The 57,497-nt window shown below is 62.3% G+C and carries 51 protein-coding genes and 1 pseudogene (2 of these 52 cut by a window edge); 25 read left to right on the top strand and 27 right to left on the bottom strand.

The genetic code is table 11. The features are described 5' to 3' along the window. Both parC and E0D86_RS09005 read left to right on the top strand, forming a co-directional pair. Positions 1-1,682: the 3' portion of a DNA topoisomerase IV subunit A gene (gene parC / locus E0D86_RS09000; protein WP_131649667.1), read on the top strand. 571 nt of this gene lie to the left of the window's left edge; 1,682 of the gene's 2,253 nt are visible here — the last part of the coding sequence; the start codon falls outside the window, past its left edge; its stop codon occupies positions 1,680-1,682. A 202-nt stretch (positions 1,683-1,884) separates the two neighbouring features. Further along, positions 1,885-2,571 (top strand): membrane integrity-associated transporter subunit PqiC, encoded by a 687-nt coding sequence (locus E0D86_RS09005; protein ID WP_256681168.1) that lies wholly within the window; start codon positions 1,885-1,887, stop codon positions 2,569-2,571. 339 nt (positions 2,572-2,910) lie between these two features. Here the strand turns inward: E0D86_RS09005 and E0D86_RS09010 are convergent, their stop codons facing one another. Continuing rightward, a complete protein-coding gene (locus E0D86_RS09010; RefSeq protein WP_131649668.1) occupies positions 2,911-4,470 on the bottom strand; it encodes an AhpA/YtjB family protein in 1,560 nt (519 codons plus the stop codon). 202 nt (positions 4,471-4,672) lie between these two features. Between E0D86_RS09010 and serB the strand changes: the two genes are divergently transcribed. Continuing rightward, positions 4,673-5,887: a phosphoserine phosphatase SerB gene (serB, locus tag E0D86_RS09015; protein WP_131649669.1), complete on the top strand. Its 1,215-nt coding sequence runs from the start codon at positions 4,673-4,675 to the stop codon at positions 5,885-5,887. A 108-nt stretch (positions 5,888-5,995) separates the two neighbouring features. On the opposite strand, the gene E0D86_RS09020 is transcribed toward serB, so the two are convergent. The 5 genes from E0D86_RS09020 to E0D86_RS09040 all read right to left on the bottom strand — a co-directional run bounded on the left by E0D86_RS09020 (position 5,996) and on the right by E0D86_RS09040 (position 13,394). After that, positions 5,996-8,062, bottom strand: coding sequence for an EAL domain-containing protein (locus tag E0D86_RS09020; RefSeq protein WP_131649670.1), 2,067 nt, complete (start codon positions 8,060-8,062; stop codon positions 5,996-5,998). A gap of 63 nt (positions 8,063-8,125) precedes the next feature. Then, entirely contained in the window at positions 8,126-9,955 is a 1,830-nt protein-coding gene (locus E0D86_RS09025; RefSeq protein WP_131649671.1) for a molecular chaperone, read from the bottom strand. 149 nt (positions 9,956-10,104) lie between these two features. Further along, positions 10,105-11,007, bottom strand: a complete 903-nt coding sequence (gene asd, locus E0D86_RS09030) for an archaetidylserine decarboxylase (RefSeq protein ID WP_131649672.1) — start codon at positions 11,005-11,007, stop codon at positions 10,105-10,107. An 11-nt stretch (positions 11,008-11,018) separates the two neighbouring features. After that, on the bottom strand, positions 11,019-11,834 hold the full coding sequence (locus E0D86_RS09035; RefSeq protein WP_131649673.1) for a rhodanese-like domain-containing protein: 816 nt from the start codon (positions 11,832-11,834) through the stop codon (positions 11,019-11,021). A gap of 45 nt (positions 11,835-11,879) precedes the next feature. Further along, positions 11,880-13,394, bottom strand: coding sequence for an HDOD domain-containing protein (locus E0D86_RS09040; RefSeq protein WP_131649674.1), 1,515 nt, complete (start codon positions 13,392-13,394; stop codon positions 11,880-11,882). Between the two features lie 162 nt (positions 13,395-13,556). Between E0D86_RS09040 and motA the strand changes: the two genes are divergently transcribed. Beyond that, the gene (gene motA, locus E0D86_RS09045) at positions 13,557-14,408 is read left to right on the top strand and encodes a flagellar motor stator protein MotA (RefSeq protein ID WP_131650034.1); all 852 of its coding nucleotides are present in this window, start codon (positions 13,557-13,559) and stop codon (positions 14,406-14,408) included. 8 nt (positions 14,409-14,416) lie between these two features. Continuing rightward, on the top strand, positions 14,417-15,442 hold the full coding sequence (motB, locus tag E0D86_RS09050) for a flagellar motor protein MotB (protein WP_131649675.1): 1,026 nt from the start codon (positions 14,417-14,419) through the stop codon (positions 15,440-15,442). A gap of 96 nt (positions 15,443-15,538) precedes the next feature. Here the strand turns inward: motB and rsgA are convergent, their stop codons facing one another. Continuing rightward, a complete protein-coding gene (gene rsgA / locus E0D86_RS09055; RefSeq protein WP_131649676.1) occupies positions 15,539-16,570 on the bottom strand; it encodes a small ribosomal subunit biogenesis GTPase RsgA in 1,032 nt (343 codons plus the stop codon). 123 nt (positions 16,571-16,693) lie between these two features. Between rsgA and E0D86_RS09060 the strand changes: the two genes are divergently transcribed. Continuing rightward, positions 16,694-17,503, top strand: a complete 810-nt coding sequence (locus E0D86_RS09060; protein WP_131649677.1) for a class I SAM-dependent methyltransferase — start codon at positions 16,694-16,696, stop codon at positions 17,501-17,503. 28 nt (positions 17,504-17,531) lie between these two features. Beyond that, on the top strand, positions 17,532-18,074 hold the full coding sequence (gene orn, locus E0D86_RS09065; protein WP_131649678.1) for an oligoribonuclease: 543 nt from the start codon (positions 17,532-17,534) through the stop codon (positions 18,072-18,074). Positions 18,075-18,167: 93 nt separating this feature from the next. Here the strand turns inward: orn and E0D86_RS09070 are convergent, their stop codons facing one another. The 3 genes from E0D86_RS09070 to E0D86_RS09080 all read right to left on the bottom strand — a co-directional run bounded on the left by E0D86_RS09070 (position 18,168) and on the right by E0D86_RS09080 (position 21,041). Continuing rightward, positions 18,168-18,809 (bottom strand): oxidoreductase, encoded by a 642-nt coding sequence (locus E0D86_RS09070; protein ID WP_131649679.1) that lies wholly within the window; start codon positions 18,807-18,809, stop codon positions 18,168-18,170. A gap of 20 nt (positions 18,810-18,829) precedes the next feature. After that, a complete protein-coding gene (locus E0D86_RS09075; protein ID WP_131649680.1) occupies positions 18,830-20,509 on the bottom strand; it encodes a C13 family peptidase in 1,680 nt (559 codons plus the stop codon). 76 nt (positions 20,510-20,585) lie between these two features. Continuing rightward, positions 20,586-21,041: a MaoC family dehydratase gene (locus E0D86_RS09080; RefSeq protein ID WP_131649681.1), complete on the bottom strand. Its 456-nt coding sequence runs from the start codon at positions 21,039-21,041 to the stop codon at positions 20,586-20,588. Between the two features lie 164 nt (positions 21,042-21,205). Between E0D86_RS09080 and E0D86_RS09085 the strand changes: the two genes are divergently transcribed. The 3 genes from E0D86_RS09085 to E0D86_RS09095 are packed head-to-tail and all read left to right on the top strand — an operon-like array spanning position 21,206 to position 22,884. Then, positions 21,206-21,568: a CidA/LrgA family protein gene (locus tag E0D86_RS09085; protein WP_131649682.1), complete on the top strand. Its 363-nt coding sequence runs from the start codon at positions 21,206-21,208 to the stop codon at positions 21,566-21,568. Positions 21,569-21,573: 5 nt separating this feature from the next. After that, positions 21,574-22,284, top strand: a complete 711-nt coding sequence (locus E0D86_RS09090) for an LrgB family protein (protein WP_165914229.1) — start codon at positions 21,574-21,576, stop codon at positions 22,282-22,284. Positions 22,285-22,293: 9 nt separating this feature from the next. Continuing rightward, positions 22,294-22,884 carry an LON peptidase substrate-binding domain-containing protein gene (locus E0D86_RS09095; protein WP_131649684.1) on the top strand — a complete coding sequence of 197 codons (591 nt, stop codon included), beginning with the start codon at positions 22,294-22,296 and terminating at the stop codon, positions 22,882-22,884. A gap of 10 nt (positions 22,885-22,894) precedes the next feature. Here E0D86_RS09095 and E0D86_RS09100 read toward each other — a convergent pair whose 3' ends face one another. After that, entirely contained in the window at positions 22,895-24,214 is a 1,320-nt protein-coding gene (locus E0D86_RS09100; RefSeq protein ID WP_131649685.1) for a bifunctional DedA family/phosphatase PAP2 family protein, read from the bottom strand. Positions 24,215-24,469: 255 nt separating this feature from the next. On the opposite strand from E0D86_RS09100, the gene E0D86_RS09105 reads away from it, so the two are divergent. From E0D86_RS09105 to lipB, 11 genes are all read left to right on the top strand, one after another. Continuing rightward, the gene (locus E0D86_RS09105) at positions 24,470-25,735 is read left to right on the top strand and encodes a glutamate-5-semialdehyde dehydrogenase (protein ID WP_131649686.1); all 1,266 of its coding nucleotides are present in this window, start codon (positions 24,470-24,472) and stop codon (positions 25,733-25,735) included. Next, entirely contained in the window at positions 25,735-26,394 is a 660-nt protein-coding gene (nadD, locus tag E0D86_RS09110; RefSeq protein WP_131649687.1) for a nicotinate-nucleotide adenylyltransferase, read from the top strand. Before E0D86_RS09105 ends, nadD begins: the two co-directional genes overlap by 1 nt. 14 nt (positions 26,395-26,408) lie before the next feature. Beyond that, complete coding sequence (rsfS, locus tag E0D86_RS09115; RefSeq protein ID WP_021209688.1) at positions 26,409-26,768, top strand: ribosome silencing factor; 360 nt, start codon at positions 26,409-26,411, stop codon at positions 26,766-26,768. 9 nt (positions 26,769-26,777) lie between these two features. After that, complete coding sequence (gene rlmH, locus E0D86_RS09120; protein WP_131649688.1) at positions 26,778-27,245, top strand: 23S rRNA (pseudouridine(1915)-N(3))-methyltransferase RlmH; 468 nt, start codon at positions 26,778-26,780, stop codon at positions 27,243-27,245. A gap of 16 nt (positions 27,246-27,261) precedes the next feature. After that, positions 27,262-29,151 carry a penicillin-binding protein 2 gene (gene mrdA, locus E0D86_RS09125; RefSeq protein WP_131649689.1) on the top strand — a complete coding sequence of 630 codons (1,890 nt, stop codon included), beginning with the start codon at positions 27,262-27,264 and terminating at the stop codon, positions 29,149-29,151. A 38-nt stretch (positions 29,152-29,189) separates the two neighbouring features. Next, a complete protein-coding gene (gene rodA, locus E0D86_RS09130) occupies positions 29,190-30,293 on the top strand; it encodes a rod shape-determining protein RodA (RefSeq protein ID WP_177493041.1) in 1,104 nt (367 codons plus the stop codon). Positions 30,294-30,340: 47 nt separating this feature from the next. Next, a complete protein-coding gene (gene mltB / locus E0D86_RS09135) occupies positions 30,341-31,324 on the top strand; it encodes a lytic murein transglycosylase B (RefSeq protein ID WP_131650035.1) in 984 nt (327 codons plus the stop codon). Further along, positions 31,321-32,313, top strand: coding sequence for a septal ring lytic transglycosylase RlpA family protein (locus tag E0D86_RS09140; RefSeq protein WP_131649691.1), 993 nt, complete (start codon positions 31,321-31,323; stop codon positions 32,311-32,313). The genes mltB and E0D86_RS09140 overlap by 4 nt, the downstream gene beginning before the upstream one ends. Positions 32,314-32,374: 61 nt before the next feature. Next, positions 32,375-33,532 (top strand): D-alanyl-D-alanine carboxypeptidase family protein, encoded by a 1,158-nt coding sequence (locus tag E0D86_RS09145; RefSeq protein WP_131649692.1) that lies wholly within the window; start codon positions 32,375-32,377, stop codon positions 33,530-33,532. A 60-nt stretch (positions 33,533-33,592) separates the two neighbouring features. Continuing rightward, positions 33,593-33,877: a DUF493 domain-containing protein gene (locus tag E0D86_RS09150; protein ID WP_131649693.1), complete on the top strand. Its 285-nt coding sequence runs from the start codon at positions 33,593-33,595 to the stop codon at positions 33,875-33,877. Between the two features lie 61 nt (positions 33,878-33,938). Then, entirely contained in the window at positions 33,939-34,595 is a 657-nt protein-coding gene (lipB, locus tag E0D86_RS09155) for a lipoyl(octanoyl) transferase LipB (RefSeq protein ID WP_131649694.1), read from the top strand. A 97-nt stretch (positions 34,596-34,692) separates the two neighbouring features. On the opposite strand, the gene lipA is transcribed toward lipB, so the two are convergent. From lipA to leuS, 6 genes are all read right to left on the bottom strand, one after another. Next, the gene (lipA, locus tag E0D86_RS09160) at positions 34,693-35,745 is read right to left on the bottom strand and encodes a lipoyl synthase (protein ID WP_131649695.1); all 1,053 of its coding nucleotides are present in this window, start codon (positions 35,743-35,745) and stop codon (positions 34,693-34,695) included. Between the two features lie 368 nt (positions 35,746-36,113). Next, positions 36,114-37,418, bottom strand: coding sequence for a lytic murein transglycosylase (locus E0D86_RS09165; RefSeq protein ID WP_131649696.1), 1,305 nt, complete (start codon positions 37,416-37,418; stop codon positions 36,114-36,116). A gap of 60 nt (positions 37,419-37,478) precedes the next feature. Further along, complete coding sequence (gene arfA, locus E0D86_RS09170; protein ID WP_131649697.1) at positions 37,479-37,637, bottom strand: alternative ribosome rescue factor ArfA; 159 nt, start codon at positions 37,635-37,637, stop codon at positions 37,479-37,481. 269 nt (positions 37,638-37,906) lie between these two features. Then, positions 37,907-38,935: a DNA polymerase III subunit delta gene (holA, locus tag E0D86_RS09175; RefSeq protein WP_131649698.1), complete on the bottom strand. Its 1,029-nt coding sequence runs from the start codon at positions 38,933-38,935 to the stop codon at positions 37,907-37,909. Positions 38,936-38,974: 39 nt separating this feature from the next. Further along, a complete protein-coding gene (gene lptE / locus E0D86_RS09180; protein ID WP_131649699.1) occupies positions 38,975-39,580 on the bottom strand; it encodes an LPS assembly lipoprotein LptE in 606 nt (201 codons plus the stop codon). A gap of 44 nt (positions 39,581-39,624) precedes the next feature. After that, complete coding sequence (gene leuS, locus E0D86_RS09185; RefSeq protein WP_131649700.1) at positions 39,625-42,231, bottom strand: leucine--tRNA ligase; 2,607 nt, start codon at positions 42,229-42,231, stop codon at positions 39,625-39,627. Between the two features lie 254 nt (positions 42,232-42,485). Between leuS and E0D86_RS09190 the strand changes: the two genes are divergently transcribed. Both E0D86_RS09190 and E0D86_RS09195 read left to right on the top strand, forming a co-directional pair. Continuing rightward, complete coding sequence (locus E0D86_RS09190; protein ID WP_177493033.1) at positions 42,486-42,938, top strand: hypothetical protein; 453 nt, start codon at positions 42,486-42,488, stop codon at positions 42,936-42,938. A gap of 69 nt (positions 42,939-43,007) precedes the next feature. After that, positions 43,008-43,781 (top strand): YdcF family protein, encoded by a 774-nt coding sequence (locus E0D86_RS09195; RefSeq protein ID WP_131649701.1) that lies wholly within the window; start codon positions 43,008-43,010, stop codon positions 43,779-43,781. A gap of 62 nt (positions 43,782-43,843) precedes the next feature. Here E0D86_RS09195 and lnt read toward each other — a convergent pair whose 3' ends face one another. The 10 genes from lnt to E0D86_RS09245 all read right to left on the bottom strand — a co-directional run bounded on the left by lnt (position 43,844) and on the right by E0D86_RS09245 (position 53,712). Continuing rightward, complete coding sequence (lnt, locus tag E0D86_RS09200) at positions 43,844-45,355, bottom strand: apolipoprotein N-acyltransferase (RefSeq protein ID WP_131649702.1); 1,512 nt, start codon at positions 45,353-45,355, stop codon at positions 43,844-43,846. A 169-nt stretch (positions 45,356-45,524) separates the two neighbouring features. After that, on the bottom strand, positions 45,525-46,364 hold the full coding sequence (locus tag E0D86_RS09205; protein ID WP_131649703.1) for an HlyC/CorC family transporter: 840 nt from the start codon (positions 46,362-46,364) through the stop codon (positions 45,525-45,527). A gap of 38 nt (positions 46,365-46,402) precedes the next feature. Further along, on the bottom strand, positions 46,403-46,831 hold the full coding sequence (gene ybeY, locus E0D86_RS09210) for an rRNA maturation RNase YbeY (protein WP_218568018.1): 429 nt from the start codon (positions 46,829-46,831) through the stop codon (positions 46,403-46,405). Positions 46,832-46,862: 31 nt separating this feature from the next. Then, a complete protein-coding gene (locus E0D86_RS09215) occupies positions 46,863-47,870 on the bottom strand; it encodes a PhoH family protein (RefSeq protein WP_131649705.1) in 1,008 nt (335 codons plus the stop codon). Between the two features lie 262 nt (positions 47,871-48,132). Continuing rightward, positions 48,133-49,461 (bottom strand): tRNA (N6-isopentenyl adenosine(37)-C2)-methylthiotransferase MiaB, encoded by a 1,329-nt coding sequence (gene miaB / locus E0D86_RS09220; protein ID WP_131649706.1) that lies wholly within the window; start codon positions 49,459-49,461, stop codon positions 48,133-48,135. A 169-nt stretch (positions 49,462-49,630) separates the two neighbouring features. Then, entirely contained in the window at positions 49,631-50,155 is a 525-nt protein-coding gene (locus E0D86_RS09225; protein WP_131649707.1) for a tetratricopeptide repeat protein, read from the bottom strand. A 122-nt stretch (positions 50,156-50,277) separates the two neighbouring features. Beyond that, entirely contained in the window at positions 50,278-50,907 is a 630-nt protein-coding gene (locus E0D86_RS09230; RefSeq protein ID WP_131649708.1) for a hypothetical protein, read from the bottom strand. A gap of 5 nt (positions 50,908-50,912) precedes the next feature. Then, on the bottom strand, positions 50,913-52,196 hold the full coding sequence (gene hemL / locus E0D86_RS09235) for a glutamate-1-semialdehyde 2,1-aminomutase (RefSeq protein ID WP_131649709.1): 1,284 nt from the start codon (positions 52,194-52,196) through the stop codon (positions 50,913-50,915). 69 nt (positions 52,197-52,265) lie between these two features. After that, on the bottom strand, positions 52,266-52,904 hold the full coding sequence (gene thiE, locus E0D86_RS09240) for a thiamine phosphate synthase (RefSeq protein WP_131649710.1): 639 nt from the start codon (positions 52,902-52,904) through the stop codon (positions 52,266-52,268). A gap of 13 nt (positions 52,905-52,917) precedes the next feature. After that, the gene (locus E0D86_RS09245) at positions 52,918-53,712 is read right to left on the bottom strand and encodes a hydroxymethylpyrimidine/phosphomethylpyrimidine kinase (protein WP_131649711.1); all 795 of its coding nucleotides are present in this window, start codon (positions 53,710-53,712) and stop codon (positions 52,918-52,920) included. Between the two features lie 238 nt (positions 53,713-53,950). Between E0D86_RS09245 and E0D86_RS09250 the strand changes: the two are divergent. Then, positions 53,951-55,882, top strand: a pseudogene (locus E0D86_RS09250) (7TM diverse intracellular signaling domain-containing protein); the annotation flags it as partial. Positions 55,883-56,105: 223 nt separating this feature from the next. Beyond that, positions 56,106-57,497, top strand: the 5' portion of a protein-coding gene (locus tag E0D86_RS09255; RefSeq protein ID WP_131649713.1) for an acyl-CoA dehydrogenase family protein. 258 nt of this gene lie beyond the right edge of the window; only the first 1,392 of its 1,650 coding nucleotides appear in the window; it begins with the start codon at positions 56,106-56,108; its stop codon lies beyond the right edge, outside the window.

A 57,497-nucleotide genomic window follows, 5' to 3' on the forward strand; every position in this document is an offset into this window, starting at 1 on the left:
ATCTGCGCGAAGTCGCCGCTGCGTGCGTGCGCTTGCTCGACGAGCCGGGCGCGACCGTCGAGCAGCTCTGCGAACACGTACAAGGACCGGATTATCCGACCGAGGCGGAAATCGTCACTCCGCGTGCGGACCTGTTGAAGATCTACGAAACCGGGCGCGGTTCAGTGCGCATGCGTGCCGTGTACCGGGTCGAGGATGGCGACATCGTCGTCACCTCGTTGCCGCATCAGGTCTCCGGCGCCAAGGTGCTGGAGCAGATCGCCACCCAGATGCAGGCCAAAAAGCTGCCCATGGTCGCCGATCTGCGTGACGAATCGGATCACGAAAACCCGTGCCGGATCGTCATCATCCCGCGCTCCAACCGGGTCGATGCCGACGAGCTGATGCAGCACCTGTTCGCCACTACCGAGCTGGAGTCCAGCTACCGGGTCAACACCAATGTCATCGGTCTCGATGGCCGGCCGCAGGTGAAAAACCTCAAGACGCTACTGTCCGAGTGGCTGACCTACCGCATCGGCACCGTTCGCCGCCGTCTGCAGTTCCGGCTGGACAAGGTAGAGAAACGTCTGCATCTGTTGGAGGGCTTGCTGGTGGCCTTCCTCAACCTCGACGAGGTGATTCACATCATCCGCACCGAGGATCAGCCCAAGCCGGTGCTGATGGCGCGCTTCGAGCTGTCCGAACTGCAGGCCGACTACATCCTCGACACTCGCCTGCGGCAGTTGGCGCGGCTGGAAGAAATGAAGATCCGTGGCGAACAGGACGAACTGGCCAAGGAGCGCGAGAAGCTGCTGGCGCTGCTCGGCAGCGAAGCCAAGCTGAAGAAGCTGGTGCGCAAGGAGCTGCTGGAGGACGCCGAAACCTACGGCGACGACCGCCGTTCGCCAATCGTGGCGCGGGCCGAGGCCAAGGCGTTGTCGGAGAACGAGCTGCTGCCATCCGAGCCGATCACCGTGGTGATTTCCGAGAAGGGCTGGGCGCGTTGCGCCAAAGGCCACGATATCGATGCGACCGGGCTGTCCTACAAAGCCGGCGATGGCTTCAGGGCGTCCTCCGTCGGCCGCTCCAATCAATATGCTGTGTTCATCGACTCCACTGGCCGTAGCTATTCGCTGGCAGCGCACTCGCTGCCGTCTGCGCGCGGTCAGGGCGAGCCGCTCACCGGACGGCTGACGCCGCCGCCGGGTGCCAGTTTCGAATGCGTGCTGTTGCCCGATGACGAGGCGCTGTACGTGATCGCGTCGGATGCCGGTTACGGCTTCGTGGTCAAGGGCGAGGATCTACAGGCCAAGAACAAAGCGGGCAAGGCACTGCTGTCATTGCCGGCCGGCGCCCGCGTAGTCGCGCCGCGCCCGCTGAAGAGCAGGGATCAGGATTGGCTGGCGGCCGTCACCACCGAAGGGCGGTTGCTGGTGTTCCCGGTCCGTGATCTTCCGCAGTTGGGCAAGGGCAAAGGCAACAAGATCATCGGCATCCCCGGCGATCGCGTCGCAAGTCGCGACGAGTACCTGACCGACCTTGCCGTGTTGCCCGAGGGAGCAACCCTGATATTGCAGGCCGGCAAGCGCACCTTGTCGCTCAGGGCGGATGACCTCGAACACTACAAGGGCGAACGCGGACGGCGTGGGAACAAGCTGCCGCGCGGCTTCCAGCGTGTGGACTCGCTGCTGGTCGAGGTGTGACGGAGGTCAGCAGTCGCTAGAGGCTGGCTTCCGATGGCTGTTTAACGGAAGATAGCGGCCTTCCAAATTCATCCTTCTCGATGCACTGCAATCGTCGGTCGCATCGAGAGCCGAAAAGACAATCGGCACTGTGGGCCAACCATTGACGGCAGACTGTAGACGCCTGCCGGTGGTCGAGCCCGGTGCAAGGAAAGAGACGAACGTGCGGCGTTTCATAACTGTATTGCTGCTGGCCTGTGCCAGCCTCACTGGCTGCGTCACTCAACCTGTACCCATGTACCGCCTGGATAACGGAGTCGTCGAACTGCCGACAAAGGACGACGGCGCTGCGGTGATGCTAGGTCCGGTTGTGTTGGCAGATTACCTGCAGCGCGATGTGCTGTTGCAGCGTTTGCCCGACGGTAGTCTGGCGACCGAAGGGCAGCAGGCGCGTTGGGCCGGTAGCCTGCAGGGCGATATCGATCAGCTTCTGTTGCGCCAGCTGGCCTGGCAGCTGAAGACCCAGCGTCTGGAGCTGAGCCCAGGAAGCAAGGGCTTCACGCCGGACGTGCGGGTTGAAGTGGACATCACGCGGCTGGATTCCGGCCCAGAGCATCCTGCCGTGCTGGAGGCTCAGTGGCGTCTGCTGGACAAGCAGGGCAAGCGGCAATCCAGCCGTCTGGTGCGGTTACAGGAAGAGCATCAGGGCAGCACGACCGACCAAGTGCGTGCACAAAGCCTGCTATTGCAGCGACTGAGCGAAATGATGGCGAACGCTATCGAGCCAGTCGTCATCGCCCAAACGCGCGCAAAGCGCGAAATCAAAGCGCCGAGGAAGGCAGAGCCTTCTCCACCGGCAATTCCCGCGGCCGAGCCGATCAGGACCGATCTGGAAGTGTTTCGCTTCTAACCAAGCCCGAGGGTAGCGATGCTTGCCATCGACGGATTACCCCTTCGGCTAATCCAGCCTGCGTTCTGAAGTTGTTCGTAAAGTCGAACTTGTTCGTCCTTGAGTCGGTGGCCGAATGAATTCGGCCCTACAAGGCCCGGCCTGCCCCGATGGCTCTGCTCGTCAGCAGGCGCGTGACCGTCGGATTACGTCTTCGGAAACCCGGATTACGCCTGCGGCTAATCCAGGCTACGGTGTCCATGCCTTGTAGGATGGAATCGCCGACGGCGCCTCCGTCGTTTACCGCGAGTGGGCTGCCATCGACGGATTACGCCTTCGGCTAATCCATCCTACGTCGGGTCAGCTAATGCGATTACGTAACTCGTGCATGCGCGCGAGCTGGCGCTCAAGCAGGGAGGGATAGGGCTCGAGCAGACGCTCGACGCAGCAGGCGCCTTCCGGGCTGGCAATTGGGCGGATGCGTGCGCGTTGGCGGATCAAGCTATCTTCACCGATACCGCGCTCGACCAGCAGCAGGTTACGGCTGTGCTGCGACATGGCCAGCGCTGCTTGTGCCGGCTCGCTGAGCAGCAAGTCGCCCTGGCTGAGGTCGTAGAGTCCTTCGCCCTGGGTCAGGCCCAGCTGCAATTGCAGGGTGATGCCGCTATCGGCGACTTCGATCTGCAGCGCATGTCCGAGCGCACGCATCAGCTCACCGCAGCATAGCGCATGGGTCAGGTAATTCTGCTCATCGTCCTGGCTATGGAACAGCATCAGGCTGCTCCCATCGTTGAGCGTATGCAGCTCGGCCTGATAGAGGGTCGCGGCTTGCTGCAGGCAGTCCCGGTAGCGCTGCAGCAATTCGGTAAGCCGTGCGCGCGGCAGGCGGCGAAGCTGTTCCTGAGCGCCGAGCTGAATCGCCAGCACGCCGCTTTTGGTCGCCGCGACTGGCGCTGCGGGGGCTGTTGCAGGTGCGCGAGTCGGCGTAGATACCGGTTCTGGCTTGGTTTCTTCCAGTGGCGGGTCGTCATGGAAGGGATCGAAGTCATCGGCTTCGAGGGGCGCGTCTGCCGGATAGTCGTCAGCGCGCGGGTAGTCATCCTCATCTTCGAGACGATCGTCCTCGAGATGCTCGTGGTCTGCATCAGTGGTCAGCACCGGCAGGTCGATATGCGCCGAGTAGATATCCTGCATGCTGTCGTCCAGCTCGATCTCCGGCTCGGGCTCCTCCGGTACCAGGCGGGCCTGCAATTGCCTCGCCAGGTCGCCGATCTCATCTTGCCGGCCCGCGCCGGGAGCCGGGTCGTCCGGGTCGCGCAGCCATAGGCGCAATTGCATCAGAGGCAGCGAGAGTTGTCGGCCCAAGCGCATGCTGAGCATCAGGGTCAGCGCCAGCAGGATCAGGCTGAGCAGGCCCATGCTCTGCAGGCTGATGGTCATCGGCTGCTGAAGCTGGCGCATGTCGAGGCTGATGCGCAGATGTCCGGCAATCACTTCCTGGAAGCTGATGGGGGTGGAGTAGAGGCCTTCCTCATCGCCCAGCAGGTTTCTTGGCGGCCGTGTGCCCGATTCCGCCAATATGCGGTTGTCGACGCTGTAAACCGCCGCGTGTGCCACCAGCGGGTTCTTCACCAGATTACTCAGCAGCACGTTGAGGCTGAGAATGTCATTGGCCACCAGCAGATCGGTCGCCGATGCGGCTGTCTGGGTGATCAGGCTCTGCCCCAGCGCATCGGTATGCTGCTCCATGGCGTGCTTGAACTGCATGCCCATGACCCAGGCATACATGATCAGCGCCAGGGCGACCAGCAGCAGCGTGTGACTGGCTACCCGCAGCACCAGCGGAACGCGCCGCTGGCGTAATGCACGATAGATCAGCAAAAAGAAATTGTCGGGTTTGACGGATGCGGGCCGGTTCACAGAGCGCGGCTCTACTCTTGAGGAAAGTGCCGCGCAGTATACGGAAAGCGCACTGGCGGCTGAAGGTCTCCCGGGCAAAGCAGACGAATTGCAGAATACCGTTGTCGACGCGTAGAGGCAGCAGTCCAGCGAGCGGTCGTGGCGCGCCGCGGTGGGCCGGCTGTTGTAGAATGCCCGCCTTCTTTGCCATAGGAGTTGCGCCTTGCGCGAAATCGTCCTGATCAACATCACCGGGGAAGATCGCCCCGGGCTGACCGCGGCCATTACCGGCGTGCTCGCCCAGGGGGGCGTGAATATCCTCGATATCGGTCAGGCCGTGATTCACGACACCCTGTCGTTCGGCATCCTGGTCGAGATCCCGGATACCGAAGGCGCTTCCTCGGTGCTCAAGGACGTGCTGTTCATGGGCTACAAGCATGATCAGCAGGTGCGTTTCACCCCGGTTGCCGAAGAGGACTACCAGCAGTGGGTCGCCGGCCAGGGCAAGCCGCGACACATCGTCACGCTGCTGACCCGTAAGGTAACCGCTGAACAGCTGCAGCGCGTCAGCTCGATCACAGCCAAATATGGCCTCAATATCGATCACATTGATCGCCTTTCCGGGCGCCAGCCGCTGGATATGCCGGAGGAACTTGGCAAGGGTTGCATCGAGTTCTCGGTGCGCGGCGAGCCCGCCGATACGGCAGCGCTGCGTGCGGAGTTTCTTAGCGTGGCGCAGGAGCTGAACGTCGATATCGCCTTTCAGCGCGACTCGGTGTTCCGACGCAATCGCCGGCTGGCGGTGTTCGACATGGACTCGACTCTGATCGAGGCGGAAGTGATCGACGAGCTGGCCAAAGTGGCTGGCGTCGGCGATCAAGTGGCGGAAATCACCGAGCGTGCGATGCGTGGCGAGCTCGACTTCCGCGCCAGCTTCAAGGAGCGCCTGGCGTTGCTCGAAGGTCTAGAGGAGCGCGCGCTGGCCGAAGTCGGTGCCAGCCTGCGGCTTACCGAGGGCGCCGAACTGCTGTTTGCCGAGCTGAAGCGGCTGGGCTACAAGACCGCGATCCTATCCGGTGGCTTCACCTATTTCGCGCGCCAGCTGCAAACCAGGCTCGGCATCGATTACGTGTACGCCAACGAACTCGAGATCGTCGACGGCAAACTCACTGGCATCGCCCAGGAGCCCATCGTCGATGCTCAGCGCAAGGCCGATCTGCTTCGTGAACTGGCCGAGCGGGAAGGCTTGCGCCTGGAACAGACCATCGCCGTCGGCGACGGCGCCAACGATCTGCCCATGCTCGGGCTGGCCGGGCTGGGTGTGGCGTTCCGGGCAAAACCCTTGGTCAAGCAGTCGGCCAAGCAGGCGATTTCTACCCTGGGGCTGGACGGGATTCTTTACCTGCTGGGGTTCAGGGATCGGGAAGGGACGGAGTAAAGGCAGCTGGAAGCCAGGATAGGTAGTTGGGGCGTGCAGCGCTTTTTGCGACAGGATAAGGGGCGGCTTGACTGACTACTGACAGCCCGCAAGCTGACCAGCTTCCAGCTATTCGTCGTCTGAAGAGAAATCGTAGTCCATCGACTGGCTCGGGCCTTGCAGATACTGCCCCTGAATGTAGCCAACACCGGCTTGCCACAGCGTGGCCAGCACGGTGGCGCTGTCGACGAAGGGGACGATGGTCTGTTTGTTCTGTTCGTGAAGGTCGGCCAGTAGCTGCTTGAGTGCTTCCTGGTTTTCCTGGCGGCTCAGGTCCTGGGTGTAGGAACCGTCGATCTTCACGAACTCGGCATCGAGGTGCTTGAGCGTGTTGAACGGGTTCAGCACGCAGCCGAACTGATTCAGAGCGATGCGACAGCCCAGTCCGGTCAGTCCCTGGTTGAGCGCCTTTGCCTGCTTCAGATAGGCGACAGCGTCGTTTTCGTCGAGCTGGAACACCAGCGAGTCAGTTGGCAGGCGCGATGCCTTGAGCGCAACCCCTAGCCAGCTGAGCAATGACGGATCCTGCAAGCTGGCGCTCGATAGGTGGACGAACAGCCGTGTGCTGTGGCCTTTGCTGCGATGCTCGGCGAGCAGCTTGATCGAGTTGAGCAATACCCAGCGGTCGATCCGGGGAGCCAGGCCTGCTTCTTTCGCGGCGCCGAGGAATTCCGCCGGCGGCACTTCCACCCCTTGCGGGTCGAGCAGGCGCAGCAGGACTTCGTAATGCTCGTGACTATCGCCACGCAAGCTGATGATCGGCTGGAATAGCAGACGGAAGCTGTTCTTTTCCAGCGCCTGCTGCAGCATCGCCAGGACATTGCCGCGGCTGGCAGCGGCGGCCAGTTCGTCGGCCGGATTGTAGATGCTCAGCGCATTGCCATCGGTGAGTTCTTCGGCACAGCGGTGGGCACGGTCGATCACGTCGCGGGCCTTGGCTGTCTGTTCATCGAGCGCGGCGGCACCGATGCTGAGGCTGGTCTGCACGGTGCGACCGCCGATTTCGAAGAGATGGCCCTCGACCTTGCGCAGCAATTTGGTCAATGGTTGCTCGAGTTGCTGCGGCGTAGTCTCAGGTGCCAGCACCGCGAATGCGTCGTCACCGAAGCGAGCCAGCTCGGCCGTCTCTTTGAATTGCTCACGCAGCAGCTGGGCCAGCTCGGCCAGCAGACGGTCCGAGTCGCCCAAGCCGATTTCGGCTTGCAGACTGGCGAAGCGGTCGACGCGGATGTAGGCAAGGCTCGAACGCTGCCCGGCGTTTACCGCGCGTTCGATGGCCGCGTCCAGCGTTCCGAGGAAATGGTTGCGGTTGTATAGTCCCGTCACCAGATCCTGGCTGCTGATTTCGCGCAGTTTTTCCAGCTCGGCATTGTCGCTTTCCGCGCGGATGACCACCTGTATGCAGGGTTCGCCGTCATAGCTGGCCGGTGAAAAATGCATGCGCGCCTTGAAGTTGCCGCCATCGGCGCGAATGCCGCCACACACCAGTTCGGCGCTGCCTTGCAGGCTTTGGTAGTTCTTCAGGAAGCCTTTGAATTCTCCCTGATCACAGGAAGCGATCAGATCGATCATCGGCATGCCTTCGAGTTCGTCCACGTCCTCGTAGCCGAACAGGTCGAGGTAGGCCCGGTTGGCGTAAATGTGCATGCCGTCGTGGACGTAAGCGATGGCGTCCACCGAGCTGTCGAGCAACAGCTGGCAGCGCTTCTCGGCTTCACGCAGTGCCAGCTCCGCGGAGCGGCGTGCGCGGCGTTCTTCGAGGTTTGCCAGTTCACGTTTGGAGATCAGGATCAGCCACTCGTCTTCACCCTGAGGCAGCGCGCCTTGCGCACCCAGCGTGAGGGCTTCGGTGATCGTGTCGGCATCGTTACCGTCGATCAGCTGGATGATCGGGATGTCCTTGGCTTGCTTGCGGATGGCGCCTATGGCTTCAGCGGGGTCGAGATTAGCGCTGGTGGGCGCGTTGATCAGTAGATCCCAGGTCTGCTGCAGTGCATCGGCAAGGTCCTCACTCGATGTGAGACGGTGCACGCGTGTCGCCTGGCCCGCGTTACGAAACAGGCTGACTAGTCGCTCGGCTTCATTCTGCGAGTCCTCGAGGATCAGCAGGCGGATGGTTTTCTTTTGCGGGGCCATGGCAGCAGCTTTGGAACGCGCCGTAGACGGGGCGTGGGGGGCTAAATAACGATGAGCCGCAATCTACAGCGTGTTCCAGAGTGAGTCAAAATCTTCACCCCGTGGCGCTGCCTGGGTTGTCTTGGCTGTGATCGGCTTCTCCTGGGGAGTGCTCCCCAGGCCTACTCGCTGGAATTCGAACTGGTTGTAACTGCTGGTGCCCGTTTGGCGGCGGCAGAGCAGCGCGCGCTCCTCGTCGCCATTTTGGTTGATCTGTACCTTCTGCCCTTCCTGAAATGGCAGGCGCGGCACGATCAGAGCTGCCGGGCGGGAGATCACGCTGATTTCCGGTAGCAGCAAGGCGCGCAGATACTCGCTGCCCTGCTCGGTCTTGCGCAGCAGACGCAGGCCGCAAGGTTGGGCATGCGGCGCGATGAGCTCAACGCCCATCTGTGGTCCGTGCCCGCGGACTTGGCGGATCCAGCGCACTACTGCGACGCTCCAGGCCTGGCTGGTCGAATCCTGCAGGCCGAGCAGTTCGCCTGCCTGGAGTTGCGCCGGCACCTCGCCCGGCCAGGATAGGCAGTAGCCCCCGGGGCTGTGGTCGACCAGCTGCACCTCGAAAGTCGGGTACGACGCATCTGCCGGCGGCATTTCAGGTTTGTCCTCGGCGGTTGTAGGCGCAGCGGTGTTTGCCAGGACGGGGCGGACGAACTCGATGTGGTCGCTCGGCAGAATGCCGTCCTCGTTGATCGGCTGCGCGTCGAAAGCGACGGCCCAGACATCAGGCGCCGCATTGTTCATTTTGTACTTGGCGGATTGAGCAGCTTCCGGCCGTTTCAACAGATCGGCGAACGACCGTTGCCCCGCCAGGTGGTAATGCAATGCACTCATACCGATGCACAGTTTCATCTGGCCCTGCGCTGGGGTGCGTTGGAAGCTGCGCTCGGAAATATCCCCCCAGGCGGCGCATAGATGTTGCAGGAAATCGGGGCTCAAACCCTCAGGCATTGCAAGCGCGCTGTTTTCGTGGGGCTGCGATGGTGATTGCAGGTGTAGCTGGATGGCATTGACCAGGCCATGCGGGTCGATGCCGAGCAGGTGGAGCCGCTCCTCGGCGGCAAACAGCGATCGATAGCGCGGCGGGTGATCGACGCGTGACGACAGGCAGAACAGGCTGGACGGACTTTGCCCGGACTGCAGACGAATCAGTGCGCTCCAGGGCTCTAGCACCTCAGCCAATTGCGCGATGTTCTGCTGGCGCATCTGGTTGCAGCGGGCGCTGCCGATCATGAGGGCGACGGTGTAGCTCTGTTCGATACTCAGGCCTTTGACGCGATAGCCGAGGTCGTCGCGCACGAGGGTGCAGTGCACGCCACGCTCGCTAGCGATGGCGTACAGCTGGTGAAGTTCGAGCCATAGCCCATCGGGTGTCGGGCTGTACAGCTGCGTCGAGCGAACCAGCATCGCGCAGAGGCTGCGGACCGCCCGCTGCAGGGCAATGGTGAGCAGTTGCTGGGATTCGCGTCCGGGCTGGGACGACAGCTCGACGGAGATCAGCTTGTAACCGGTGGCAAGATGGTTCTGCAGCGCCTGGCACAGGCTGGCGACCTTACGCGGCTGTTCGCTGAGGACGATCGGCTGATTGACGAAGTAGCGCTCCAGGGCCTTGCAGACCATATGGATTTCCGGTCGCAACAGTTCGAGCAGTTGCAGACGGCCCTGGGCGGTGGTGCGGACTCGGTTGAGTTCCTGGATGGCCTGGTACAGCTGTCGCGCGGTTTCGCCCAGGTTTGCCTTGGGCAGGCCGGAAAGCCAGCGCCGGACGCCGCGAATGCTGGGTTCGCAGAAAGACAGACCCTGGCAATCCGGCGTCGGGACGCGCAATAGCGATGGCTGACTTTGGTTATCCAAACGGTGAACTCCGTGGCAAATCCGACGTACTGCCTAGGTTCGGCAATGACGGCAGGATTTGCTACCTGTGATGTCAAAACGCAATCTTCGGCTGACATCATAACGAACACAGAGACGTTGGCTAGCCGCAACCGACCATTGGTTTGGCTTTAAGGCTGTGTGAAATCGTCCACTGGAGTAACGGCCGGGGGTATCGGCTTGGCCTGTCCCAGGCCTTCGCCCATGCATACCGGCGTCAGTGCCGTAAGCTGCTCGGCCCAGCTGACCTGATCCGGACCGAACAGCAGAATCACCGTGGAGCCCAGTTTGAAGCGGCCCATCTCCGCGCCTTTTTCCAGATGAATCGGCGCGCGTGCCGCTTCGTCGTAACGGGTGGTCTTGAGGGTGCGTTTGGGCGGCGTTACCAGCCCGGCCCATACGGTCTCGATACTGGCGACGATCATCGCGCCGACCAGCACCATGGCCATCGGCCCGCGGTCGGTATCGAACAGGCAAACCACGCGCTCGTTGCGCGCGAACAGCTCCGGTACGCCTTCGGCGGTCACGGTGTTCACCGAGAAGATGCGGCCCGGTACGTAGACCATTTCGCGCAGGGTGCCGGACAGCGGCATGTGTACACGATGGTAATCCTTGGGCGACAGGTACACGGTGGCGAAGTCACCGCCCATGAAGGGCGCCGCGCGCTCATGGTCGCCACCGAGCAGCTCCATCACGCTGTAGCTGTGGCCCTTGGCCTGGAAGATCCGGCCCTGCTCGATCCGGCCCAACTGGCTGATGGCACCATCGCAGGGGTTGAGGATCGCACCTGGCGTCGGATCCAGCGGACGGGCGCCGTCTTTCAAGGCGCGGGTGAAAAACGCGTTGAAATGCTCGTAGGCCATCGGGTCTTCGATCTGCGCCTCGCGCATGTCCACCTGAAAATGCCGCACGAACCATTTGATGAAGGTGTTCTTCACCCATGGCAGGCGGCATTCGGCGAGGCAGCCGGCGAGGCGCGAGATCAGGTGGTGCGGGAGCAGGTACTGACTGAATACGAACAAGCGATCTTTCATGGATGACCTTTTCATTGCTGAATCGGGGTGTCGGGCAGGTTGCCCCATTCGCCCCAGGAGCCGGGGTATCCCTTCACCTTTGGATAGCCCAGGGCCTTGGCCAGAAGGTAAGTGAAACCGGAGCGGTGATGCGTCTGGCAGTGGGTGACGATTTCCTTGTCCGCGGTGATGCCGAGCGCGACCAGCCGCTCGGCGATGTCTTCGCGAATGCGCATGGCGCGGGACGGGTCCATCGCCGCGGTCCATTCGAAGTTGATCGCGCCGGGAATATGACCGCCGCGTGCCGCCAGCACCTTTTCGCCGCGGTACTCTTCGGGCGAACGCGCGTCCCAGACGACCAGATCCGAAGCGCCGAGCCGGCTTTCGATGTATTCGCGGGTCGCGCTCGGGCTTTCTTCGAGCTGGAGTGCGACTGAGTCGCCCACGGCGTCAGGAACCTCTTGCGACAGCGGACGTTGTTCGGCCAGCCAGGCGTGCAGGCCGCCGTTCAGGTAGTGGTAGTGGTGATGGCCGATGACGTCCAGCAGCCAGATGAAACGCCCGGCCCAACCGCCGCCCTCATCGTCATAGATGACATAAACCGCATCGGCGCGATGCCCCAGCGCGCCGAACAGCGATTCCAGCTGATCCTTGCCGGGCAACTTTCCCGGTGCTGGCGGCAGGCCGAGCTGGGTCCGCTTGGGATCGACGAATCGCGCGCCAGGTATATGGCCGTCGGCGTAGCGGCTCGCACTGGTCAGGTCGACCAGGATCAGCTCGGGGGCATTCAAACGTTCGGCCAGATCGACCGGTTCGATTACCAGAGGCAGGTTTGAAAAGGCAGACACGGTAAGTCTCGGGCTGTCAGAAAGGAGCCAGTCTAGCGAAAAATGTCAGCGGCCGCGTTTGCTGAACGTTGCCAGGGCGCGCTCGATGCACTGGACGGTCTTGGTGAACGCCTGCACACCCGTTTCGCTGAACGCAGTGTTGCCCTGATCGGCCACCACCAGCATGACCACCCGACCCTCCTGACCCACGGAGCGCAACAGGACATGCTCGCTGGGAAACAGCGCCTTCAGCGCGCCCGGTAGCAAGGCGGAGAATTGCGCCACGTTGTCGGGCGTGAGTCGCAGCAGGGCGGGCTTTTCCAGCAGCCTGCGCAACACCTGGCTCTGATCCGGCTCGAGAGTAAGTCGGGAGGCCTCGCGCGGCAGGCCGCTGGCTTGCTGGCTGACCAGGCGCTGCTGCCTGCGGTCGACGATCATCAGCAGCACCCGCTGCATGCCGGCACAGGTCAGCGCTTTGCACGCAGTGGCGGTGAGCTGGATGACATTGTCGTATGGACAGGGCTCGCTGAGCAGTTCACGGCAATGCGTGCGCCATTGCGTCAGCGCTTCGGTATTGGGCAGCCTGGCGACCTTTTCGACCTGAAACACCGTTTCCCATGGCCACAGCAGGGCCTGAGCCGGATGCCAAAGGTCGGTCTTCCCGATCGTCTGCGCACTGGCTGCGGCCTGCTGGTGCACCATTTGCTGCAGTTCGGTCAGCGGGACCTGCAGATACAGCCCGGCGAGCCGCTGCCAGCGCAGGCTGTGAATGCCGCTCCAACCATGGTGCGCAGAAAGCGCCAGGCCGTTGGCCAGCACGATGGTATTGCTCGGCAGGGTAAGCCAGCGACGCAGCTCCGGATCGGCATCGAGCATCTGTTGCTGATGCAACGGATGTTCGTTATCGCGGGCGACGTGCAGGGCCTTGATCAGCATTCGTCGATTTTGGCTGAGCAGCCGATAACCTTGGGCGATCCATCCGGGCAGCCCCCAATGCTCGGCGACCGCCACGCAAAGATCCAATAACGGGATACCCAGCAAGGCCTGTTCGACCTGGGGCGCCGGCTCGCGTCTGACCAGCACGCGTTGTTCCCAGGCCTCGAGCAGTTCCGGATGCGCCGCGACCAGAGTCCACACGGGGGCTAGGAACAGCAGGCTGCTCCAGTGAATTTCCTGCCAGAGCCGCGCGAGGCGGGCTGCGAACAGTCCATTGGCCTGTTGGCTGGCGTGTCGACTGATCAGCACCATCTGCCGCAACGGTGCAGGGATTTCGCTGGGTCGGGCTGCCGGAATCCCCGCGATCAGTGCTTCGGCTCGTTTCAAGCCGATGCGGCTGAGCGCGACTTCGAGACTCTCTGCCGGCTTGCCGGCCGATGCCGCGCTGCGGTTGGCTTCGCGAATCACGTTGAGCGCCAGGATCGGACTTTCCTGAATCAGCTCGGCGATCTGGCGCATGGACTTGCTGCTGTCGCGCATTGCCCGCTGAACTCGTGCATGCGGGTCGGCGAACGCCGGCAGCACAACGGCGTCCAGCGCCTTGATCCAGGCGGGGAGCGTGCGTGGGAGAGGGGGTGTGGTCATCGCGCCACCGAACTGGCATTTCATCGGGTTGGCCTTTAGTCTGGCGCAAAAGCTCCGATAACCAGAACAATTCTTTCATACGCCCCGCCTGTGACCCCGGAGCGCGCGATGTCGCGTGGCTTGTTTCAGGTGCCTTGTGATCAGGTTTTAGACGTACCTCCTATGGCAAAGATTATTGGCATTCTCGTAGTAATCGGCAGCGTGCTCGGCGGTTTCATGCTGTCCGGCGGCAAGCTCGGCGCGCTTATCCACCCATTTGAGGTCATGATCATCGGGGGAGCGGCGCTCGGTGGATTCTTGCAGGCCAACCCCGGCAGCACCACCAAAGTGGTGTTCAAGAAATCGCTGCAGATGTTCAGCACGCGGTTTACTCACAAGTACTATCTGGAAGTGCTGGGGATGCTCTATGAAATCCTCAACAAGAGCCGCCGCGAGGGGATGATGGCGATTGAGGCGGACCTCGAAGACCCCAAGGCCAGCCCGATCTTCAGTAAATATCCTGCGATCCTCAAGGATGAACGCATGACTGCGTTCGTCTGCGATTACTTGCGCATCATGTCGTCCGGCAATATGGCTCCGCACGAGCTGGAAGGGCTGTTCGACATGGAATTGAATAGCCTCAAGGAAGAACTCGAACATCCCTCGCACGCCGTGGCCAAGGTCGCTGACGGCTTGCCCGCGATGGGGATCGTGGCCGCCGTTCTGGGGATCGTGATCACCATGTCGATTCTGGCGTCCGCCTCGAACGCCGAGATCGGAGAAAAGGTCGCGACGGCGCTGGTGGGTACATTCCTCGGCATTCTTGCCTCCTACGGCTTCTTCGGTCCGCTGGCCGGTGCGCTCGAGCACGACGCCAAAGAAGAGCTCAATCTCTACGAAAGCATCAAAGCCACGCTGGTGGCGTCGGCGTCGGGCATGCCGCCAACGCTCGCCGTGGAGTTTGGCCGCAAGGTACTCCTGCCGGCGCATCGCCCGAGCTTCTCCGAGCTCGAACAAGCCATGCGTGGTAGCTAAGCGCGATCATGGACAATACCCAACCGATTATCGTCAAACGGGTCAAGAAATCCGCGGCCGGGCACCATGGCGGTGCCTGGAAGATCGCCTTCGCCGACTTTGCCACGGCCATGATGGCGTTCTTTCTGGTGATGTGGCTGATGTCCTCGGCAACGCCGGAACAGAAGCGCGCCATTTCGGGCTACTTCCAGGACCCGATCGGCTTCACTGAAAGTGCCAGCCCACACGTGATAGATCTGGGCGGTACGCCGACGCCAGCGCCGGACCGTACGCTCAACGATGTGGTCGACCCGGCCGTGCAACAGACCGGAGCAGCGCTCGACGCCGATCAGGCGCAAACCTTTGCCGAGCAGCTGGAGCGCGAGCGGCTGGAACTACTGTTGCAGGAGTTGCAGAACAAGATCGACGAAAATCCCGACCTGACCCGCTTCAAGGATCAGATCCTGTTCGAGATCACTCAGGACGGGCTGCGCATTCAGATCATGGATGCCGAGAACCGCCCGATGTTCGCCTTGGGTAGCGCGCAGCTGCAGCCCTACTTCGAGGACATTCTGCTGGCGATGGCCGACACCATTCGCGCCGTGCCGAACAAGATCAGCATCAGCGGGCACACCGATGCCAAGCCATACTCGGGACGAGGTGATTTCGGTAACTGGGAGCTATCGGCAGGGCGCGCCAACGCGGCTCGGCGCACGCTGGTCGCCGGAGGCTATCCGGAGGATCAGATTGCCCGCGTTGTGGGTTATGCCTCATCGGCCCTGTTCGATCGGGATGATCCGCTGAATCCGGTCAATCGTCGCATCGACATTCTGGTGCTGACCAAGAAGGCCCAGCGCAACATCGAAGGGGAACAGTCGGACGCGGATGCGGTTGACGCTTCCGTTGAATCGCAATTGTCGGGGGCCGCGACGGCCAATCCCGACGGAGCTTCAATCATCGAAGTACCCGATCCGTTGCCACCGACGCAATTGCGCGAGCGGTTGAATATCTTCGAGGAAGGGGTGCTGCAGTTCGACGAGCCTCGAAGCCAATAAGCCGATACAAGCGCTTGAGGCTGGAAGGCTGGAAGGGAAAGCTGGAAAGAAACAGCTTAAATACTAGCAGCGAACCGAATGCTCTCCAGCCCCAGGCTAATAATCCGCTTCCGACAGGGTGCTGATGATGTAGCGATAACTGGCCATGCGTTGTGGCTGGATCTGTCCTTGCTCCAGCGCCTTCAGCAGAGCGCAGCCAGGCTCGCGGTCGTGCTTGCAGTCGCGGAACCGGCAGTGCCCCAACAGATCCTGGAACTCGACGAATCCGGCTTCCACGTCGGCTCGGCTGACGTGTCCCAGACCGAATTCACGGATGCCGGGCGAGTCGATCAATTCGCCGCCGCCGGGAAAATGGAATAGCCGCGCGGTGGTCGTAGTGTGGGTGCCCTTGCCGGTCATTTCCGACAATGCGCCGACGCGCGTGTCGACGCCCGGTAACAGGCTGTTCACCAACGATGATTTACCCACGCCTGACTGGCCGACGAATACGCTGACATGGCCGTCGAGCCGCGCTTTCAGTGCATCCATGCCTGCGCCGTCGTGGGCGGAGACTTCCATCAGCGGGTAGCCGAGTTCGCGGTAGACCGAGAGCAGCGCGTTGAGTGCACCTTCGTTTTGCGCATTGATCAGGTCCGCCTTGTTCAATAGCAGCAGTGGGGTGATACCCGCATGCTCGGCGGCGATCAGATAGCGATCGATGAGATTGGCGTGCGGCTCCGGCAATGGGGCGAAGACGATGACGATCAGATCGACATTGGCCGCGACCGGCTTGAGTTGGCCGCGCGTGTCGGGCCGGCAGAGTTCGGATTGGCGCGGCAACTGCGCGACGATGACGCCGATGCCCTGATTGCCCGGCCTCCAGACCACCCTGTCGCCCGTGACCAGGGCAGGCAGATTGGCGCGCAAGTGGCAGCGAAAAACCTGGCCGCGGTGCTCGCCTTCCTGCGCCTCGACTTCGACTTGCACGCCGAAGTGCGCGATGACCAGGCCGGTCTGCTCCGGCCCCAGGTCACCGCCTTCCAGTTCTTCTACTGCGCGTGATTCCCGTCGCGCCGCACGCGAGGCGCGCTCTTCCTGGATCTTCTCGATGCGCCAGCTTTGCCGGCGGTTGAGTTGGCGTTTGGCCATTTGCGTAGGGTGCCCAGGCTTGGAAAGTGCGAGTCTAGCATGCCGACGATGGCGCGCTGGGGCCTGTATGACGCGGTTCTGGCCAGTTAGACTCGACGTCACATCTCGCTAAGACATGACCTCATGCCTGCCTTTTCAATTGCGCGATTTCCCGTCTTGTTGGCGTTGTTCAGCCAGCTGTCATCGCTGCTCATCAGCTGGCTGCTGTTGCTGGCACTGGCTCGATTGGCGGGCTGGCATGTGAGCCTGCTGACGGCCGCCTGGCTGCAGGGCTCGCTTGCCGCGCTGCTCGGGCATCTGCTCGGGCTGTCGCGCTGGTGGCTGCCGATCAACCTCGCCTTCGTGCCGGGTCTGGTGCTGTTGCAGGGCCATTCTCTGCCGCCCTGGTCGTTGCTGGTCGGCTTCTTGGTGTTGCTCTTGCTCAATGGCAATGCACTGATCGAGCGAGTGCCGCTGTACCTGACCGGCACAGCGGCCGAGCGCCGCCTGGTCGAGCGACTGGCGCGGTTACCGGACGGCTTTCGCTTCATCGATCTGGGCAGCGGGCTTGGCGGTACGCTAGTGCGGCTGGCGCGGGCTTATCCGTCGGCGCACTTCGTCGGCGTCGAAACCGCGCCGCTGACGTTCGCGCTGTGCTGGCTGCGCTGCCTGTTCCAGCGCAACTGCCGGGTGCGGTTTCGCAGTTTCTGGCGCGAGCCCCTGGGCCGTTACGATGTGGTCTATTGCTTCCTGTCACCGGCGCCCATGCCGGCGCTGTGGCGTAAGGCGTGTGCCGAGATGCGGTCGGACGCGCTGCTGATCAGCAACAGTTTCGAAGTGCCGGGGGTCGAGGCGCAGGAGAGTCTGCCGGTCAATGATTGGCGCCACTCGCACCTGCTGATCTGGCGACCCGGCGCTGATTCACAGCCTGACGGGCGTCCCGCCAGCGGCTAAACTGCGCGCCACAGCCAAGGAGCTCATCATGCAGAACCCGCAGAATCTCATCTGGATCGACCTGGAAATGACCGGTCTGGACCCGGATAACGACGTCATCATCGAGATGGCTACGATCGTCACCGATAGCCAGCTAAACGTACTGGCCGAAGGGCCGGTCATCGCCGTTCACCAGAGCGACGAGATTCTTGCCGGTATGGATGAATGGAATACGCGCCAGCACGGCGGTTCCGGGCTGACGCAGCGGGTGCGTGAGAGCAGGATCTCCACCGAGGAGGCCGAGGCGCAGACGCTGGCGTTTTTGGAACAGTGGGTGCCGAAGGGCAAGTCGCCGATCTGCGGCAACAGCATCTGCCAGGACCGACGCTTCCTATACCGCCGCATGCCTCGCCTGGAAGCTTATTTCCATTACCGCAACCTGGACGTCTCCACTCTCAAGGAACTGGCCGCACGCTGGGCGCCGGATGTGCTGGCCAGTTTCAAGAAGGGCAACACGCATCTGGCGCTGGACGACATTCGCGAATCGATCGCAGAGCTGCGTCACTATCGAGCGCATTTCATTAAGGGCTGAAGAAACAGCGGCAAGCTCCAAGCTCTAAGTGAAAGCAGGCAAAGCTTGGCAGCAAGTACCTGCCCGCACCCTGATTCGCTTGCAGCTTCTTCGTTACCGCCCCAATCGCCTCAATTCGTCCGACTCGACCACCCGAGTCCCTTCTCCGTCTTCCAATGCCAGGCGCCAGAGTGCGCGGGCGAGGATGCAGGCCGAGATGCCGCGATACTTGCCGGGCAACAGATAGGAAAGTGGGGCGGTCAACCGCTCCATGGGGCGCACTTCCATGCGTGGGCCCAGCAGTTGGGCTGGGCGGACGATAGTCAGTTGCGGCCAGTCCTGAGCGCGCAGCGCTTCTTCCATCTCACCTTTGACTCGGCAATAGAAGATTGAGCTGTCCGGGTTGGCGCCTAGTGCGCTAATCACTAGCAGGTGCCTCGCGCCCAGTTCGCGGGCGCGTTTAGCGAATTCCACGACCAAGTCGTGATCGATGGCGCGGAAGGCGTCCTGACTTCCCGCTTCCTTGATGGTACTGCCCAGGCAGCAGAACGCGGTATCGAGCTCGCCCGACAGCTGCGGCAAGAGTGTTTGTAGGGGGCCGACCGGGTTTTCCAACCGCGGGTGCTCGGCCAGCGATTTGCGGCTGGGAGCCAGAACGCACTCCACGGTGGGTTCGTTGAGCAGGCGGTCGAGCAGATGCTCGCCGGTCAGCCCGGTGGCGCCGGCAAGCAAAATACGCTGTGGCGTCAAATACATGGTTTGGCTTCCTGTAACGATCAGTCGGTCGACGTGGACGGTTGTTCGGTCAGTGCACGCCAGTGTTCGACAACCTGCTCCGGCGCCCAGATTTGTGGTTCCGAAGCCTGATAGTGGTCGGCTTGCTCCCGTTCGGCAACCTTCGCCTGCGCCAGTGTGAACGCTTGCAGAATATCGCTGGTTTCATGCAGGGCTTCGGCGAACAAGGCACGGCCGAAATAGGTGAAGTCGCTTTCCTCGGAGCAGCCGAAGGACACCCGGTCGGCGCGCGCGGCGGTAATCACCAAGGTGTTCTGGCTTTTCAATGGCTCGATGAAACCGCCGGAATAGCAGGCGGAGATCACCACCAACTTGTTGCGATCGGCGAGCGGGGCCAGCAATCGTGCCAGCTCGGCGGCAGGCAAATCTTCCAGCGCCAGCCGCGGCTGCCCTACCGCAAGCTCGTGATCAGCCGAGCCGTGGCTGGTGAGGTAAATGAAGATCAGGTCCTCGGGGCCGCTGCGCTCGGCGAGCGTCTGGATGGCCCGTGAAAGATTCTCGCGCGTGGCCAGCGGGCGGTCGGCGATATGGTCGCGGTGGTTGGCCAGGCTGATCTGGCCTCGCGCGGCGAAACGCTCGGTCAGCAGCCGGTCGACGTAATCCACTTCGCGAAGAAACACGCTTTGCTGGCCATCGCCGGCGAAGGTCAGGCTGTAGAGCTCGGCGGCCGGCGTCGAGGGCGGAACCGCGTCGAGCGCCTCGGAGAGTAGACGCCCTTGATTCAACAGACCCAGCTCCAGCGGGTCGCTCAGGTGCTTGCCGCTGCTGTCCTCGATGAGGCGACCGGCGCGCCATGTGCCGGATTGTTTGGTGCCGTCGGCACGGGTAAGGGTGCCGGTGCCTTCGAAACGTCCCGCACGGAAATCGCCCTGGTAGAGGCTGCCGTCCGGCTGCTCCAGACGGCCCTTGCCGTGATACTGCCACTGTCTGAACTCACCGCTGTAGCGCGTACCGTCGATGCTGGCGTACTCACCTTTGCCGCTCAGTTCGCCCTGCTTGAAGGTGCCTTTCCAGACGTCGCCGTTGGCGTCCTCATAGCGGCTTTGCCCGTGAAACAGATCGTTCTCGAAACCGCCCAGGTAGTGCTCGCCGTTGCTGCCGCGATAGGCGCCTTCACCGTTCAGGCTGCCATTGACGAAGGTGCCGATGAACACCCCGCTCGCGTCGCTGCGGGTGCCTTCGCCGTGGAGCTGGCCGGCGGCGAATTCGCCTTCGTACGTGACGCCGTCGGCGCTCGCCAGTTTGCCGGTGCCCTCGTAGAGGTCGTTTTTGAATTCTCCCTCGTAGCTCAGGCCCGGCTCGCTATAGCGCCCCGCGCCGTTGAGGCTGCCGCGCTCGAAACGGCCTTCATACACGCCGCCTGTTGCATAGCTGAAGCGCCCTTGGCCATCGAACAGCCCCTGTTTGAATTCACCGTCGTAGCGGTCACCGTTGGCGCCTTGCCAGCGGCCGTGGCCGTGCCATTGGCCGTCCTTGAATGTCCCTGTGTAGTAGCTGCCGTTGGGGTAGTCGATGCGTCCTTGGCCCTGCAAAAGACCATCGACGATCTCGCCCCGATAGCGTCCTCCATCTGGCAGTACGGCATCGGCGGGCAGCAGCGGCTCGCCGTCGCCACACGCGGCAAGGAGGCTGACAAACAGGAGCGGGACGAGGTGGCGCATGCGGTCATCCGGAAGGCGGGATGCCCGCAGTATGCCGTAAACGGGACGGGGTGCGGGACCGGTGCACCCGGCCTGATCAGAGGATGCAGAGCGCCAGGGTTTCGGCGATGTAGGCGGGTTTTTCCACACCTTCGATCTCCATCACGGCGCGGCATTTGAGCAGCCATTGCCCCGGATTCTTCTCGTGTGCGTCCAGCAGCGTCGCCGCCACGCGAACCCGCGACCCGACCCTGACCGGCTGGATGAAGCGCAGGCTGTCGAGGCCATAATTCACGCCCATCTTGACGCCTTCGGGCCGGATCATCAGGTCCTCCATCAGCATTGGCAGTAACGACAGAGACAGGAAGCCATGCGCGATGGTCCCGCCGAACGGCGTCTGTGCGGCCCTTTCGGGATCGATATGGATGAATTGGTGATCGCCAGTGCAATCGGCGAATTGGTCGACTCGCTGCTGGTCGACAGTGAACCATTCGGAGCGGCCAAGCTCCTTGCCAATGTAGTCCTTGAGTTCTGCTACGGGTACCTGCGGCATATGTCCTCCGGGTTTTTTGTTTTAGTTAGATCAGCACGCGCCTGGTGATGAATCAACCAAGCATGGTTGCCGCGAATGGTGGGTCATAGGTCGAGCCGGCCTGTGACAGGGCTCGTTGTGGAAGCGGGACGTATAATCGCGCGTCTTTTGCTTCGGAGGCTTTCATGCTGCTACGCGGGCTAACCTGGCTGGTGCTGTTCCAATTGCTCGGCACTGCACTCAACGTGCTGATGCTGCCGATATTGCCGGGGCCGATCATTGGTCTTCTGCTGCTGTTCGTGGCGCTGCTGATGCGCGGCCAGGCCAGCGAGTCGCTGCAATTGGCGGCCAGGAGTCTATTGCGTTATCTGCCGCTGCTGCTGGTCCCGCCAGCTGTGGGCGTGATGGCCTATACCGAGGCGATTCTCGAGGATTTCTGGGCCATCGTCGGGGTGCTGGTGGTTTCTCTGGTGGTGTCGCTGGTATTCACCGGCTGGTTGATGCAGGCACTGATTCGCCGCCAGCAGCGCAAGGCGGAGCGAGCATGATCGCGGTGCAATGGCAGGCGGCCTGGGAGGCGGTGATTCACCATCCGCTATTTGGCGTGGCGATTACCCTGGCGGCTTTCCAGTTGGCGTTCGCCGCCTACGAAAAAACCCGCTGGGTGTTTTTGCAGCCGGTGCTGGTGTCGATGCTGGTGGTCGTCGGCATTCTGCTGGCCTGTGGTCTCAGCTATTACGAATACCGTGACAGTGCGCAGATGCTCACCGTGCTGCTCGGCCCGGCCACGGTGGCGCTGGCCGTGCCGCTGTATCTCAATCTGCGGCGGATTCGCGAGTTGTTCGGGCCGATCATGCTCACCCTGCTGTTGGCCGGTACCGGCGCTACGGCGTTGGGCATGGCGCTGGCCTGGGCATTCGGTGCCGATCAGATGATCCTGATGACGCTGGCGCCCAAGTCCGTGACCTCGCCCATTGCCATGCTGGTGGCCGAGCAGATCGGCGGCGTGGTGGCGCTGGCGGCGGTGTTCGTGATGATCACCGGTATCATCGGCGCGATCATCGGTCCGGAACTGTTGCGCCGATTCGGCGTTCAGCATCCAGCGGCCCGGGGTATGGCGCTGGGCCTGACCGCTCACGCGGTGGGCACCGCGCAGGCGCTGCAGGAAGGCGACGAGTGCGGTGCTTTCGCGGCGCTGGCCATGAGTCTGATGGGTGTCATGACGGCGGTGCTGCTGCCGCTGGCCGTGTTGCTGTTGTCCTAAGGAGTCCGAATGAAGCTGCCGTTGTTTCCGCTCGATACCGTGTTGTTCCCCGGCTGCACCCTGGATTTGCAGATATTCGAGGCGCGCTATCTGGACATGGTCAGCAGTTGCCTGAAAGCGGGACACGGCTTTGGTGTGGTCCGCATCATCGAGGGCAGCGAGGTGGGCTTGGCAGCGAGCGAATACGCACTGACCGGTTGCGAGGCGCTGATCCGCGATTGGCAGCAGCGCCCCAATGGCTTGCTTGGCATCCGCGTCGAGGGTGGTCGTCGTTTCGATGTGCATTCGGCCGAGGTGCAGCGCGACCAGCTGACGGTCGCCGACATCAGCTGGCGTGACGAAATCGATGAGCGCCCCTTAGGCGACGAGCATGCCGATCTGGTGACGTTGCTCGAAGCCTTGGGCCAGCATCCCGTGGTCGAGACGCTGGGCATGGGCGGAGCGGTGCAGGGCCAGTGCTCGCTGGCGCATCAACTGGCCTATCTGTTGCCTTTTCAGCCGGAGCAGAAAATCGAACTGCTGCAGCTGGACGATCCGCGGTTGCAACTACAGCGCATTCAGCGTTGGCTCGAACAATTGCAGGGTGATGCCGGCGAATAGCGACGGTGCGTTATTGATAGCGATACAGCAGCATGGCGCCTGGCAGCGCCCAGATGGTAAAGGCGCCGATCAGTCCTAGGGTCGCCGGCAGAATCAGCCACCAGACTTTAGGTGCGAGCGCCGCCATGGGCGTACGCCATTGCACGATGGTCAGGCTCGCCGCGCAGAAGACTGAGGCGAGTAGGGCGCCGGCGATCACATCGGTAGGCCAGTGCACGCCCAGGTAAACCCGTGACAGCGCGATAGCGGTTGCCGGCAGTCCGCCCAGCAGCACCCAGGCAAGGCGCAGGCGTGGCGGCTGTCCGCGCCCGGCGAGTACTCCAAGGGTAAGAAAGAACGCGAACGCCGCCGAACTGTGGCCGCTGGGAAAGCTGTAAGTGCTCAGGGGCTCGACAAGAATGTCCGGTCGGATCCGCCCGAACGTCGCCTTCAGCGCGCCGTTCGCCAGTGCGGTGCCCAGCAGCGTGAGAATGGCGAAAACCGCCGCGCGAGTCTGTCTCAGGGCGAGCAGCAGCACGCTCAACAGCACTGCCGCCCATAGTTGTGTGTGGTAATCGCCGGCACGGGTTACCACCACCATGAAACGGTCGAATATCGGGCTGCGTTCACCCTGCACGACCGCCATCAGGCCCTCGTCGAACTCGACCAGGTAAGGCCAGCCGATGAACAGGCCGATCAGAATGGCGGTGCTCAGGGCGGCAGCCAGCGGCGTGACCCAGCGCACCTGATGCAGGCTGCAATGCACGACCCCACCGATGAGCAGAAATAGCGCGCCAATGACGATCCCTGCCTCGCCCCAGAAACCATCCGGTAGTGGCAATCGTACGGCGGCGCCGGCCGTCCAGCCTGGCAGCAGATAGGCCATCGACCAGCCTGCCGCGGCGAACAGGCTCACCAGCAGAAAACGCCCGAACGGCATGTCCAGCATGCCAGCGGTAAGCGGCAACATGGGTCGCAGGGGGCCGATGAAACGCCCCACGAGAAGGCTGGCAATGCCGTAACGGCCAAAATACAGCTCGGCTCGCGTCAGCCATTCCGGATGGTTGCGCAGGCCGCGCATGCTGCGGATGTTCTGGTGATAACGGCGTCCGAGTCCGTAGGACAGCAGATCGCCCAGCAGGCCGCCGGCATAGCCCAGTAGCAATGTCTCGCCGAGACTCAGAACGCCACTGCCGGCGAGCACGGCGATGGCGAACACCAGCACGGTGCCGGGCATCAGCAGGCCGACCACGGCCAGACATTCCAGGCAGGCCACCAGAAACAGACTCAGCCCCAGCCATTGCGGATGCTCGGAGAGCCAGCTGGTGAGCGCGGTGAGCCATTCGGGCATCGGAGGTTTTCCTTTCGTCGAGACGGTTTCGACCGGCCGTGGGTGTTCCGGTTTCAATGCGCTGCATGATAGCGCCGGAGGCATGGGGCTCGGTTCCGGCCGGCGACGGCTTGATCTCGCGGGTTGCCGTGCAATGAGTGGCGGTTATCGCGCAAGCATTGGTGCGCTTGCCTGCCATTCGCCCGGCGCCGCTGTGCGTGGGGCGCGTGGGTGGCTATAATCAGCCGCTTTCCCTCCAGTCAGGCCAGCCAGACCATGACCGAGTCCGTAATCGACTACATGACCCGCCTCGGTCGCGCCGCGCGCGAGGCGTCGCGTGTGCTCGCCCGTGCCACCACCGCACAGAAGAATCGCGCACTGCATGCCGCCGCCGCTGCGCTGGACGCTGCACGCAGCGAGCTGGTCGAAGCCAATCAGCGAGACCTGGCGGCAGGACGCGCCAATGGTCTGGACGAGGCGATGATCGATCGCCTGGCGCTGACCCCGGCGCGTATCGACGACATGATCGAGGGCCTGCGCCAGGTCGCGACCCTGCCGGACCCCATCGGCGAAATTCGCGACATGCGCTACCTGCCGTCCGGCATTCAGGTTGGCAAGATGCGTGTGCCGCTCGGCGTGGTCGGCATCATCTACGAATCGCGGCCGAACGTGACCATCGACGCCGCCAGCCTCTGCTTGAAATCCGGTAACGCCACCATCCTGCGTGGCGGCTCGGAGGCGATTCATTCGAATCAGGCGATTGCTCGCTGCATCCAGCTGGGGCTGGCCGAAGCCGAATTGCCAGCCGCTGCGGTGCAGGTCGTCGAAACCACCGATCGTGCCGCTGTCGGTGCGCTGATCACCATGCCGGAATTTGTTGATGTGATCGTTCCGCGTGGCGGCAAGGGCCTGATCGAACGCATCAGTCGCGACGCCAAGGTCCCGGTGATCAAGCACCTGGACGGCATCTGCCATGTGTTCATCGACCAGGCCGCCGATATCGACAAGGCCATTCGCGTCGCCGACAACGCCAAAACCCAGCGCTACGCACCCTGCAACACCATGGAAACGTTGCTGGTGCACGCGGCCATTGCCGGCCGCGTGCTGCCGCCGCTGGCCGCTATCTACCGCGACAAGGGCGTCGAATTGCGCGGTTGCCCGCGTACCTGCGAACTGCTCGGTGGTGATGTGCTGACTGCGAGTGAGGAAGATTGGTCCACCGAATACAACGCGCCGATTCTTTCGATCCGGCTGGTCGATTCCCTGGGCGAGGCCATCGAACATATCAACCGTTACGGCTCGCAGCATACCGATGCGATCGTCACGGAAAATTTCACCGATGCCCGCCGTTTCATCACCGAAGTCGACTCGGCGTCGGTGATGGTCAACGCCTCCACGCGTTTCGCGGACGGCTTCGAATACGGCCTGGGTGCAGAAATCGGCATTTCTACCGATAAGCTGCACGCACGCGGACCGGTTGGCCTGGAAGGTCTGACCAGCGAGAAATATGTGGTCTTCGGCGACGGCCACGTGCGTACTTGATGAGCATTACCCGCACGCCACGGCGCATCGGTGTTCTCGGTGGCACCTTCGATCCGGTGCACATCGGGCACTTGCGCGGGGCTGTGGAAGTGGCTGAAGCGCTCGGGCTCGACGAGGTTCGCCTGGTTCCGAATTTCCGCCCGCCGCACCGTGAAACGCCGAACAGCTCCGCGCAAGACCGGCTGGCGATGGTCCGGCTGGCGGCGCGGGAATTGCCCCTACTCAAAGTCGACTCTCGCGAGCTGGAGCGCGACAAGCCGTCGTATACGCTCGACACGCTGGAATCGCTACGTGAGGAGATGGAAGCTGACGATCAGCTCTTTCTTATCATGGGTTGGGACGCGTTCTGCGGCTTACCCAGCTGGCATCGCTGGGATGAGCTGCTCGATCACTGCCACGTTCTCGTCATGCAACGGCCTGACGCCGACAGCGAAGCCCCCGAAGCTCTGCGTGATCTGCTGGCGGCACGCAACGTGAACGATCCGCTGGCGCTGGCCGGCAGCAGCGGGCAAATCGCTTTCGTCTGGCAGGCGCCTCTCGGGGTTTCTGCGACGCGAATTCGTCAATTTCTGGCCAGTGGTCGATCGGTCCGTTTTCTGGTTCCCGACGCCGTACTGGCCTATATCAACGCGCACGGACTCTATCGGGCGTCGAACTGAGGTTGTTTCAAGTTATGCAAAATGATTCGTTGGTCCAGCTGGCCGTGAGCGCCCTGGAAGATCTGAAAGGCGCTGACATCACCACCATCGATGTTCGCGGCAAGACCAGTGTCACCGATTTCATGGTGATCGCCAGCGGTACCTCCAGCCGCCACGTGAAGTCGCTGGCCGATAACGTGCTCGAGAAGGTCAAGGAGCAGGGCGTTCGTCCGCTGGGCAGCGAAGGTCTGGACGGCGGTGAGTGGGCGCTGCTCGACCTGGGCGATGTCGTCGTTCATGTCATGCAGGTGCCGACTCGTCAGTTCTATGACCTCGAGCGCCTCTGGCAGGGCGCCGAACAGAGCCGCGCCCAGCATGCGGGTGAGCAGGAATAAGGTAGATCCGTGCGAATCAAGCTGATCGCGGTGGGTTCGAAGATGCCGCGCTGGGTCGAGGATGGCTGGCATGAATACGCCAAGCGTCTGCCCTCGGAGCTGCCTCTGGAGCTGCATGAAATATCGCTCAACACACGCGGCAAGAATGCCGACGTAGCGCGGTTGATTCGCCAGGAAGGCGAAGCCATGCTGGCGAAGGTGCAGCCCGGCGAGCGTATCGTCACTCTGGAAGTGACGGGGCGACCCTGGAGCACCGAGCAGCTGGCGACCGAGCTGGAGCGTTGGCGGCTCGATGCGCGCAACGTCAACCTGATGGTTGGCGGGCCGGAGGGCCTGGCTCCCGAGGTTTGCGCACGTAGCGAACAACGTTGGTCGCTGTCGCCGCTGACGTTGCCGCACCCGCTTGTACGCATTCTGATCGGCGAGCAGATTTATCGCGCCTGGACATTGCTGTCGGGCCACCCTTACCACAAGTAGTACGGCCAAACCCAAGATGTCCCAGCCGATACCCCTCAAGGACCACGAAAAGGACGCCCGTCTGGTGCGCCAGCGCGTGCTTGTGGGTGCGGCATTCGTGTTGTTGCTCACCGGCATGCTGATTGCGCGTCTGTATTACCTGCAGGTCGTGCAGTATCAGCACCATTCCACGCTCTCGGAAAACAACCGCGTCCATGTCCAGCCCATTCCGCCGAACAGAGGGCTGATCTTCGATCGGACCGGCAAGATCATTGCCGATAACCGACCGAGTTTCAGCCTGACGGTGACGCGCGAGCGCGCCGAGGATTGGCGCAAGACGCTGGATACCGTGGTCGAGGTGCTCGAATTGTCGAGCGAGGAGCGCGAGCTGTTCGAGAAGCGCGTCCTGCAAGGGCGTCGGCCCTTCGAACCGGTGCCGATCATGTACGAACTGTCGGAGGAGCAGATTGCGCGCATTGCCGTCGACCAGTTCCGACTGCCAGGCGTCGAGGTCGCAGCGCAATTGGTCCGGCATTACCCGCAGCGCGAGCATTTCGCGCACTCGGTCGGCTATGTCGGGCGTATCAACGAGGCGGAGCTCAAGCGGCTCGATCCGGTCAATTATGCGGGCACCCACCACATCGGCAAGACCGGCATCGAGCGGTTCTACGAAGACTCGCTGCATGGTCAGGTGGGCTACGAAGAAGTGGAAACCAATGCGCGCGGGCGCGTGCTGCGGGTGCTCAAGCGCACCGATCCGATACCGGGCAAGGACATCACCCTGACCCTCGATCTGGATCTGCAAGAGGCAGCCGAGGCCGCACTGGCGGGGCGCCGTGGGGCTGTGGTGGCATTGCAACCGGCAACTGGCGAAGTGCTTGCGATGGTCAGTCAGCCGAGTTTCGACCCCAATCTGTTCGTTACCGGCATCAGCTTCAAGGCCTACGGCGAACTGCGCGATTCCATCGACCAGCCGCTGTTCAACCGCGTGCTGCGCGGCCTGTATCCGCCCGGGTCGACCATCAAGCCGATGATGGCGGTGGCTGGCCTCGATTCCGGGGTGGTAACCGAAAGCAGCAAGGTGTTCGATCCCGGTTTTTTTCAATTGCCGAACGTGAAGCACAAGTACCGCAACTGGAACCGGGGCGGCGATGGTTGGGTGGATCTGGAGGCTGCGATTTATCGCTCCAACGACACCTACTTCTACGACATGGCCCACAAGATGGGCATCGATCGGATGCACGAATACATGACCCGATTCGGCATCGGTCAGCGTGTGTCGCTGGACATGTTCGAGGAAACCGCCGGCCTGATGCCATCCCGGGAATGGAAGCGGGCCCGTTACCGCCAGCCCTGGTATCCGGGCGAAACCGTCATTCTCGGCATCGGACAGGGCTATATGCAGACCACGCCATTGCAGTTGGCCCAGGCGACCTCCTTGATGGCCACTCACGGTAAGTGGATTCGGCCGCATCTGGCGAAAAGCATCGAGGGCGTGTCCCCGGTCGATCCGGAGCCGATGCCGGATATCGAGTTGCGTGACCCGGACTACTGGGATGCTGCCATCGACGGCATGGTGGCGGTTCTGCACGGCGCGCGCGGTACCGCGAGAAAGGTCGGCGATACGGCCAGCTATCGTATTGCCGGCAAGAGCGGTACCGCGCAGGTGGTCGCCATCAAGCAAGGCGAGCGATACGACAGCGAGAAACTTGCCGAACGGCATCGTGACCATGCGCTGTTCGTCGCGTTCGCGCCGGTGCATGACCCGCAGATTGCGGTAGCGGTGATGGTCGAGAACGGTGAGTCCGGCTCTGGCGTCGCCGCCCCGGTTGCCAAGCAGGTCATGGATGCCTGGTTGTTGAACGAGGCGGGCGAACTGAAAGCCGAGTATGCGCCGCCACTGACGGCCGAGGTGGAAGAACCATGAGCGGGACGTTCGATCGCACGCTGTCCACCACCGATGTGATGCGCCGCCGCGCGACCTTGTTGCAGCGCATGCACATCGATGGCGTGCTGCTGTTGCTTCTGCTGTCACTTGCGGCGGGCAGTCTGTTCATTCTTTATTCGGCCGGCGGCAAGAACTGGGATCTGCTGATCAAGCAGGCCTCCTCGTTCGGCATAGGCCTGACTGCCATGCTGGTCATCGCTCAGCTGGAACCGCGCTTCATGGCGCGCTGGGTGCCGCTCGGCTATCTCGGTGTCGTCGCGTTGCTCTTGGCGGTGGAGTTCGTGGGCTATACGGCAATGGGTGCGACCCGCTGGATCAACATTCCTGGCGTGATTCGCTTTCAGCCATCGGAGTTCATGAAAATCATCATGCCGATGACCATTGCCTGGTACCTGTCCACCCGCGCACTGCCGCCCGGTATTAAGCACACCGTCATCACTCTGTGCCTGATCCTGGTGCCCTTCGTGCTGATTCTCAAACAGCCGGACCTGGGCACTTCGCTGCTGGTGCTGGTTTCCGGTGCCTTCGTGCTGTTCATCGCCGGGCTGCGCTGGCGCTGGGTCCTGGGCGCGATTGCGGCGCTCGTGCCCATCGCTGTCGGCATGTGGTATTTCGTGCTGCATAACTACCAGAAGCAGCGCGTGCATACCTTTCTCGACCCGGAAAGCGATCCGCTGGGGACCGGCTGGAACATCATCCAGTCGAAGGCGGCGATCGGCTCGGGCGGGGTATTTGGCAAAGGCTGGTTGCTCGGCACCCAGTCGCACCTGGATTTTTTGCCCGAAAGCCATACGGACTTTATCATTGCGGTCCTGGCCGAGGAGTTCGGCCTGGTTGGCGTCTGTCTACTGCTGCTGCTGTATCTTCTGCTGATCGCGCGGGGGTTGGTCATCACGGTTCAGGCGCAGACATTGTTTGGCAAGTTGCTTGCCGGCGCGCTGACGATGACGTTCTTCGTATACGTCTTCATCAATATCGGGATGGTCAGCGGATTGCTGCCGGTCGTAGGGGTGCCGTTGCCCTTTATCAGTTTTGGTGGCACTTCATTGGTGACCCTGCTATCAGGGTTCGGGGTTTTGATGTCGATCCACACCCATCGCAAGTGGATCGCGCAGGTTTGATTAGAGTGAATTTCTTGAATCCATTACGACGTGGCTGGTTGGCACGAGTGCTCTGCGGAGCGGGGCTGTTCGGTGTGGTTGGCGGAGTTCCGACGGCGTTCGCGGCAGACTATCAGGGCGACAAGGTTGCCGAATTCGTGCGTGAAATGACTCACGACTACGGCTTCGCTAGCGAGCAGTTGGTTGAAATACTGGCCGAAGCAGAGCGCAAACAGGCGATTCTCGACGCCATTTCCCGTCCGGCGGAGCGCGTCAAACCCTGGAAGGAATACCGGCCGATCTTCATAACCGATTCGCGGGTGGCCCAGGGTGTCGACTTCTGGCGTGAAAATGAGGCCGCGCTATCGCGGGCAGAGCAGGAGTACGGCGTGCCGGCCGAGGTGATCGTTTCGATCATTGGCGTTGAGACCTTCTATGGCCGCAACACCGGCAGCTATCGTGTCATCGATGCGCTGGCGACCTTGGGCTTCGATTATCCGCCGCGCCAGCCATTCTTCCGTCAGCAGCTCAAGGAATTCCTGCTGCTGGCTCGCGAAGAACAGGTCGACCCGCTGGCTTTGACTGGCTCCTATGCCGGTGCGATGGGGCTACCGCAATTCATGCCGAGTAGCTTCCGCGCCTATGCCGTGGACTTCGATGCCGACGGCCGTATCGACATCTGGAAGAATCCGGTCGATGCCATCGGCAGTGCCGCCAATTACTTCAAGCAGCACGGCTGGGTAGCCGATGCACCTGTGGTCGCCAAGGCTACGGTCAACGGCGAGCGGCACGGTGAAGGCCTGACCGAAGGACTCGAACCGGTCAAGAATGCTGCCGAGCTACGCCAGCTCGGCTGGCAGTGGCAGACCGAGGCGGAGCTCGCAGACGACACGGCCGTGACCGCCTTCCGACTGGACGGCGCCGAAGGTGATGAATACTGGGTAGGCTTGCCCAATTTCTACGTCATCACGCGTTACAACCGCAGCGTGATGTACGCCATGGCAGTGCATCAGCTTGCCGAGCAACTGGCCCAGGCACGAGGCGCGCAATGATCGCTCGTCTGCTGGCGGTATCTGCCGTTCTCACGCTCGTGGCGGGCTGCGCCTCGTCACCGACACCGCCGCAGCCTTCGACGCCTGCGCCGAGCACGGGCATCAGCGGCCCCGATAACTATTCACGGCCACACAAGGACGGCGCGCCCTGGTGGGACGTCGACGTCTCGGCCATTCCCGACGCGACGCCAGTGCCGCATAACGGCCCGTTCAAAGCCAATCCCTACACCGTATTGGGCAAGACCTACTATCCGATCGGTGATGGACGCAACTATCAGGCAACCGGTACCGCATCCTGGTATGGCACCAAGTTTCACGGGCAGCCTACCGCCAACGGCGAGAAGTACGATCTGTACGGCATGAGCGCAGCGCACAAGACGTTACCGCTGCCCAGCTACGTCCGGGTGACCAACGTCGACAACGGTAAAACTGTGGTACTGCGGGTCAACGATCGCGGCCCCTTCTACTCGGACCGGATCATCGATCTGTCATTTGCGGCGGCGAAAAAACTGGGCTATGCCGAGACCGGAACCGCCCGGGTCAAGGTCGAAGGTATCGACCCCGAGCAGTGGTGGGCCGAGCGCGGCCAGTCTGCGCCGATGGTACTGGCGCAGCCGCAGAAGGTCGCCGGTCAGCCCGCTGGTCGCTCGCTGTCACAGCCTGTCGAACAGTACACTCCTCCGCCAGCGCAGCATGCCGGCGCTACGTTGCCGGTGCAGGTCGATCGCGGCAACACGATTGCCGTAGGCCAGTCGGGAGTGTTTTTGCAGGTCGGTGCGTTTGCCAATCCAGATGCCGCTCAGCTGCTACGCGACAAGCTCAGCGGCATGACTACGGCACCGGTATTCGTCAGTTCGGTGGTTCATCAGGAGCAGGTTTTGCACCGGGTGCGCCTCGGGCCGATCGACTCGCCGGATGAGGCCGCGCAGCTGGAGCAGAGCGTCCGCCTTGCCAATCTGGGAAATCCGCGGCGTGTGAGTGGCGATTAAGCCATTCCATGTCTTGGCCGAGCGCCGTTTTGTTTTTGTCTACACCACTTTTGAGAGCGCAATGACTACAACCACCTTCGTGCACCGCCTGTTCCTCCTTGTCGTGTTGGCCGTCGCGCCCGCCGCTTGGGCCGCGCCGATCATCCCGTCACCGCCGCAGCTGGCTGCAAAATCCTACGTTCTGATGGACGCGGCCAGCGGCAAAGTGCTGGTCGAAAATGCAGGTGACGAGCGTTTGCCACCGGCGAGCCTGACCAAGTTGATGACCGCGTACATCGCGACGCTGGAAATCAATAAGGGTCAGATATCCGAAAGCGACATGGTCACCGTCAGCGAAAAAGCCTGGCGAACCGGCGGCTCCCGGATGTTCATCCAGGTCAACACCCAGGTTTCGGTCGATGATCTGCTGCACGGCATCATCATCCAGTCCGGTAACGACGCCAGTGTGGCGATAGCCGAGCATATCGCCGGCAGCGAGGAAGCCTTCGCTGATCTCATGAACAGCGCGGCCCAGCGGTTGGGCATGACCAATACCCATTTCATGAATGCCACGGGCCTGCCTCACCCGGATCACTATTCCTCGGCGGCCGACATGGCCAAGCTGGCTCGCGCAATCATCTATGAGGATCCGGCGCATTACGGCATTTATGCGCAGAAGGAATTCTTCTGGAACAACATCAAGCAACCCAACCGCAATCTGCTGCTGTGGCGGGACAAGACAGTCGATGGTCTTAAAACCGGACATACCGAAGAGGCGGGCTACTGCCTGGTGGCGTCGGCAGTACGCGACGACATGCGTTTGATCAGCGTCGTGTTCGGCACCAACAGCGAGCAGGCGCGCGCTGCCGAGACGCAGAAATTGCTGACCTATGGCTTCCGCTTCTTCGAGACGCGCACGTTCTACAAAAAGGGTGTCGAACTGGCCCAGTCGCGGGTCTGGAAAGGCGAGCAGGACCAGATCAGCGCCGGATTGGCAAATGACCTGACGCTCACCCTTCCGCGTGGTCAGATGGACAAGCTGCAGGCCGGCCTGACGTTCAACCCCGAACTGACGGCGCCGATCCAACAGGGCGACGTGGTCGGTAAGGTCGAAGTCAGTCTCGAAGGCGAGGTGCTGCAGAGCACCGATCTGATTGCCCTGCAGGCCGTGGAGGAAGGTGGGCTGTTCAGCCGTTTCTGGGATAGCATTCGGCTGTTCTTCTTCAACCTCTTCAACTGATACCACCTGAGCGCGCTCGGCTATCCGCCGGGCGTGCTTGCGGATCACGAGTCCGTCGTCATGACCGAAAGCAAAAGCGAAACACAGCCACCCAAAATCGAATTTCCTTGCGAACGCTATCCGATCAAGGTGATCGGCGACGCGGGCGAGGGCTTCAGCGAGGCGGTGGTAGAAGTGATCCGGCGGCATGCGCCGAACTTCGACGAGACCACCCTGGTAACTCGCGACAGTCGCAACGGACGTTTCCTCTCCGTGCAGGTGCTGATCACGGCGACCAGTGTCGAGCAACTGCAGTCGATCCATGTCGATTTACGTGCGACCGGCCGCGTGCACATGGTGCTCTGATGCGTAGCCGCTCGTATAGCTCTAGCGATGTACACAATCTGATCGGTATCGGTATTCAGCAATGAGTGCCGCTATCCTCGGGGTGCGTGAGCTCGGGCTGCTGGAATACCAGCTCGCCTGGCAGGCGATGCAGCGTTTCACCAATGAGCGCGGACCCGCCACCGGCGACGAGATTTGGCTGTTGCAGCATCCGCCGGTGTTTACCCAGGGGCAGGCCGGCAAGCCCGAGCATTTGCTGTTGCCCGGGAACATTCCGGTGATTCAGGCTGATCGGGGTGGGCAGGTCACCTATCATGGCCCAGGGCAGCTGGTGTGCTACCTCCTGTTGGATGTCAGACGGCTAGGTATAGGTGTCCGCGATCTGGTCAGTCGTATCGAGCAGAGCCTCATCGAGTTGCTGGCCAGCTACGATGTACAGGCCATCTCCAAGCCCGACGCGCCGGGTGTCTATGTCGGGGGGGCAAAGATCGCATCGCTCGGTCTGCGCATCCGTAACGGGCGCTCGTTCCACGGCTTGGCGCTCAATGTGGACATGGATCTGGAGCCCTTCGGGCGGATCAATCCTTGCGGCTACGCCGGCATGGCCATGACCCAGTTGGCCGATCTGGTCGCTGGGCCAATAGCGGTTTCCGAGGTCAGTGCCCGCCTGCGTGAACAACTGGTCAGGCACCTCGGCTACGCGCGGCAGCAGACGCTGACGGACGCAATAGACGGCTGATGGCTAAGCCGGGCGCTCGCTTATCCAATGTGACTGGGGCATGGCGGATATAACGCTGCCCCAGGCGAAGCCTAGGATCATGCGTTGTTCGGCCCGATTAGTTCAGATTGAGGGTCGGAATCAGGCTGCTGTCGAACGGCTGGCCCGGCACTGGCACCGGGGCGGCCAGGCCTAGGTTGTTCTTCTCGAACACCCGGTCGGCTCGGTAGCTGGAGCGCACCAGCGGGCCGGCGGCGACTTCCATAAAGCCCTTTTCCAGACCGATATCGCGGAAACGGTTGAATTCTTCCGGGCTGACCCAGCGTTTGACCGGCAGGTGGTTGCGGGTCGGCTGCAAGTACTGGCCGAGGGTGAGGATGTCTACGCCGATGGCGCGCAGGTCATCCATGGTCTGCAGCACCTCCTCGTCGCTTTCGCCCAAGCCCAGCATCAGGCTGGTCTTGGTCAGCATCTCAGGGCGATGGCGCTTGGCGTGCTCCAGCACGCGCAGGGTCTTCTCGTAGCCGGCGCGGGGGTCGCGCACTTCATGGGTCAGGCGCTTGACCGTCTCGACGTTCTGCGCGAAGACTTCCAGACCAGAGTCCGCTACGCGTTCGATGGCTTGCAGGTCGCCGTCGAAGTCCGGGGTCAGGGCCTCGACTACCACTTGCGGGGTGCGCTCCTTGATGGCGCGCACACAAGCGGCGTAGTGTGCGGCACCGCCATCGTCCAGATCGTCGCGGTCCACCGAGGTCAACACTATATAGCGCAGCGCCATCAGCTCCACAGACTTGGCGGTGTTCTGTGGCTCCTCCTGATCAAGCCAACCGTTGGGATTGCCAGTATCCACCGCGCAGAAGCGGCACGCGCGGGTGCATACCGAGCCCATCAGCATGATGGTGGCGGTACCGTTGGACCAGCATTCGCCCATGTTCGGGCAGTGGGATTCCTGGCATACGGTGCTCAGGCGGTGTTCGCCGACATTGCGCTTGACCGCTTCGAAGCGGCTACCGCTGGGTGCCTTGACCCGCAGCCACTTGGGCTTGGGTTCGAACACCTGGGGTTCGCTCGAGGCGCGGCGTTTCTGCCCGTCCTTGATTGCGGTGATGCCCTGGGTGGTGCGGAATTTTTCGCCGCTGGCAACGGTCTTGGGCTGGGAGATATCGGACATCGGCAATCTGGCTCCGCTAGAGGCTCCGTGGACGAGGCGGCTTGTGGCCGCCGCGCAGTTTATCACAGGCACTGACCGATCAGTCCGTCTAGCGCCGTGCAGTCCAGGCTGGCGGCCGGCGAGCGGATTCAATCGTGCAACTGCTGACGACTGCTTCAGGTTCAGCGCTACGGTGAGCGTGGCGCACCGGCCACTCGGCAGTGGAACTGGTCGATGTGCAGGCCCCGCTCGCCCGAAGCTGTCCTACCGGCCAGCACTTCAGGTGCAGATCAAGAAGGGGTACTGCCGATCAGGAATGGGCTACCGAAGCTGCTCCTGGAGAGATGAGTGGCTCGGGGCACCGCATGGCCGAGTAGTTCGGCCATTTGCTACGGCTCCGCCCGCAGTCGTCCCAGCAACTCCTGAGTCGGGTGGCCGTCAGCAGGCCAGCCGAGTTGCTGCTGATATCCGCGAATGGCGCTGCGGGTGTTGGCACCAATGATGCCGTCCGCTGCACCGGGATCGAAGCCCTGTCTGACCAGGCGCTCCTGTAGTTCCACGCGCTCCGAACGGCTCAGTGGCTGCTCACCCAGCGGCCAGCTGCCTCGCACCATGCCGGCCCCATCGAAACGCTCTGAAAGCAGCCCGATCGCCAAGGCGTAGGAGGACGAGTTGTTGTAACGCAGGATCGAACGGAAGTTATCCAGAATCAGGAAGGCTGGGCCGCGATGGCCCGTCGGAAGCAACAGGCTGGCCGTGGCGTCATCATTACCCGTCGGCACATCGCGCAAGCCCAGAGCGCGCCACGCTGGCAGCGACTTGCGCAGGCTGCTGTCGGCGAGGGCATAATCGAATCCGTCCGGCAGCTTGACTTCGAATCCCCACGGCTGCCCGGCTTGCCAGCCCGACGCCTGAAGGTAATGGGCGGCTGAAGCCAGCGCGTCGGCCGAGCTGTTCCAGATGTCCCGGCGACCGTCTCCATCGAAATCCACCGCATGGGTGTTATAGGTGGTCGGAATGAATTGCGTCTGGCCCATGGCGCCGGCCCAGGAGCCGCGTAGCTGAGGGGGTTCGACGTCACCATGCGCGAGGATGTCCAGCGCCGCCAGCAACTGGCTCTTGGCGAACCCTGGCCGGCGACCTTCGTGTGCGAGCGTAGCCAGCGAGCGGATCACCGACTTGTCGCCCATGATCTGTCCAAAGCTGCTCTCCAGCCCCCAGATCGCAACGAGTGTGTTGCGATCGACGCTGTAGCGCGCTTCGATCTCATCCAGGGTTTTGGCGTGCTGTTGAAGCAGGCGCTGACCGCCCTGCACGCGTTGGTTCGACAGCGCGCCTTCCAGGTATTGCCATACTGGACGGGAGAACTCCGGCTGGCTGCGGTCGGCGGCAATAATGCTGGGGTCGGGGGTGATGTCGGCAAATGCGCGATCAAACAGCTCGGCGGACACGCCGGCTTGTAGCGCCTCGTTGCGGAATTCATCTCGCCATTCGGCGAAGGTCTGCTGCTGCACGAGCGCAGTCTGCGGCTGTGCGGCTGCGCTGGCATCGGTGGTGGGCGCCGCGACTGGCTGGCTTGAGCGCTCTGCCGGGGCCTGTTCGACAGGCTCTGCGGCGCAGGCAACCATGATGCTCAGTGCTGATCCGGCAATCAGGGTACGCAACAGCAGTACGGGAACGAAGGCGTAAAACATGCACCACTCTCGACAGGTCATCGGCACGTGACCTTATCACGCTTTGAATTGCTTGGCTTTTCAGGCCGCCAGAAGGACCGAAGCCTCCCAGCTGTTGGACTGGGAGGCTTCGCGGCGGTAACTACCTTTACCTTTTTTCGGTTGTTCCTGGCGGCTGCGAAACAGCGGCTGCGCCACTAGGGATTTGGCCTTGTTCGGCCGTTTGCGGTTTTTTGCCATGGGCTGTTCCTCTGCGATTGGGAAGCGGGCGCATCATAGGCGTTGCGCAAAAAATGTCCAGATGCAAAAGCGGCCGAACAAGTTCAGCCCTATGGGTCATATGCGTGGGTGCGTGGGTGCGTGGTTATGCGGCCGTGAGGGGCGGCTGCTGAGTGGCGTGGATGGCCGTCAAGGTTGTAGGCCAGGGTAGTAATCGGCCCTACATGACCCGAGGGCCTAATTTGCTCGGCTCGTCTGCGCCGGGCAGATGCCGGCCAGTACCGAATAGGTTAAACCCCGATCCCCTTTCCGCTCAGTTGCAGGCAAAGATTTGTCAGACCGATCCAGGGATCGCCTTCGGCCTGTCCTTTGATCTGTTCATCGATGTGCTGCGCGCTCATCAGCAGGCGTTGCCAGCCCGCCGCATCGTGGCGTTGCAAAGCCTTGCTGACCAGCGGCTTGCGTTTGTCCCATACCGGAGGACGGGCCTGGCTGAAGGCGCGGTCCAGCGGCACGCCCTGGCTGTATTGCTGGGCGATGTTGGCCAGTTGGCGAACCTCGCGGGCCACGGCCCAGAGAATGACCGGCGCCTCGACGCCTTCGCCGCGCAAGCCCGTCAGTATCTGCAGGATGTGCTCCGGCTGCCCCAGCAATGCGGCATCGATGAGGCCAAATACGTCGTAGCGGGCACTGTCGGCGACGGCGGCCTGGACGGTTTCAACCGTGACCCGATCCGCCTCGGCAACCAGTTTGAGCTTTTCAATTTCCTGGGCGGCGGCGAGCAGATTACCTTCGATGCGTGCTGCGATCAGCTCGACCGCGTCCTGATCGGCGGCAAGCCCGGCGCTGGACAGGCGCTGGCGTATCCACTGTGGCAGTTGCTGGGCGTCGACGGGCCAGATCTGCAGAAACTGCACCTGCTTGCCATCGATCAGTGCCTTGGCCCATTTGGTCTTCTGCGTATTACCGTCGAGCTTGGGCAGGGTGATCAGCAGCACGGTGTCCTCGGCAGGTCGCGCGAGGTAATCGATCAACGCTGCGGCGCCCTTGTCGCCGGGCTTGCCGCTGGGGATGCGCAGCTCCAGCAGGCGCTTCTCGGCGAACAGCGAGAGGCTGGCGCCGGCTTCGATGAGCTGGCCCCAGTCGAAGCCGGTCTCGACGTTAAGCACTTGACGCTCGCTGAAGTCCTGCTGGCGACAGGCGCTGCGAATGGCATCGCAGGCTTCCTGGCAGAGCAGGTGCTCGTCGCCGCTGACCACGTAGACCGGCGCAAGAGGGCCTTGTAGATGCTTGGCGAGCTGGGCGGGAGGTAATTTCATCGCGAGGGCGAGAGCCAGCGCTAGCTGGCTCCCGATCGGTCACTGAATAGGCAGTTCGACGGGTGATTGCTGCGGTTTCGAGGCCTGCTCGCGCATCTGTGCTTCGATGGCTTCGGCCTCGGCGCGTTTCTTCGCCTCGGCGGTCTGCTGCAGCTGGTCCAGTTGTGCGGGGGTGACGCCACGGATCCGCATGCTCAGCTGTTGCAGAAGTTCACGGCGCATTTCCTGACGCAGCTGGTTCGCTTCCTGGTCCGAGCTGATCAGGTTGTTGCTGTCATGGACGTAGACCTTCTGCACTTCGACGCTGTCCTGCAGCAGAACGGTGTTCTGCGGGCCGCGGAATTCATACGCTAGCACGCTGGTCAGCTCGTACTCGGCACTGCGCGCCGAGCTGGTATAGCTGGCGGTGCGCTGCTGGTTCTGCTCGCGCACCAGATCAAGCGTGTAGGGCGCGCCAGGATAAACCCTGACGCCATTGTCCTTGAGCAGTTCTTCGAGTTGCTTGGCGGTCTCGCCATGACTGTTGCGCGCCTGCAGATTGATTTCCTCAAGGGCAAAGCTGGTTTCGCCAGTGCCACGCAGGTGGAAGCCGCAGGCGCTCAACAGCAAGGCCAGACCGGCTACCAGCAGATTGCGTTTGATCATCTTGTTATCCCCTTGCCAGCCCTGGCGTCCTGCGCCAAGGCGAATCAGTTAGCGACGATGTTGACCAGCTTGCCTGGCACCACGATGACCTTGCGAATCGTCAGGCCTTCGGTGAAGCGCACCACGTTCTCGTTGGCGCGTGCACTGGCTTCGACTTCTTCGCGCGAGGCGCTGGCCGGCACTTCAATCTGGCCGCGCAGCTTGCCGTTGACCTGTACCACAAGCGTCAGGTTGTCCTGCACCAGCGCGGACTCGTCGACCGTTGGCCATTGCGCGTCGATGACTGCGCCGGATTTGCCCAGCTGTTGCCAGAGTTCATGGCAAATGTGCGGTGTGATAGGTGCCAGCAGCAGGGCGACGGTTTCCAGCCCTTCCTGCATGAGTGCGCGATCTTGCTCGTTGCTGGCGGAGGCCTTCTCCAGCACATTCATCAGCGTCATCACCTGGGCGATGGCAGTGTTGAATTTGTGGTGCTGGCCGACGTCGGTACTGGCTTGCTTGATCGCCAGATGAATGGCGCGGCGCACGGCTTTCTGCTCGTCACTCAGCGCGGCCATATCCAGCGCACCCGGCAGGCCGGCGCTGACATGCGCATGGGCCAGACGCCAGACGCGGCGCAGGAAGCGGTTGGCGCCTTCGATGCCGGAATCGGACCATTCGCAGCTCATGTCGGGCGGCGAGGCGAACATCATGAACAGACGGCAGGTGTCGGCGCCGTAGGCATCGATCATCGACTGTGGGTCGACGCCGTTGTTCTTCGACTTGGACATCTTCTCGGTGCCGCCGATTTCCACCGGCAGACCATCGCTTTTGAGCTTGGCGCCGATGATCTTGGCTTTGGCGTCACGCTCGACAATAACGTCGGCGGGGTTGAACCAGTCTTTGCCGCCGTTGGGCAGCGTGCGGTAGTAGGTCTCCGCTACCACCATCCCCTGGGTCAGCAGGTTCTTGAACGGCTCGTTCGAGGTTACCAGGCCTTCGTCGCGCATCAGCTTGTGGAAGAAACGCGCGTAGAGCAGGTGCAGAATGGCGTGTTCGATGCCGCCGATGTATTGGTCGACCGGCAGCCAGTGGTTGGCGGCTTTCGGGTCGACCATGCCCTGGTCGTAGTTCGGGCTGGCGTAGCGGGCGAAGTACCAGGACGACTCGACGAAGGTGTCCATGGTGTCGGTTTCGCGCCGGGCCGGCTTGCCACAGCTGGGGCAGTTGCAGTCGTAGAATTCGGGCATCTTCGCCAGCGGGCTGCCGGCGCCATCAGGCACCACGTCTTCGGGCAGGACCACTGGCAGCTGGTCTTCCGGCACCGGCACATCGCCACAGCTTTCGCAATGAATGATCGGGATCGGGCAGCCCCAGTAGCGCTGACGGCTGATGCCCCAGTCACGCAGGCGGAACTGGGTGCGTGCCTGGCCGAGGCCTTTCTTCTGCAAGGCGACTTCCATGGCATCGAAGGCGCCGTCGAAATCCAGCCCGTCGAATTCGCCGGAGTTGATCAGCTCGCCGTGCTCGCCATAGGCGTCACTCCACGGTGCAGGCGTCTGGTCACCAATACTGGTGCGTACCACCGGCTTGATCGGTAAATCGTATTTGGTCGCAAAAGCGAAGTCGCGCTCGTCGTGGGCTGGCACGGCCATCACGGCGCCTTCGCCGTAGTTCATCAGCACGTAGTTGGCGACCCACACCGGCAGCATTTCGCCGGTCAGCGGGTGTTGCACGCGCAGGGCGGTGGGCAGGCCTTTCTTCTCTTGGGTGGCGATGTCGGCTTCGGCCACGCCGCCACGCTTGCATTCGTCGATGAAGGCTTGCAGTTCAGGATCTTTCTGCGCGGCGAGGGTCGCCAGCGGATGTTCGGCGGCCACGGCGACGTAGGTGGCGCCCATCAGAGTATCGGGGCGTGTGGTGAAGACTTTCATCACGCCTTCGTTGCCGATGCTCGCCACATCGTAGGGGAAACTGATTTCCATGCCGCGCGACTTGCCGATCCAGTTGCGCTGCATGGTCTTGACCTGTTCCGGCCAGCCATCCAGCTCGTCCAGGCTCTCCAGCAGCTCATCGGCGTAGGCGGTGATCTTGAAGTAGTACATCGGGATTTCGCGCTTCTCGATCAGTGCGCCCGAACGCCAGCCACGGCCATCGATGACCTGCTCGTTGGCCAGTACGGTCTGGTCCACCGGGTCCCAGTTCACCGTGCCGTTCTTGCGGTAGATCACGCCCTTCTTGTACAGGCGGGTAAACAGCCATTGCTCCCAGCGGTAGTAGTCCGGCTTGCAGGTAGTGACTTCGCGCGTCCAGTCCACGGCCAGCCCCAGCGACTTGAGCTGGGTCTTCATGTACTGGATGTTCTCGTAGGTCCACTTGGCCGGTGCCACCTGGTTTTTCATCGCGGCATTTTCAGCCGGCATGCCGAAGGCATCCCAGCCCATCGGCTGCAGTACGTTCTTGCCCTGCATGCGCTGGTAGCGGGCGATTACGTCGCCAATGGTGTAGTTGCGCACGTGGCCCATGTGCAGCTTGCCGCTGGGGTAAGGGAACATCGACAGGCAATAGAAGGTGTCCTTGCCTGGCTGTTCGCTAACTTCAAAGGATTTCTGCGAATCCCAGTGGGACTGCGCGGCGGCTTCGATTTCGCGGGGCTGATACTGTTCGTGCATGGCTACTGGCGTTGAATAGGGGCTGGCTGTTCGCGAAGCGGCGGCTGGCTGCGGCAACGCCAGGTCGAGACTGGCGAACGGCGGCGTAACGGGCTGGATGCGAAAGCATGGAAGCGCCGTAGCATACATGACCCCCAGCGACCGAGGGAAACCCATTTGCCGGGAGCCACGCGGGCCCCGTTTGTCGCTCACGGTGGTGTCGTTCGAGTCTGAGCTACGCTTGTACCGGGGGGCGGGACGAACGGAGGTGAATCATGGGTGGAGAGCGCGAGGCGGATGAGGGCAATCTATATGGGCGTGTGCTGCAGCGGCTGACCCTGGCGCTGGAAGAGGCGGAACGAGCTGCGGGCGGTAATGCCGGTGCCGCGACCGAACTGGAGGTCGGCGGGTTGACGCCTGCCGAGTTCGATCTGATCCGCGCTTATCTGCAGCAGGACTCACAGTGGCTGTCGGGCTGGCATGCTGCGGCCGAGGAGCAGGCGCAGCTGGAGCGTCAGGCCGCGCGCCCGGCCCTGCGCAACGTGCTGCGCCACCATTCGGGCAAGCGAAGTAAACAGGCGCCCGTGTCGCTGCAACAGTCCATGAGCTGCGCACTATGCGGCGCTTGTGTGACCTGGCCCGACGGGGCGGGTCCGGTGGCCTGCCCGGCCTGCGGTTCGCAATTGCTAAGGGCCCGGCAGCGGTTGCATACCTACCCAAAGCATTGATGGCGTCCGCCTTACCGGGCGGACGCCTCGGCAGGTAAAGTTGCAGCAACCAGAGTGCTGGAGCTGCGTATGCCGATTCGTTATTTCTTCAAACACCTATTGCTGCCACCGGGCGGCCTGTTTCTGCTGTTGCTTGCCGCCTGGTGGCTTCGGCGGCGTGCGCCGCGGCTGGCTGCGTTCTGTTTCATGATCGGCTTCGGCGGGCTGTGGTTGATGAGCTTGCCGGTGACCGTCGAATGGGCAGCACGGGCATTGGAGCGCGAGCAGGCGCTGGAGTGGACCGATTGGGCCGATCTTGGACAGCAGGCACAAGCCATCGTGGTGCTCGGCGCCGGTCGCGAGCAGGCTGATCCAGGTTGGGGCTCCGACCAGCCCAGCTATATCGCACTCGAGCGACTGCGTTACGCCTCGCGATTGGCCAAGGCCTCGGGACTGCCGATTCTGACCAGCGGCGGCCTGCACTATGGGCAACCGCCGAGCGAAGCCTTGCTGGCCGCCGAAGCGCTGCAACGCGACTTCGCCACGCCGACACGCTGGCTGGAAGAGCGTAGCCGCACCACCTGGGAAAACGCGGTGTACAGCGCGCAGATGCTCAAGACCGCCGGAATCGAGCGCATCGTGCTGGTGACCTCGGCCTCGCATATGCCACGGGCGCGCTGGTGTTTCGAGCAGGTCGGTCTGCAGGTGATCACCGCACCGGTGGGCTTCCTTGGCGTGCCCAATGGGAGGCCGTTCGGTGGCTGGTTGCCGGAAACGAAAGCCGTCTGGCAGAACGGCATGCTGCTCAACGAAGCCGTCGGGATGTTGGTTTATCCGATTCTTTATGGAAAAGAGGATGATTAAAAAGCGCTGGAGGACTGGGCAAAGGGGCATCCGCCCTACGATTCTGACCAGCCTCAGCGCTGTTAGCGGCCTCTTCGCCTCAACGACGCGTAGCCCAATAGCAGTACGCAAACGATGATCAGCGGCCAGGAGCGCCATTGCAGGTATGGCGTCAGTCCCTGCATGGGCGTGACTTCGCCGTAGAGTACGGCTTCTTCGAATGCCGGAATCTGCTCGACGATACGGCCCTGCGGGTCGATCAGTACCGTGATGCCATTGTTGGTGGCGCGAATCATCCAACGTCCGGCTTCCAGCGCGCGCATCTGCGCCATCTGCAAATGCTGCAATGGACCGATGGAATGACCGAACCAGGCGTCGTTGCTGACGGTGAGCAGGATGTCGCTCTGTGCCGCGAGGCTGGCGGCGAACTCAGGGTAGACGACCTCATAGCAGATGAAAGGCGCGATCTGATAACCCTTCGCCTGCAGCAATGCCTGCCCTGGCGAGCCACGGGCAAAATCGGACATCGGCAAATCGAAGAAGGCGATCAGGCCGCGCAACAGGTCCTGAAGGGGCACGTATTCGCCAAAGGGCACCAGTTTCTGTTTCAGATAGGTGCCTTGCGCATCGCCAGTGGTGGTCAGACCGTTGTAGTAGCGCAGTTCGCCGTCGGTGTTGGGCTGGCGCACCGGCACCCCGGTGATCAGCGCCGACTGCCGTTGTTGGGCGAATCGATTCATCATCGTCAGGTAGCCATCGGCGTGCTCCTTAAGGATGGGTACCGCGGTTTCGGGCCAGACGATGAGGTCGGTAGAGCGGCTGTGGAAGGTCATGTCGCGGTAGAGCAGCAGCTGCATCTCGAGTTTCTTCGGATCCCATTTGATGCTCTGCGCGACGTTGCCCTGCATTGCAGCAACCGTGAGCGGCTCGCCCTTGGTCTGCGTCCAGGCGTGTTGTCCGATGCCCATCGCGCCGCCCCAGAGCGCCACCAGGATCGCCAGCGAGCCGATCAGCGCACTTTTACGGGCAAACAGTCGAGGCAGTTCGATCAGCAATGTCGCCGTCAGCACGATGGCGAAGCTGAGCAGCCAGACCCCACCAAGCGGTGCAAGCGCCGCCAAGGGGCCGTCGAGTTGGCTGTAGCCGGCATAGAGCCACGGAAATCCGGTCAGCACCCAACCACGCAGCGCGTCTAGCGCCAGCCACAACGCGGCGAACGTCAGGGCGCTGAGTAGCGGCGCGTGTTGTGGCCGCAGCCAGCGCGACCAGAGCCAGCCGAGCAGGGCGAAGAACAATGCCAGGCCGGCGACGAAGCCCAGCGTCAGCGCGCCCGCCAGCACAGGCGGCGCCGCACCGAAGTCATGAATACTGACGTAAACCCAGCTCACGCCTGAGGCGAACAGGCCGAAGCCGTAGCACCAGCCGCGGCCAGCCGCCTGCTTTGGTGTCAGCTCGCGCAGGCCCAGGTAGATCAATCCGATCGACAGCAGAGCCAGCGGCCAGATATCGAAGGGAGCGAGCGACAAGGTTGTCAGGGCGCCGGCGGCTAGCGCCAGCAGGTTACCCGGCCAGCCGGAGCGGGTTATCCAGTGCATCGGAATCCTTTAAAGACGATAAATCTGAAAGACGACAGAAGTGCTGGAGGCGGGACGATAGAAGCAGCTTGAGGCCGAAAGCTTGAAGCTGGAAGGAAAAGCTTGACGGCACTGATACAACAATCCCGGCACTGATTCGCTTCCAGCTTCCAGCTTCCAGCTTCCAGCTTCAGCCGCTGATCCGGCTGACTCTCAGCATATGCACCCGGCGGCTGTCAGCGTTCAGTACCCGGAAGCGGAAACCGTCGATCTCGGTGACTTCGTTACGCTTGGGGAGATGACCAAAGGTGCTCATGACCAGTCCTGCAACGGTGTCGAATTCCTCGTCGGGAAATTCGCTTTCGAAGAACTCATTGAAACTGTCGATCGGCGTCAGCGCCTTGACCAAGAAGTCGCCGCTGGGCAATGGGCGGATGTAACTGTCTTCTTCGATGTCATGCTCATCTTCGATGTCACCGACGATCTGCTCCAGCACGTCTTCGATGGTCACCAGGCCGGCGACTCCGCCGTATTCGTCGATGACGATGGCCATATGGCTGTGGTTGGCGCGGAATTCGCGCAGCAGCACGTTGAGGCGCTTGGACTCCGGCACGAAGGTGGCGGGGCGCAGCAGGTCCTTGATGTCGAAATTCTGGTGGTCGTCCTGCAGGATCAGAGGAAGCAGATCCTTGGCCAGCAGTACGCCGATCACTTCGTCGAGGCTGTCGCCGACGACCGGATAGCGCGAGTGCGCGGCGGAAATGATCGCCGGCAGGAACTCCTTAGGCGTCTGGTCGGCCCGGATGCTCATCACTTGCGAGCGCGGCACCATGATGTCACGCACCTGTAGATCAGCGACCTGAATGGCGCCCTCGACGATGGCCAGCGCTTCGTTGTCTAGCAGTTTGTTCTGATGGGCACCGCGCAGGACCTCCAGCAGCTCCTCGCGGTTTTTCGGCTCTTGGGCAAAAGCCTGGGTGATTTTCCCAAACCAGGACTTCTGCCCGTTGCTCGATTGGTCTTCGCTCATGTCTTTGACTCGATGGTCCTTGCAGTTGCCCGTACGGGCTATTCGGTGGCGTAGGGGTCGGCATGACCCAGTTCCGCCAGTAGGTGGCGCTCGATGCTTTCCATTTCTTCGGCTTCGTCGTCGTCGATGTGATCGTAGCCGAGCAGGTGCAGGCAGCCGTGAATGACGAGATGCGCCCAGTGCGCCTGCGGCGTCTTGCCCTGTTCGGCCGCTTCGCGCTCGACTACCGGTACGCAAATCACCAGATCGCCCAAAAGCGGGATATCCAATAGCGGAACGCCGCCCGGCCCGTCCGGCACATCAGCGGGAAAGGAAAGCACGTTGGTGGCGTAGTCTTTCTGCCGCCAGGTGCGATTCAGCTCCTGGCCCTCGGGTTCGTCGACCAGGCGAATGGTCAGCTCCGAATCCCCGCTGCGCTGGCGCAGCGCCAGCTCACACCAGCGGCGCAGGTCCGCTTCATCAGGCATCGCGCCGTTGCTGGCGCATTGCACGTCGAGTTCAATCACTGTCGCGGTCCTGGGCGTTGCGCTTGCCCGGCTGGGGCTGCTTGTCCTCGAAGGCCTCGTACGCCTCGACGATGCGCTGCACCAGTGGGTGACGCACCACATCCTTGGGTTTGAAATGAGTGAAGCTGATGCCGTTGACGTCCTTGAGCACCTCGATCACGTGGGCCAGGCCGCTCTTGGTGCCGCGGGGCAGGTCGACCTGAGTAATATCGCCGGTGATCACGGCGGTCGAGCCGAAGCCGATACGCGTCAGGAACATCTTCATCTGTTCCAGCGTAGTGTTCTGGCTCTCATCGAGAATGATGAAGCTGTTGTTCAACGTCCGGCCGCGCATGTACGCCAGCGGTGCAATCTCGATCACCTGTTTTTCGATCAATCGCGCCACATGTTCGAAGCCGAGCATTTCGTAGAGCGCGTCGTACAGCGGACGCAGATAGGGGTCGATCTTCTGTGCCAGGTCACCCGGCAGGAAGCCCAGCTTTTCACCGGCCTCGACCGCCGGACGCACCAGAAGAATGCGGCGAATCTGCTCGCGTTCGAGGGCATCGACGGCACAGGCGACGGCCAGATAGGTCTTGCCGGTACCGGCCGGGCCGATGCCGAAGTTGATGTCGTTGTCGAGGATGGATTGCACGTAGCGCTGCTGGTTGGCACCGCGCGGGCGAATGTTGCCCTTGCGCGTGCGCAGCGAGATGTTCGGCGTGGTGGAAGGATTGGCAAACTCCTCCATGCCCGATTCCTGCAGGAACAGATGAACCATGTCTGGCGAGAGCTCGGTGCTCTTGGTCTCGCGATACAGGCGGCGCAGAAGGTTTTCGGCGGATTTCGCCACATCGGCTGGTCCAATCAGTTCGAACTGATTGCCACGGTTGCGGATCTCCAGCTCGAGGCGTTGCTCGATCAGACGCAGATGCTCGTCGAACTGACCGCATAAATTGGCGAAGCGGTTGGCTTCAAAGGGCTCGAGGGTAAAACGATGAGGCTCTGTAGGGGCGTTCAAGGGCTTTTGATTGACCTGCTTTGATAAGGGGTTGGGTGAGAATAGCGCCGCGCAGCAAAAAAAGCAGCGGCCGAAAGCAGCTGTAAAAAGTCGAAAGATGATTAAAAACGCTGGAAGCTGGAGGGCTGGACGAAAAAGTCGCGGTGACGCAGGGCAGTGAAATCCGCCGAACGGAACTGGCTTCGCACATGCCTGGCGGGTTTATCGGCCCTCCGGTTTTTCCCGTAGGGCCGAAACGCAATAGCGCCGACTCGCTCCGGATTCAGCCGATCAAACTACCGCGCAACGAATGCGGCAGGGCATCGTCGATGTAAACCTCGACGAACTGACCGATCAGGCGGGGATTGTCGCAGCGGAAGTTGACGATGCGGTTGTGCTCGGTGCGGCCCTGGAGCATGCCGGGGTCTTTCTTGGAATAGTCCGTGACCAGGATGCGCTGGGTGGTACCAGCCATCCGTCGGCTGTTTTCGAAGCCCTGCTGGTTGATCCGCTGTTGCAGGATCGCCAGGCGCTGCTTCTTCACGTCTTCCGGGGTCTCGTCGACCAGATCCGCCGCTGGTGTACCGGGGCGCGAGCTGTAGACGAAGGAGTAGGAGAAATCGAAGCCGACATCCTCGATCAGCTTCATGGTCTGCTCGAAATCCTTATCGGTTTCGCCCGGGAAGCCAACGATGAAGTCAGAGCTGATCAGGATGTCCGGAACGGCGGCCTTGAGCTTGCGGATGCGCGATTTGTATTCGAGCGCGGTGTGGTTGCGTTTCATGCCGGCGAGCACGCGGTCCGAGCCGGACTGCACAGGCAGGTGCAGGTACTTGACCAGCTCCGGCACCTCCGCATGGGCCTGGATCAGGGCATCGGAAAACTCCAGCGGATGGCTGGTGGTGTAGCGAATACGGTCGATGCCGTCGATAGCCGCCACTACACGTATCAGCTCGGCCAGATCGGCTGTTTGCCCGTCATGGGTTGCGCCACGGTATCCGTTGACGTTCTGGCCGAGCAGCGTCACTTCGCGGACGCCGTTCTCGGCCAGGTGAATCACCTCGGCGATCACGTCGTCGAAGGGGCGGCTGACCTCTTCGCCGCGGGTGTAGGGCACCACGCAGAAGGTGCAATATTTACTGCAGCCTTCCATGACCGAGACGAAGGCGGTCGGGCCGTCAACGCGCGGCTCGGGCAGGCGATCGAATTTCTCGATTTCGGGGAAGGAAATATCGACCTGCGGCTGTTTCGTCGTGCGCGCCGCGTCGATCATCTCCGGCAGGCGATGCAGGGTTTGCGGGCCGAAAACGACATCCACGTAGGGCGCACGGTCGCGAATCGCCGCGCCTTCCTGGCTCGCCACGCAGCCGCCGACGCCGATGACCAGTTGCGGGTTTTCCAGTTTCAACTCACGCCAGCGACCCAGCTGAGAAAACACCTTCTCCTGCGCCTTTTCGCGAATCGAGCAGGTGTTGAGCAGAATCACGTCGGCATCCGCCGGATTCGCAGTGATTTCGAGGGGTTGCTGCTCACCCAGCAGGTCTACCATGCGCGAGCTGTCGTACTCGTTCATTTGGCAGCCGTGGGTTTCGATATAGAGCTTGCGGGTCATGTTACGGGCCGGCGTTGTGCAAAAAATGACCGGCGATTATAGGCGCAGGACGGGGGCGAGAAAAGCGCAAGAAAGAACAGGGGAGCTTCAAGCCACAGGCTTCAGGTAAAAGCGGAAAAGCTTGACCGTGTTTAGGCGCTGGCCCGAATACTGATTCGCTCGCAGCTTGCTATTCGCCCGCCGTTTGCAAATCCATCAAATAGTCGCGAAAGATCTGTCCCAAGACTTGGGTGGCGATTTCCAATTCGTCGCGGCGCATCTGGGCGGAGACGCGATCAGCGGTGTCCAGCGCGTCTTCCGCGCCGTTGACCGCCGACATCTTCAGTACCACATAGGCCTGTACGTTGTTGGCCGGCACACCTTCGCCGCGAAAGAACATTACCCCGAGCCGGTGCTGAGCCAAGGCGTGCCCCTGCAGCGATGCCTGCTCGAACCAGTGCAGCGCCTTGGCCAGGTCGCGCGGCGCGCGTCGGCCATCGTAGTGGTACTCGCCGAGCTCGTATGCCGCTTGCAGATCGCCTTCGCCAGCGGCCCGCTCGCACGCGCGCAGGGCTTCGTGCATTTCTTCCGGCACGGTATTGAGGGCGCAGCGTGAGGTTGCGGGAATCAGCAGCGAATTGCCGCCCGCCATGGCCAGCATGGGCGAGAGAAGCAGCAGGCAGCCAAGGGCGAGGCTGCGACCGGTGCGAGTCATGGATCAAAGCGCCTCGGAGATCAGGGCGGTGATTGAAGGTCCGGCTCAAAACGAGCCGACGGTCACATTATGGATAAGCCGTTGCCGGCTTACAAAGGCTTTGATCGCGCCTGCCGAGCTTTTTACGCGGGCGCGCTGCCCACCTCGCGAGGATTGCCGGTGAGATTGAGCAGCAGCCAGGCTGTGACCGGGCAGGCCAGCGCAAGCCAGAGTTGCTGATAAGCACCGAGCGGGTTGGGTCCGATCGACAGCCCGGTCCAGGGCAGCGCGATCAGTATCAGGGCGCCGCCGACCACGCCAGCGCTGGCCTGCAGGCGCGTGGGCCATTGCAACAGGCCTGCGTAAAGCACCAGCAGCGCGCTGATCAGACCCAGTGCGAGCTCATAAGACGCGCTCCAGCCGAGCTGCCTGGCGAGTTCGAAAAAGGCACATAGCCCCAATACGATTCGGCCCCAGTTCGGGCGGCTCCAACGCCATCTGCGGCTGAGGGTCAGCGCCGCCATGCCGACCAGCGGTAGCCCGAGCAGTATCGTCGCCTGCAATAACCAGCGCTCTGCTTCGAGGGTGTCGTGGCCAAGCGCCAATCTCGCCACGGCACAGGCACCCGTTCCGGCGGCCATGCTGAAGGCGAGCAGGGCGCAGAACAGCGCTGGCTGCTCCGGCTCGTCATAACCGCGGCGGGCTTTACCGATCCAGACTGCGCTGGCCAGTGCGGCCAGCGTCAATAGGGTGGCTTGCAACAGCTCGGGCATCGGGCTCACTTCAATCGGGCGAAGGCGCGCTCGGCGGCATCGAGGGTTATCTGCAACTCCTTATCGCCATGGGCGATGGAGGTGAAGCCAGCTTCGAACGCGCTGGGCGCCAGGTACACGCCGCCATCGAGCATGGCGTGGAAGAATTGCTTGAAGCGCTCGGCGTCGCTCGCCATCACATCTTCGAAGGTGACGATGCCGTCCGCGTCGCTAAAGTACAGACCGAACATGCCGCCCACCTGAGTGGTGACGAATGGGATGCCGGCGGCCACCGCGCGCTCTTTCAAGCCTTTCAGCATGCGTGTGGTGTAGTCGGTGAGCTCGGCATGAAAGCCCGGGCGTTTGATCAAATTCAGCGTGGTCAGGCCGGCAGCCATAGCCAGCGGATTACCTGAGAGCGTGCCGGCCTGGTAGACCGGGCCCAGTGGTGCGATACGTTCCATGATGGCGCGCTTGCCGCCAAAGCAGCCGACCGGCATGCCGCCGCCGATGATCTTGCCGAAGGTGGTCAGATCCGGGGTGACGCCATAATGAGCCTGCGCGCCGCCGAGCGCGACGCGAAAGCCGGTCATCACTTCGTCGAAGATCAGCACCACGCCGTGCTTGTCGCATTGCTCGCGCAGCCCTTGCAGGTAACCGGGCGCCGGCGGTACGCAGTTCATGTTGCCGGCAACCGGCTCGACGATGATGCAGGCGACCTCGCTGCCGACCTCTGCGAGCATTTGCTCGACTGCGGCCAGGTCATTGAACGGCAGCGTCAGGGTGTGCTTGGCGAATGCCGCCGGCACGCCTGCGGAGCTGGGTACGCCCTGGGTCAGCGCGCCCGAACCGGCCTTGACCAGCAGGCTATCGGAATGACCGTGGTAGCAGCCCTCGAATTTGATGATGCTGTCGCGGCCGGTATAGCCGCGAGCCAGGCGGATGGCGCTCATCGTCGCCTCGGTGCCGGAACTGACCATGCGCACCATCTCCATCGACGGCACCAGGCTGCAAACCAGTTCGGCCATTTCGGTTTCCATGGCCGTCGGTGCGCCATACGACAGGCCGTGCGCCAGCTGACGGCGTACCGCGTCGAGGACTTCCGGATGGCTGTGGCCGAGAATCATCGGACCCCAGGAACCGACGTAATCGACATAGCGCTTGTCATCCTCGTCCGTGACGTATGCACCTTCGGCGTGCTTGAGAAACAGCGGCGTGCCGCCGACGCTGCGGAAGGCGCGCACCGGAGAGTTGACACCGCCTGGGATGTGATTCTGGGCGCTGGCGAAGAGGGTTTCGGAACGGGACATGCGTGGCCTCTCGGAAATAGAGAAAAATACAGAGTGGACTGGCGCGGCGGCCGCTGCCAATGACACCGATCAGTTACCGGCGAACAGCTCGCTGAATGCCCGCGCGCGGCGCTCGACCTCACTGGCCGAATCCGTTGCAAACAGCGCGTGTACCACGGCAACCAGGCTGGCGCCGCGAGCGATCAGGTCAGGTGCGTTCTCCAGTGTCACGCCGCCGATCACGGTGATCGGTTGGCTGAAGCGCTGGCGTGCCTGTTCGAGCATTTCCGGGGTGGCGGCCGGGGCGCCGGGCTTGGTGTTGGAGTCGAAGAATCTGCCGAAGGCGACATAGCTCGCACCTTCGTCGATTGCCTGTTCGGCTAGATCCAGCCGCGCATGGCAGGTTGCGCCGATGATCGCCTGACGGCCCAACAGGGCGCGGGCAGCGGACAGCGAGCCGTCTCCCTGGCCCAGATGCAGGCCGACGTCGAGGCGCGCGGCCAGTTCGGCATCGTCGTTGATGATCAGTTGCGCGCCATGGCGATGGCAGAGGTCGCGCAATGCTTCGGCTTCGCGTAGGCGCCGGGCCGCGTCATCGGATTTGTCGCGGTATTGCAGCAGGCGCGCACCGCCCCTCAACGCCGCTTCGGCGTACGGCAACAGGCGCCCATCGGCCAGCAGCTTGCTGTCGGTGATGGCGTAGAGGCCGAGCAACTTGGTGCCTTTCATGGCAATCCTCCAATCAGGCCATATCCAACGGCAGGCGACGGGGAATGTATTGCCCGCGCCCCGGCGCTTCGGCATCGCGCAAGGTGCGCCATGTGTAATCCAGGGCGGACTTCACGGCGCTGACGATGTTTTCGCCAAGAGCCAGACGGCCCGCGAGCGCGCTGGCCAGGGTGCAGCCGGAGCCGTGATAGCTGCCCGGCAGGCGCTGACAGCTGAAGTCGTGACGGTCGCCGTCGCGTGAATACAGGCGGTTATGCACTTCGGTCTCATCGCCATGTCCGCCGGTGATCAGCAGATAGCGAATGTAGGGCAGCAATTTCTCCGCGCATTCATCGGCGCTGCCTTCGGGCAGTCCGGCGAGAATTCGCGCTTCCGGCAGGTTCGGGGTCGCGATGGTCGATACGGGGAAAAGGCGCTCGCGCATGGCATAGCCAACTTCATCCTTGCCCAGCGCGCCGCCGCCGCCGGCACGCAGCACCGGGTCGCAAACCAATGGCACTCCGGGCAGTTTCTGCATGATTTCAATGACGGTCTCGACCATTTCCACCGAGCCGAGCATGCCCAGTTTGACCGCGGCAACCGGCAGGTCGGCGATGACGGCGTGGGCCTGAGCCAACACCCAGTCGCGATCCAATACCCGGAAATCAGACACGTCGACGGTGTCCTGCACGGTCAGCGCAGTGACGGCCGGGGCTGCGTGGCAACCCTGGGCGATCAGCGCCTCGATGTCCGCCTGCAACCCGGCGCCCCCGCTCGGGTCGTGGCCGGAAAGGCAGAGAACGACAGGACGGGAGCAAGGGCCGGACATCGATGGGTTCCCCGAATACAGAGTGTGATGGCGCTAGGCAGCCAGATTTAAGGCGTGCGAGCTTATCACCAATCGACCCGTGCGGCTTGCCTGGGCGACCGTGGCGCGTGCAGTGTGACGCCAGCAGAACGCGGCGTGCCGGTCTGCTGGATCATGCTAAAGTGCCATCCATTTCGAGTGGCGCATGTTTTAGGGGAGCCGGGTTCTCCTGGCGCGGCTTGGCGGGGCGTTCGCAGTTATGCGCCAGATCTTGTTATTCCTATTCAGTCTGCTGCCGGCATTGGCCGGCGCTGTCGACTTCGACGATAAAACCCGGCGTCTTCCGCTGGGTCAGGTCATGGCCTTGCTGGAAGATCCTGAGCGGGACGCCAGCATCGAGGAGGTGCTCGCACGCGACGCGGCCGGGCACTTCGTCCGTCATGACGAGGACGTGCTCAACGCCGGTTATTCGCGTTCAGCGTTCTGGCTGCGCATCGACCTGCATTACCGAACCGATCGACCCCATGGGCCTGGACGATGGTGGCTGGAGCTGGCCTATCCGCCGCTGGATCATCTGGATCTGTATCTACCCGACGGCCAGGGCGGCTACCGTCTGGCGCAAGCGAGTGGCGACGCGCTGCCTTTCGGCGAGCGGCAAATCCAGCACCGCAATCATTTATTCGAGCTGGAACTGCCGCCCAATCAGCCGCAGCGGATCTATCTGCGACTGGAAAGCCAGGGTTCGATCCAGGTTCCGTTGACCCTGTGGGCGCCAGCGGCTTATCTGGAGGCGCAATCGGCACACATCTATATGCTGGCAATCATCTACGGCGCGCTGCTGGTGATGCTGGTCTACAACCTGTTTATCTTCCTCAGCGTGCGTGATCGCAGTTATCTCTACTACATCTTCTATATCGCCTCGTTCGGGCTGTATCAGGTCTCGGTCAATGGGCTAGGCGTCCAGTTTCTGTGGCCGGATTCGCCGTGGTGGGCCAATGTCTCGACACCGTTCCTGATCGGCGCGGCGGGCGTCTTCGGTTGCCAGTTCGCCCGTAGTTTCCTGCGCACGGGCAAGCACAGCCCCTGGATCGACACCGCGTTATTGATGTTGGTGGGGTTAGGCGCGCTGACCATGGTGCTGTCGCTGACCGCCAGTTATGCGCTGGCGCTGCGGTTGGCGACGTTCATGGCGCTCTGGTTCATCCTGGTCATCTTCGTCGCCGGTAGTGTCGCCTGGTACCGTGGCATGCGGGTCGCGCGCTATTTCATGATTGCCTGGACGACCTTTCTGATCGGTGGGCAGATCAATACGCTGATGGTGCTGGGCTATCTACCGCACAACTTCTTCACCATGTATGCCGGGCAGATCGGCTCGGCGATCGAAGTGGCTCTGCTGTCGCTGGCATTGGCCGACCGCATCAATGCGATGAAGGAAGAGCGCGCCAAGGTGCTGCAGGAGACAGGTCGCAAACTTGAGGAAATGAACCGGGAACTGGCCGAAAGCAACCGACTCAAGGATCAGTTTCTGGCTAACGTAACCCATGAGTTGCGTACGCCGATGCACGGCGTTCTTGGCAGCCTCGACCTGATGCGAACGCTGGAGCTGAGCGGCGAACTAGAACAGTACCAGCGCATCGCAACCGGCTCGGCGCGCGACATGATGCGATTGGTTAACGACATTCTTGCGCTGACCGAACTGCAGGCCGGCAAGTTGCAGCTGCGCAACGAGTCGTTTGGTGTGCGTGCCATGATCGACGAGCTTGACGTGATCTACGGCGCCCGAGCGACGAAGCGTGGATTGACCTTCTCGATCGAAACCAGCAGCGAGCTGCCTCGTATCCTGGTGGGTGATGCCGGCAAGCTGAAACAGAGCCTTGGCTATCTGCTCGACAACGCCATCAAGTTCACCCTGACGGGCAGCGTGACGCTGGCGCTGGCCGGGCATGACGACGGGGAATCCGGGTTCGTTCTTGCGGTGGACGTGATCGATACCGGCGTGGGTTTCGAAGCGCCGGCCGATGGCTCGCTTTATCAATATTTCCGCCAGCTCGATGGCAGTATGACTCGGCCCTATGGCGGCTTGGGCATCGGCCTTTCGCTATGCCGACAGCTGATCGAGCTGCAGGGCGGCAGTATTTCCTGCCAATCCACGCCTGGCCGCGGCACTCACTTCCAGGTGCGCGTGCCGCTGCAGGTTGCCTGAACGCTTCCGCCCATCATCCGGTGGCCATGCCGTGCGTGTTCGCGCGCGTGGTTTGGCTGAAACCCCGCTTTTTCCCGGCAAACATGCGTGCTTCACTTCTTCTCGCGGGCCGACAAGATGCCGACTCGCATCGACCCGGCGAACTGTGAAGGTAGCTGAGAACGCATCTTCAATCAGGTCGTCGCCACTTCGCCTGCCGAGGAAATCCGCCATGAGCCTGCACCAGTACGCTGAAACCCACGAGGTGCTGAACCAGGTGCCGCCGCTCGATGGCGCCAACCTGTACCGGCTTGACCTGCCGTTGCAGCAATGGGTGCATCGCTACCATGGCGGCTGGGCCGAGTCACGGTTGGATGCCTACGGCGCGCTGGCCGGCGGGCCGCTGATGGCCGCAGGCTTTCTGGCCAATGAGAACAAGCCGGTTTTCAAGAGCCATGACCGCTATGGTCATCGCATCGATGTGGTGGAGTTTCATCCCGCCTATCACGAGCTGATGCGCACGGCTATCGCCCATGGCATCACGTCGCTGCCCTGGACCGACCCGCAGCCCGGCGCCCAGGTGGCCCGCGCGGCGCTGATGTACCTGCACAACCAGACCGAAGCCGGCAGCAGTTGCCCACTGACCATGACTTACGCCAGCGTGCCCGCGCTGCGCCTGCAGGGAGAGGTGGGCGACCTCTGGTTGCCGAAAATCCTCAGCCTGGAATACGACCCGCGCAACCTACCGATGGAGCAGAAGGCCGGAGTCACCATCGGCATGGCGATGACTGAAAAGCAGGGCGGCACCGATGTGCGCGCCAACACCACCCGCGCCCACCCGGTTGGCGCTGGCGGCCCGGGACAAGCCTACGAGCTGGTCGGGCATAAATGGTTCTGCTCGGCGCCGATGTGCGACGCCTTTCTGACCCTGGCGCAGACCGACCAGGGCCTGTCCTGTTTTCTGCTGCCGCGCCATCGCCCCGACGGCAGCCGCAACCAGTTCTATATCCAGCGACTGAAGAACAAGCTCGGCAACTGGGCTAACGCGTCCAGTGAAGTTGAATACCGCGGCGCCCTGGCCTGGATGATCGGCGAGGAAGGGCGCGGTGTGCCGACCATCATCGAGATGGTGTCCTCGACCCGCTTCGATTGCATGATCGGCTCCAGTTCCTTGATGCGCCAAGCTCTGACCCAGGCCATGCACCATTGCACCCATCGCAGCGTCGGCGGGCGGGCACTGATCGAACAACCGCTGATGCGCAACGTGCTGGCTGACCTGGCGCTGGAAAGCGAAGCCGCGCTGGCGCTGACCATGCGCATGGGTCGTGCTCAGGACAATCGCCAGGATGAACAGGAAGACAAGTTCGCGCGTCTGGTCACTGCCATCGGCAAGTACTGGATCTGCAAGCGCGCGCCGGAAATGATCGCCGAAGCCGGCGAATGCCTGGGCGGCGCCGGTTACGTCGAGGAAACCATCCTGCCGCGGCTGTACCGCGAGGCGCCGGTCAATTCCATCTGGGAGGGCTCCGGCAACGTGCAATGCCTGGACGTGTTGCGCGCCCTGTCGAAAGAGCCGGGCGTGCTCGAAGTGCTGTTCGCCGAACTCGGCGACGGCCACGGCGAT

The organism is Pseudomonas sp. IC_126 (assembly GCF_004331835.1).
Classification (GTDB): Bacteria; Pseudomonadota; Gammaproteobacteria; order Pseudomonadales; family Pseudomonadaceae; genus Stutzerimonas.

Bases quoted from the DNA above. Each gene is read 5' to 3' on its own strand.
- E0D86_RS09075 (WP_131649680.1), bottom strand. From the start codon at position 20,509: ATGCGCCACCTCGTCCCGCTCCTGTTTGTCAGCCTCCTTGCCGCGTGT.
- rsfS (WP_021209688.1), top strand. From the start codon at position 26,409: ATGCAAAATGATTCGTTGGTCCAGCTGGCCGTGAGCGCCCTGGAAGAT.
- E0D86_RS09190 (WP_177493033.1), top strand. From the start codon at position 42,486: ATGGGTGGAGAGCGCGAGGCGGATGAGGGCAATCTATATGGGCGTGTG.
- nadD (WP_131649687.1), top strand. From the start codon at position 25,735: ATGAGCATTACCCGCACGCCACGGCGCATCGGTGTTCTCGGTGGCACC.
- E0D86_RS09105 (WP_131649686.1), top strand. From the start codon at position 24,470: ATGACCGAGTCCGTAATCGACTACATGACCCGCCTCGGTCGCGCCGCG.
- E0D86_RS09070 (WP_131649679.1), bottom strand. From the start codon at position 18,809: ATGTATTTGACGCCACAGCGTATTTTGCTTGCCGGCGCCACCGGGCTG.
- E0D86_RS09060 (WP_131649677.1), top strand. From the start codon at position 16,694: ATGCCTGCCTTTTCAATTGCGCGATTTCCCGTCTTGTTGGCGTTGTTC.
- arfA (WP_131649697.1), bottom strand. From the start codon at position 37,637: ATGGCAAAAAACCGCAAACGGCCGAACAAGGCCAAATCCCTAGTGGCG.
- orn (WP_131649678.1), top strand. From the start codon at position 17,532: ATGCAGAACCCGCAGAATCTCATCTGGATCGACCTGGAAATGACCGGT.
- E0D86_RS09100 (WP_131649685.1), bottom strand. From the start codon at position 24,214: ATGCCCGAATGGCTCACCGCGCTCACCAGCTGGCTCTCCGAGCATCCG.
- E0D86_RS09040 (WP_131649674.1), bottom strand. From the start codon at position 13,394: ATGACCACACCCCCTCTCCCACGCACGCTCCCCGCCTGGATCAAGGCG.
- E0D86_RS09230 (WP_131649708.1), bottom strand. From the start codon at position 50,907: ATGCCCGAGCTGTTGCAAGCCACCCTATTGACGCTGGCCGCACTGGCC.
- E0D86_RS09085 (WP_131649682.1), top strand. From the start codon at position 21,206: ATGCTGCTACGCGGGCTAACCTGGCTGGTGCTGTTCCAATTGCTCGGC.
- motB (WP_131649675.1), top strand. From the start codon at position 14,417: ATGGACAATACCCAACCGATTATCGTCAAACGGGTCAAGAAATCCGCG.
- E0D86_RS09145 (WP_131649692.1), top strand. From the start codon at position 32,375: ATGACTACAACCACCTTCGTGCACCGCCTGTTCCTCCTTGTCGTGTTG.
- asd (WP_131649672.1), bottom strand. From the start codon at position 11,007: ATGAAAGATCGCTTGTTCGTATTCAGTCAGTACCTGCTCCCGCACCAC.
- E0D86_RS09140 (WP_131649691.1), top strand. From the start codon at position 31,321: ATGATCGCTCGTCTGCTGGCGGTATCTGCCGTTCTCACGCTCGTGGCG.
- E0D86_RS09205 (WP_131649703.1), bottom strand. From the start codon at position 46,364: ATGAGCGAAGACCAATCGAGCAACGGGCAGAAGTCCTGGTTTGGGAAA.
- ybeY (WP_218568018.1), bottom strand. From the start codon at position 46,831: ATGCCTGATGAAGCGGACCTGCGCCGCTGGTGTGAGCTGGCGCTGCGC.
- lnt (WP_131649702.1), bottom strand. From the start codon at position 45,355: ATGCACTGGATAACCCGCTCCGGCTGGCCGGGTAACCTGCTGGCGCTA.
- leuS (WP_131649700.1), bottom strand. From the start codon at position 42,231: ATGCACGAACAGTATCAGCCCCGCGAAATCGAAGCCGCCGCGCAGTCC.
- E0D86_RS09165 (WP_131649696.1), bottom strand. From the start codon at position 37,418: ATGTTTTACGCCTTCGTTCCCGTACTGCTGTTGCGTACCCTGATTGCC.
- miaB (WP_131649706.1), bottom strand. From the start codon at position 49,461: ATGACCCGCAAGCTCTATATCGAAACCCACGGCTGCCAAATGAACGAG.
- lipA (WP_131649695.1), bottom strand. From the start codon at position 35,745: ATGTCCGATATCTCCCAGCCCAAGACCGTTGCCAGCGGCGAAAAATTC.
- E0D86_RS09095 (WP_131649684.1), top strand. From the start codon at position 22,294: ATGAAGCTGCCGTTGTTTCCGCTCGATACCGTGTTGTTCCCCGGCTGC.
- E0D86_RS09225 (WP_131649707.1), bottom strand. From the start codon at position 50,155: ATGACTCGCACCGGTCGCAGCCTCGCCCTTGGCTGCCTGCTGCTTCTC.
- lipB (WP_131649694.1), top strand. From the start codon at position 33,939: ATGAGTGCCGCTATCCTCGGGGTGCGTGAGCTCGGGCTGCTGGAATAC.
- motA (WP_131650034.1), top strand. From the start codon at position 13,557: ATGGCAAAGATTATTGGCATTCTCGTAGTAATCGGCAGCGTGCTCGGC.
- mrdA (WP_131649689.1), top strand. From the start codon at position 27,262: ATGTCCCAGCCGATACCCCTCAAGGACCACGAAAAGGACGCCCGTCTG.
- E0D86_RS09195 (WP_131649701.1), top strand. From the start codon at position 43,008: ATGCCGATTCGTTATTTCTTCAAACACCTATTGCTGCCACCGGGCGGC.
- rsgA (WP_131649676.1), bottom strand. From the start codon at position 16,570: ATGGCCAAACGCCAACTCAACCGCCGGCAAAGCTGGCGCATCGAGAAG.
- hemL (WP_131649709.1), bottom strand. From the start codon at position 52,196: ATGTCCCGTTCCGAAACCCTCTTCGCCAGCGCCCAGAATCACATCCCA.
- lptE (WP_131649699.1), bottom strand. From the start codon at position 39,580: ATGATCAAACGCAATCTGCTGGTAGCCGGTCTGGCCTTGCTGTTGAGC.
- holA (WP_131649698.1), bottom strand. From the start codon at position 38,935: ATGAAATTACCTCCCGCCCAGCTCGCCAAGCATCTACAAGGCCCTCTT.
- rodA (WP_177493041.1), top strand. From the start codon at position 29,190: ATGCGCCGCCGCGCGACCTTGTTGCAGCGCATGCACATCGATGGCGTG.
- thiE (WP_131649710.1), bottom strand. From the start codon at position 52,904: ATGAAAGGCACCAAGTTGCTCGGCCTCTACGCCATCACCGACAGCAAG.
- E0D86_RS09150 (WP_131649693.1), top strand. From the start codon at position 33,593: ATGACCGAAAGCAAAAGCGAAACACAGCCACCCAAAATCGAATTTCCT.
- E0D86_RS09020 (WP_131649670.1), bottom strand. From the start codon at position 8,062: ATGGCCCCGCAAAAGAAAACCATCCGCCTGCTGATCCTCGAGGACTCG.
- E0D86_RS09080 (WP_131649681.1), bottom strand. From the start codon at position 21,041: ATGCCGCAGGTACCCGTAGCAGAACTCAAGGACTACATTGGCAAGGAG.
- E0D86_RS09245 (WP_131649711.1), bottom strand. From the start codon at position 53,712: ATGTCCGGCCCTTGCTCCCGTCCTGTCGTTCTCTGCCTTTCCGGCCAC.